Source organism: Hoeflea sp. TYP-13 (genome assembly GCF_040932035.1).
Lineage (GTDB): Bacteria > Pseudomonadota > Alphaproteobacteria > Rhizobiales > Rhizobiaceae > Hoeflea_A.
Genome location: NZ_JBFRBB010000002.1, coordinates 799,484 through 857,154, shown reverse-complemented (window position 1 = coordinate 857,154; position 57,671 = coordinate 799,484). Strand labels below are relative to the sequence as shown.

Here is a 57,671-nt window from a genome sequence, read left to right as displayed (position 1 = left end):
GCCTGGGACTGGATGCCGGGACGTTTCGGGCGGATTGTCCGGGTCTTTTGTGGCTTTCGCTGCCCGGCTTTTCTTCCACCGATACCAAAAGAGCGGATTTGAAGGCCTGGGAGGCGGTCGTGGCCGCCGCCTGCGGCCAATATTCCGATATGGGTCTTAATCGCGTGCTGATGGGGATTGAACCCAGCTTTTCGCCGCTACCGCTGGCGTCGGCTTATGCTTCTGTTCTTGGGGCGGCGGCTGTCACCCTTGCGCTTGCAAAACGGCAGGAAACCGGAATTGGTGATGTTATCGAAGTGCCGCTGGCCGCCGCGCTGATGGAGGGGCTTGCCTACAATTCCCAACAGGTGGAGCGTTATCCGGACCGCTACAAGTCGAACCGGGAAAAGGAAATCGAGCGCAGGCGTGCAAGCGGCGAGCGAATGGACGCCACCTATGCCGAGCTGCAGGAATTGCTGGACCCGTTTTACCGCAATTATGAATGCGCAGACGGGCGGCGGATCTATGTGGTGAGCGCGTCGCATGTTTCACATCCCGAACGGGTTCTCAAAATCCTCGGCCTTTGGGAGCAACTCGTCGATGAGGGGCTACCCCGCCACGACGCCTATCTTGATGTGGCGGACTGGCCGGGCGGGGATACCTGTTCACTATCGAGTTACCCATTGTCGCAGGACTGGGCGGATCGCGTCTCCACGCTCATGAAGGAAGCATTCCGCACCAAGCCGTCTTTTGAATGGGAACGGATATTCGGTGAGCAGGGCGCTCCGGCCGCCGTCCAGCGCACAACGCAGGAATGGCTTGCAAGCGAACATGCCCTGCAGTCGCGCATGATATTGGAGGTGGACGATCCAGACTTTGGAACCATGCGCCAGCTCGGCAATCTGGCGTGGCTGAAAAGCGATGCTGCCGCGGCGGCCGCAAAAAATGCCCGGCGGATGGCGAAGGCTGCAGATATTGCGGCAATGCCGGTTGCAAATGCTGCAACGGCGGACACATCCAAATCAGGCTGGCTTGACGGTCTGAAGATCCTGGACCTGACCAATGTCATCGCCGGGCCGACCATGGCTTCGACATTGGCGCGGTTCGGGGCGGACATCGTCTCGGTCGGTCCGGTCAGCCCGACTATGGATGCATGGAATGCCATTATCTTCGGAATGCATGCGGGCAGGGGCAAGCGCAGCCTGCTGATGGACCTGAAGTCAAACAGGGGGCGTGAAGCGCTGAGCCGGATGATTGAATGGGCGGATGTCATTACCGCAAACGCCACGGACAGGCAGCTTGCCGGAATTGGCCTGGATGCCGAAAACCTGGAGCGGATCAATCCGAATGTTATCCTGTGCCAGCTCGATTGTTACGGCGGACCGATGCGCGGTCCCAACAGTAATTTTCCCGGCTATGACGATCTTGCCCAGGCTGTTACCGGCGTGATGGCCCGCTTTGGCGGCTCTCTCGACACACCCGAAGAGCACGCGCATTTTGGCACCATCGATGTGCTCGGTGGTTTTTGCGGGGTTCTGGCCATCGGAGCGGCGTTGTTTCAGCGCGCCCGCACCGGTCGCGGCGACGTGGCACGCGCGTCCTTATGCGCCGCCGGCCAGTTGATACAGGCGCCTTTCATGTTCGACTATGACGGACGCGCACCGTTCGATGAACCAAGCGGACGTGCGCTCAAGGGCTGGGGGGCGCTCTATCGCGCCTATCAGGCGGCCGACGGCTGGTTTTTCCTTGCGGCCCACGCAAGCGATCCCGCCACGCTGGCGGGCATCGATGGTTTGTCCGGCGTCGATGCTCTTCCCGCGGACGCGCTCGAATACGCATTGGAGACGCGCTTCAGGACCGGCAATGTAGCGGACTGGGTCCGGCGGCTACAGGCCGCCGATATCGGAGCGCATGGTCTGAACAAGATGCATGCAGTACGCGATGCGCACATAAGGTGCGAGAGCGAAGGTGCTATCGATCTTAACGAAAACACGTTCAGCTTCATCCGTCACGACCGGCATCCAAGCGGCCGCTGGGTCGATCTTGTCGCACCGAATGCGATCCGTCCGACAGAGGCGGCAATCACGATCCCCGGTCCGATGCCGAAGCCGGGTGCGGACAGCCGCGTGATCCTTGCGGAGTTCGGTTTCAGTGCGGATGAAATCGATGGAATGATCAAAGACGGCGTCGTGGCTGAGCAATGGTGCGCCAAATATCTGCCGGAGTGAGCCGTGTCAGGTTCTGGTCAAGAGCTCATCAGACGACGGCAACCTTGCGAATGTGGAACACGACGAGCCCTATCTGCTAGAGTGCCGCAGGTGTGGATTATCCGGAGATTCTTTCCATCCCGAGGGGCATATCGCCGTGCCGGGATCGGCGCGTAAGGAAGCTAACATGGCAGTTCGAAACATATTGGTTGCATATAACGGTACCCCTTCCTCCGACGCGGCGCTGTCGGCTGCTGCATTCATGGGCAACAAATACGATGCACACGTAACCGGTCTGATGGCCACCGTTTCGCGCATCGACATTGTCGGGCGGCCATGGCTGCCGGATGCCATCCAAAAGACCATCCTGGACCTGGACCGGGAGCATATGAAGGACATGGAGGCCCGCTTCAGGGAGAAGATGGCCGGTGAACTGCCGGATGAGAAACTGCATTGGATTGCACAGCGCGGCGAGGCGGATGCGACAGTGTCGGACTACGCACATATGTATGATCTGACCGTGGTTGGACGGCACGACGCTGTTCTTGGTGACGAACGCCTTGAACTGCATCCCGACCGTATCGCGTTGAAGAGCGGCCGGCCGGTGCTCGTCATACCGCAGACGTGGTCGCAGCCCCTGTTTCACGAACACGCGCTGCTGGCCTGGGACGGCAACAGGTCGGCAACCCGGGCGCTTTCAGATGCAATGCAGCTTCTGGAATTGAAGCAGCTGGTTACCGTCCTGACCGTAAAGGCCAAAGGCGTTGGCCGGGCGTTGAAGGGTATCAATGTCGAAACCGTGTTGAGCAGGCACGGCGTTGCGACGGATGTCGTTTCGATGAAACAAAACGGCAGGCATGTTTCAGACATAATTCTGGAGGAATGCGCGAACCGAAAAGCCGGCCTTCTGGTCATGGGCGCATATGAGCACAGCAAGTTTCGCGAAGATCTGCTTGGCGGTGTAACGAATACCGTTCTGCGCGAATGTCCGATACCGGTTCTGCTTTCGCACTAGAGACCACGCGCCGACACAATAGAAATATTTCAGTAAAGTCCTCTGCCAGACACTTTGTGTTGATAAGGATCAAGGTGTTGCGCGGACCCGTTGTATATCAGTCCAATCGGACCTGCGTATTTGCCATCAGGACGGCTGAAAAATGGGACCCAACAGGCTCGAATATCTCTTCAATCCACGTTCCATTGCGGTCTTTGGAGCGAGCGAATCCGGCCAATCTGTCGGCTCGATGGTTTTTGAAAACCTGTTAAAGAGCAACTTTGGCGGGCCAATCGTGCCGGTCAATCCAAAATATGGGGAGGTTGCAGGCCGGCGCTGTTATGCATCGATTGCAAAATACGGCGCAACCGTCGATCTTGCGGTCATCGCGACCCCGGCGCCGACTGTCCCCGCGATCATCAAACAGTGCGGCAAGGCGGGTATTCGCAACGCGATTGTGCTTTCTGCAGGTTTTGGCGAGGCGGATGGAAAAGGAAAGGCGCTGAATGCCAAGCTGATAGAGGCGGCAAGAAAAGCCGGCGTCCGCTTTCTGGGCCCCAACTGCGTCGGCCTTGTTCGGCCCGGTATTTCCCTGAATGCGACATTTTTGAAATCGTCGACCCCAAGGGGTGGACTTGCACTGATCTCGCAGTCAGGAGCCCTGTGTTCGGCGATTTCGGACTACGCTGCACCGCACCACCTCGGATTTTCGACCCTCGCTTCTCTTGGCAATGCGTCCGACACCGGATTTGGCGACGTGCTGAAGTTCCTCGCGGCCGATGCGGAGACAACGGCGATCCTGCTTTATGTGGAAGGCATACGCAATGCTCGCTCGTTCATCAGTTCACTGCGTCTTGCAGCCCGAATGAAGCCTGTCGTTGTTCTCAAGGCCGGACGGCACAACCAGAGCGCCAAGGCGGCGCACACCCATACCGGTGCCCTTATCGGATCCGACGAGGTTTTCGATGCGGCCATCGAGCGGGCCGGTGCGGTTCGCGTCAATACATTCGGTCAGCTCTTTGCCGCAGCAGAAATTTTGTCTTCGAAAACCAGGGCCGGCGGCAACCGGCTTGGTATCATTACCAATGGAGGTGGCGCGGGAGTGTTGGCTGCAGACAGGGCAGGTGACCTGCATCTCGATCTGCCCCAGCTCTCCCCATCGACGCTCCGGCAGCTCGATGCGGCGCTTCCGGCCTACTGGTCAAAAAGCAATCCGATTGACATCCTCGGCGACGCCGTACCAGAGAGCTTTGGCAAAGCCGTTACGGCCTGCCTGGAGGATCCCGAGTTCGACGGCGTGCTGGTTATGCTCACACCTCAGTCGATGACCGATCCCCTCGGGGCGGCAAGGGCGGTCATAGATGCTGTACCCGGCAGAAACAGAAAACCCGTGCTTGCCTGCTGGATGGGGGAGAGTTCGGTCGAGGAGGCGCGGCAGCTTCTGAGCGCCAACGGCATTCCGGATTTTGAGACTCCCGAACGTGCGGTCGAGGCATTCTCTTATCTTGCGAAGCATGAGCAGAACCGGAAACTGGCCCTTCAGACGCCCGGCCCGCTTTCGGACGTCAAGATACCGGACATCGAGGGAGCCCGCGAGATTATCAATGCTGTGCTCAATTCCGGCAGGTCCGTTCTGTCAGATACGGAATCAAAAAAGGTTCTCCAGGCATTTCATATGCCGATCAACACGACAGTGGAGGCCGGAAGCCGCGAAGAGGCCATAGCCGCGGCCGGAAGTCTTGGTTATCCCGTCGCAATGAAGATCAACTCGCCCCAGATCAGTCACAAATCCGATGTCGGCGGTGTTCGCTTGAACATCAAGGATGATGACGAGGTGGCGGCTGCGTGGGACGACATTACTTCAAGTGCAAGGGCTGCAATACCGGATGCTAAAATCCGCGGTGTTACCGTTGAGCCGATGATTGATACGGATAATGGGCGCGAACTCGTTGTCGGGGCCAGCCGTGATGCGGTTTTTGGTCCGACTATCCTGTTTGGTGCCGGCGGAACGATGGTGGAGGTGTTGCGGGACAAGGCGGTTTCCCTTCCGTCACTCAACGCGGTGCTGGCCAATCGCCTGGTCGACCGGACCAGGGTTTCGCGCCTTCTGGCTGCCTTCCGCGGTCAGCCGGCCGTGGACCGCGAGGCCGTAATCGGGTTGCTGCTGCGCGTGTCCGATCTCGTTTGCGAGCTTCCGGAAATCGACGAACTTGATATCAATCCGCTGCTGGCCGGGCCGGGCGGCGTCATTTGCATGGACGCGCGCATTCGCGCCAGCAGGCAGCCGAAGGGGGCGGGGCGCTATGATCACATGGCGATCCAGCCCTATCCCCGTGATCTGGCGCAAAGATCCGACCTGGAAGACGGTACGCCCCTCGTCATCAGGCCCATCAGACCGGAAGATGCCGAGAGCGAGAAGAAATTCGTCCGTGATCTTTCCGCCCAGGCCAAGCAATTCCGTTTCATGTATGCGCTCAACGAGCTGACGCCCACCATGCTCGCCCGGTTTACGCAGATAGATTACGACCGCGAAATGGCGCTCGTTGCCTTCACCGAGGAGGACGGCAAGCCGGTTCAGCAGGGAGTCGCGCGCTACAGCATCAATCCGGACGATACGAGTTGCGAGTTTGCCATCGTGGTTTCGCAAGACCGGCAGCATCAGGGCATCGGAACAAAGCTCATGACGGCGCTTATGGAGGCGGCGCGAATACATGGTCTTGAAATCATGGAAGGGACGGTGCTTTCGGAGAACAAGGCCATGCTCAAGCTCATGAGCGAGCTTGGATTTTCGCGCAAGCGTTCGGAGGCGGAACCTTCCCTGTTTGTCGTTGAACGGCAACTTTAAACGTAAGACCATTTGGGAGAATAATTTGCTGGCGGTTATATCGCACCCTGACTGTCTGCTGCACGATGCGGGACAATATCATCCGGAAAATGCGGACCGGCTCTATGCAATCAACAATCGGCTAATCGCATCCGGCCTTGATTTTGTGGTTCAACACCACGAGGCGCCGCTTGCCGACCGCCGCCAGTTGAAACTGGCCCATGATGCGAAATATGTAAAACGCATCATGGAGACGGCTCCGCAATTCGGATCGGTTCAAATTGACGGCGATACGGTCATGTCACCGCATTCGTTGCAGGCAGCGCTGCGGGCCGCGGGCGCCGGCATATTGGCCGTCGACCTGATTATGAAGAAAAAGGCAAACCCGGTCTTCTGCTCCGTTCGTCCGCCGGGCCATCACGCGGAACATGACAAGGCGATGGGATTTTGCCTTTTCAACAACGTCGCCGTTGCAGCCGCTCATGCTCTCGACAAATACCGATTGAAGCGCGTTGCGATTGTTGACTTCGATGTTCATCACGGCAACGGCACGGAAGACATATTCAGCGGCGACGAACGGGTCCTGTTCTGTTCGAGTTTCCAGCATCCGTTCTATCCCTATACGGGGCACGATTCGGACACACGGAACCTGGTCGACGTGCCGCTTGCGAGCGGCACTGACGGGCCGGCGTTCCGCAAGGCCGTCACTGAGCACTGGCTGCCGGCTCTGGAGGCGTTTCGTCCGCAATTGCTTTTCATATCGGCAGGCTTCGACGCCCATCTGCTCGATGACATGTCCGGGCTCAAGCTTGTCGAGTCCGACTATGGCTGGATCACGGACGAGCTCGTCTCGATTGCCGAAAAGCACGCGCAAGGGCGAATAGTCTCCATGCTTGAGGGGGGCTATAACGCGGAGGCTTTGGCCAGAAGCGTGGTCAGCCATCTGAACGCGCTGCTGCGTGTCGGGTGAACGCCAGAATACCCGATCCCGGTTGCTGAAAGCCCAAATCGGCATCTTTCGTTGCCAGCTGTTGTGGTGTCGAGAATAATTCAATATTGAACAGTCTATACCAAATGCCAGCGCGAATGCGGGGATATGAAATGAACGACCTTCAGGCGGATGCGGATGATCAACCTCGTTTGGGTGAGGCGGATGTTGGCGATGTGACACTTGGCTATACCGAGTGGCACCGCGAACTACGCGGCACCGGTCCAACACTGCTGTTTATCCACGCGACCGGATTTCATGCCCGCATCTGGGACGAGATCGTCAAGCGGCTGCCGGCGCACCACATAATTTGCCTTGATCAGCGCGGACACGGCCGCAGCACCGGGACAGGCGTCAAACACTGGCAGGTTTTTTGCGATGACCTGATCGGCTTCGTCGAGGCACTGGATTTGTCCGATATCGTAGCCATCGGTCATTCGATGGGCGGGCATGCCGCAATTGCAGCCGCCGCCAAACTGCAAACACGGTTCAGGAAAATCATCCTCATCGATCCGGTTGTCATGCCTCCGGCCTATTACGACCGGGCCGCCGCCATATTCCCAGAAGGAACGCTGCACCCATCTGCCAAGCGGCGGAGAAATTTTCAGACCGCCGAAGAAATGATTGAAAGGTTCGAAGACCGTTCTCCCTATTCGCTTTTCACACGGCAGACGCTGGAGAACTATTGCCGTCACGGGCTGGTGCCAAATGAAGACGGCGAAGGCCTGACGCTCGCCTGCGCACCGGATATGGAGGCGAGCGTTTACACCGCGAGCCTCAGCAACAAAGCGATTTTCGACCACGCCAGGGCGGTCGAAATCCCAGTCTTGATACTGCGTGCAAACGCGCCTGATGATCCTGCAAATCTGTCATTCACGTCGTCACCAACCTGGGAGGGGCTGGTCGACGTATTTCCGAATGCCCGCGAAATCTATCGTCCGGATCTGACGCATTTCATGCCCATGCAGGTGCCCGGGGAGATGGCGGATCTTATCGTCAGCGAGCTGGAAGGCGCCTGATCCCGCTCCGAACGGTGTGCCGTTTTCACGCTTTATACGATCGACGCGTTAGGACAGTTTGACGGGGATCTGCTGGGTCGAGCAGTGAATGCCTCCGCCGGCCTCGCAGATCTCGTCGACAAAGATCTGAACCACCTTTCTGTCAGGCATCAGCCTGGACAATGTATCCAGTGCCTCAAAATCACGGATTGGATCATCGAATTTGGCGGTAATCAGACCATTGTTGGCCAGATAGTAGTTGATGTAGGAAGCCGAGAAACTTTCGCTGCACTCGCCCAGTATGTGCCACCTCGGCCGCTTGATCGGAACGATTTCCAGGGACCGGCCACGCGCATCTTTTTGGTCCTGAAGATGCTCCAGATTTTCCAGCAATATATCGTATTCGGGATCGAGAGGATCATCCGTGGTTTCCGCGACCACCAGCCCGGGACGGACAAAGCGTGCGAAGCCATCAATGTGGCCGTCAGTAATTCCGCCGTCTTCGCCCGGCAGCCATATGATGGATTCAACTCCGGCCAGTTCCTGCAGGATCTTTTCGATATCGGTCATCGACAGACCGGGGTTGCGGTTGGAATTGAGCAACGTCGATTTGGTTGTCATCACCGTTCCGTCACCGTCGAACTCAAGTGCTCCACCCTCGCATATCAGATCGGAGAATATGAGCTCTTCGCCGCGGCTTGCCGTAAATTGTTCCGCCAGACGGCGATCATTGTCATAGCCGGAGAACTTCTCGCCCCAGATGTTGAAATTCCAGGATATGCCGCAACGTGTCGATGACCGGTCATAGCCGTAGGTGGGGAGAGTATCCCTGGTCCATATGTCGTAATGGTCCATCTCGACAACGGTAACATTCGGACCGCAGGCCTTGCGCAGATAGTTCAGGTCATAGGGATGGGAGAGCATGACTACCGGTTCGAAGCGGGCGATCGCCCGTGCCAGACAAACCTGTTCATATTGAATTCCGTCGATCTGCGCTCCGCTATAAAGATCATCGGCCGCGCAAAAGGCCATGACGCAACATTCGTGTGCATCCCATTCGGGCGGAACATGCACTCTTCCAGTCGTTTCCGGGCGGTTTTTCGCCCTTTTCATTCGAGCCTCCCCATGCCGATTTGCTCCTTGTTCCCGGTGAATATCCCGAACTTTACATGGACTTCAATCTTTTGTCCCGCAGAATGCCAATAAAATAGATAAAATTTTAGTTAAATTATCCTCAAAATAAATATAAAATTTACAAATATTGAATTCTTAACAAGAATTGTAAGTTTTAAATATGTTCTTATAGAAAAGTCTGGCATTTATATTCGAAGTAGACTAAATTTGTTGACCTACAACATTAAATATATATGAGAATTGCAATCATAGATTGGGAAGATCTCATAAATAAACTCCATACTTAGTACTTCGCAAAATGTATGGAAATAAGGGGGCACCTAATGGCCAAAAGCTTAGAAGATTGGGTGAATTCTGATGTAAAGGCAGTTGCGAACAAGCCGCTGGATTGGTTGTCCAGTCACTATTTCTTTCGCGATCCTGCGCGTCCGCTTTATTCCGATAGCTGCTTTTTCTTCTCACCGGCGGACGGAATAATACTTTACCAAAAGCAAGTGAAGCCTGATGAAACTGTCATCGACATCAAAGGGCAGAACTATTCGTTGCGTGATGCCATGCGCGACGAGAGTTTTGATCAGGAGTGCATGATCATCGGCATCTTCATGACGATGTACGATGTCCACGTTAACCGAATCCCGTTTGCCGGCACGCTTTGCTACAAGGAGCTCGAGCCGATCGGCACGCATAATTTACCGATGCTCGACACCGAGGTCGATTTGATCTCGGAGCTGCGGATCAGCAATGAGAATGCCGAGTATCTCTACAAGAACCAGCGCGTTCTAAACTCGATCTATGCATCCGACCTGGGCTTGAGATACTACGTCCTGCAGATCGCCGATTACGATGTTGAGTGCATCACGCCGTTTCAACTCGGTCAGAACAATCAATGCAGTCAAAACGAGCGCTTTTCGATGATCCGCTATGGGTCGCAGGTCGAACTGATCGTTCCCATTACCGACCAATACGAATTTGAACTCTTACAGGAGCCCGGCGTTCACGTTGAGGCCGGTCTCGATCCACTGATCCTGATCCATGATCTTGATCTCGAAGATGAGGAAGAAACGCAAGACGACGAAACGTAAATTCGGCGCTGCCCTGAAAGCGCCCGCGACAGGGAGGTCCACAACATGTCAGAAGATACAAGGAATGGCGTACTCGCTGAATCCGCCGACACAATGGTTGAGGCAAACACCGGTTCGGATTCGCAACTGAAAAAGAGTTCCGATCAGCCGGGGCTTGAAAAGGAAGCCACAAAACAGGTCTACGCTGAAGTCGACGACCCGATGTTCCTGATGAACATCCCCTATACCTTCACAGCAACCAAAGCCAACAATGTCTGGATGCAGGAACTCGATGATGAGAAGCGCTCTGTCGACATCGACAAGGCGATGACTCAGTTCCTCGATCTCTACCATTTCATTGCAGGCGATGCGGTGGTCTATCTGTTGCCCGCGCCGGAAGATTGCGGTCTTCAGGACCTGGTCTTCACCGCGAATCTCGGTGTGGTACTCGAACATGTCGAAGACCGGGAAATCGTGATCCTGTCGAAAATGGCAACCGAGCCGCGCATGGGTGAAACCGTCTGGGGCCGCAAGTTTTTCGAAGGCATCGGTTTTGAAGTATTCGACGCACCGCACCGTTTCGAGGGCGAGGCGGAACTGAAGCATCTGAAGGACAACATCTACATCGGCGGCTACGGCGAACGCACGGATGTCCGCGTGTTCGACTGGATGGAAGAAACATTCGATATGAAGATCATTCGAATGGAGGAGGTGGACCCCTACTGCTATCACCTCGATTGTTCGGTGTTTCCCGTGACCACGGAAAACACGATGGTCTGCACGTCGCTGTTCAAACGTCATGAACTGGAAAAACTCAGCCAGTTCACCAATATCATCGATGTGTCTGCGGATTCGGCTTATTCGGGTATCTGCAACTCTGTGAGGTTGCACAGCACGATCCTCAACTCGTCCAATCTGCACCAGTTGAAGATTGGCACTGAGGACTATCAGTGCGAGCTCGAGAAAAATCGGGAACTCGAAGACGTCGCCGCCAAACTCGGCTTCGAAGTCGCTTACTTCAACCTGTCGGAGTACATGAAGGGCGGTGCGTTGCTGTCCTGCATGATCATGCACCTGAACAGACATTCCAACGAGTTCAGCCTGATTTAGGCTGGTCGCCAGGGGGAGGCTTCCCATGGACGTTGCCAGCGACGGAATCTGGTATGCGGAACACGATTCAGTGGACGGAACACACTACTATTCCGTCTGCTCCGTCCTCTTTGACGGTCAGACTGCACATCACGATGTAAAAATACTGGTCACAGAGGAATGGGGCAAAACACTCATTCTTGACGGTGGTATCCAATCCACGGAATTCGATGAGGCGGTGGTCCATGAGGCCATCGTTCATCCGGCCATGATCACGCATCCGGATCCGAAGGAAATTCTGATCCTTGGAAGTGATGACGGTGCGGTTTTACGCGAGGTCCTTGCATACCGGTCCGTTACCGGCGTGACGATGGCCGGTGTTGACGAAGACTTCGTCGACATCTGTGCGGAGTATCTGCCAGAATGGTCAGAGGGCTGCCTGGACCTTCCCAATGTCGAGTACGAGTTCGAGGACAGCTGGGAGTATCTGGAGGACAACGACAAGAAGTTCGATGTCATCTTTGCGGATCTTTCAGCCTACGATGAAGAAGATGCCGAGGTCGACCTTCGGGAAGACGGCCTGTATCGCCTGATGGCCTCGAGGCTGAATGAAAATGGCATCGTCATTGCCCACGGTCTCGATTTCGATGTCTCGGATCCGGGGTCGTACCAGGAGAGTAAAAAGGCGATTGCAGGCGTCTTTCCCATCGTCGCGAACTATATGGCGCATGTGCCGTCGTTCCGCAGCGAAACGATGTTCCTCTTCGCATCGCAAGGACCCGACCAAACTACTTTGTCGCGCTCGGATATTGCAGTGCGGCTTGCTGAAAGAGGCGCCAATGAAGATCGGGATCTTGCAGCCCGACTGCGCTTTTACGATGCAGATTCCCACGTCCGGATGTTCAGTCTCCCGAAGAACTACAAAATAGCACTGGGAGAAAAACCGGCAATCAACGGACACGGATGATGCGCTCCCTTCGGTTCTTCTGGAAGTACATTACCTACCGGAAGGACCTGCTTGTCCTGATGCTGACGGTCTCGGCTGTCGTTACCGCGGCCGAGCTCTACATCCCCTGGATCGTCATGCGCGCGATCGACGCCGTTGTCGAGCAGCGCAGCATGGAACAACTGAATGCCTGGGCCATCCAGGGGCTGATACTCGTTGCCGGGTTTTACGTGTTGCATGCGGTGATGATCCGCATTGATGCGCAGCTGATCCTGCGGTGCTCCTATAACCTCAGGCGACGCCTTTATGCCCATATCATCGGCCAGGGGCTGCCTTTCTTCGAGCGCTATCAGACCGGCGAACTCATCCACCGGGCGGTAACCGATACCGAGGCCTTTGACGAGGATATCGAAGACCTGTTCTCCGAACTGCCGTTCGACTTTCTGACCATCATCGGCGTGACGGTCTTCATGGCCATCCTGGATGTCAAAATGGCCATATTCGTCGTCATCTTCATGGCCATCAATGCGGCATTCGCCTGGTATCTGGGGCGGCCGTTGCTCAATCTGGAAAAGTCGATCCAAAGTTCCGGCGCCCGCCTTACCGCACGCTTCCAGGAAAGCGTTGCCGGTATCCGCACGGTGCAGAGCTTCGCCAATGAAGACGTGGAACTCTCGCGTCTGGATGTGGACAATCGCGAAATTCTGAAAAAGGAACTCAAAGAGGGCAAGATTGAATCCGTCATGGAACCGATGGCGGATGCCATGACGATGCTCGGGCTGGTTCTTGTCGTCTGGTACGGCGGCGCGCAGATCATTGCCGGAAATTTGACCATCGGCGCGCTCGTCGCCTTCATCGCCTATATGGAAATCCTTGCCGAGCCACTCGAGGAACTGGAAGGTTACTACCGCGATTACCTCGGCTGCCGGGCAATGGCGGAACGTATTCAGGATCTGTTCGACGAAGACGAGGCGGTAGCCGACGACGGTGAGCTTGAAATCGGCGGCGATCGCATAGAAATCGCCTTCGAAGGCGTGGCCTTCAGTTACGAGTCACGCAAAAAGGGGCTTGTCGAGGGAATTACCTTTGCGGCGCACCCCGGGGAAGTTCTTGCGATTGTCGGCCGCAACGGCGCCGGCAAGAGCACGCTGCTCAATCTGTTGCAGAGGTTCTACGATCCGGATGAAGGCCAGATCAAGGCCAACGGCGCCGATCTGCGGCAGTACGACCTGAACGGGTGGCGTCGCAGTGTCGGCGTCATGTCCCAGGACACTTTCCTGTTTCACGGTTCCATTCTCGACAACATCGCCTACGGCAATCCGGAGGCGGATGCCGCACAGGTAATGGAGGCGGCCCGGACATCTGGTTTGACCGAGCTTGCGGACAAGTTTTCCAACGGTCTGGACACGATCGTCGGAGAACGTGGCTCCAGGGTTTCCGGCGGCGAGCGCCAACGCATCTCGCTTGCCAGATTGTTCTTGAACGATCCGAAGCTCGTCCTGCTGGACGAACCCACCGCGCATCTTGATGGTGAAGCTCTGCACGGAACACTCGATTCAATCAGGGAATTGACGAAAACGCGCACCACGATCGTGGTGAGCCATCACCTGGAATTGGTTGAACAGGCAGACAGGGTGATTTTCCTCGAAAGCGGTGCGATCTCGGCTGAGGGCACACACGAGGATCTGCTTTCATCAAACCGTGCATATCGTGCGCTCTGGAAGAACCAGATGCCGCGTGAAACACGCGTTCAAAGAATGCGCAGGAATATGGAAAAGCGGATCGACGCCCAGGTTCCGGCCCACGCGCCGGATGGGCGTCCGACAATGGATTGAAAGTCGCACAGTATCGACCAGCGTTGCGTATTGGCTGAGGCGACAGGGTAACGAAGTAAGGAGTGCAATAATGGCCAGCCAGAAACCGATGCGCGACGCCGCCAAACAAGCCCGTTTGCTGGATGTTCAAGACGGCGCTCGCCTTGACGGCATAAACGGCGCATTTCCTTCGCGCGTGAAGGCCGGCCTCATTGCATCGGCATTGCCGTTCATTCAGCGCTACGACGGGCAAACCGTGGTTGTCAAATATGGCGGGAACGCAATGGACGAACCCGAAATTGCCCAGTCATTCGCCTGCAATATCGCGTTCCTCAACCAGGCCGGTGTCAATCCCGTGGTGGTACACGGCGGCGGCCCGCAGATCAGTGCGACCCTCGATGAGATGGGGATTGAAAGTCAATTCTCCGCCGGGCTGCGGATCACCGACGCCAGGACCGTCAAGGTGGTCGAAATGGTGCTGGCCGGGCAGGTCAACAAGGAGATCGTCTCGATCATCAATCACGAAGGGGAAGTTGCGGTCGGATTAACAGGCAAGGACGGCAAGCTCGTTATCGCCGAACCCATGTCCCAGACATTGCGCGATCCGCACACCGGCGACGTCAGCATGATCGACCTTGGCTATGTGGGCAAACCGGTTCATGTCGATGGCAGCCTGCTGGATGTTCTTGCCAGGTCGCGCATGATCCCGGTCATTGCTCCCATTGCGATCGGTCACGATCGGCAGACATACAATATAAACGCTGACATGTTTGCCGGGGCGATCGCCAGTTCGATCAACGCGAGAAGGTTGCTGTTTTTGACCGATGTGCCGGGCGTGCTCGACCGCGAGGGCAATCTGATCGACTCCATGACCGTCGGTGAGGCCAGGGCCATGATTGCCGACGGATCGATTTCAGAAGGCATGATCCCCAAGGTCGAGACCTGCATTGAGGCGGTTGAGGGTGGTGTCGAGGGCGTTGTGATCCTTGACGGCAAGGCTGCCCATTCGGTGGTTCTTGAACTCTTCACCGATGCGGGTGTCGGCACGCTGATAACGGCCAATGAAGAAAGCCAACAGCATGCCGGCGGCATGGGAATTGGAGCCGGGGCAGTTGGTCATCGTATGCAGGGAAATGGGGGTGTCCGGCGGACATGAAAACCGAATTGGCCAGGACAAACGCGGATTTAGTGCCGGGTGCGCGGCGCCGAATGACCGGCGATGCGGAAGATGCTCGGTCCGCTCGTGTGATGATGCGTCAGCAGCCACCGTCCGTCTTCTTTGGCAAATATATTGGTCGCGGAGTACACGCGGGTATCAATCGCCTCGGCGCAAATAACCATGGCGCAGGATCGTGTTCGAAAAACCGTCGGCCGTTTCGGCTGAATGTCCGGGGTTGGGAGATGCTCCAGGCGAAGCCGCCAATGCTCAATGAGTTCGCGGTGGCCGGATATGACGCGCCCGCCGGGCCCGTAAAGGGCGACGTCCTCGCGCTTCGACCAGATGGAATCCATCGCAGCGAAATCGGCAAATCTGTAGGCCGCATAAAACGCGTGATTGGCGGCAATGACTTTCTTGTCTTCCAGCATGGCAAAACCCGCAACGAAGCGTGCAGGCCCGGCGCGTTGGCCTATTCGCAGTGCAATACACAAAATCCCGCCGCTCGTGGAAATGTTAACAAATCGGCGGGCACTTACACAACCGGAATTCCTGGGCAGAATTTGGGCAGTCCAGGTTATCACCAAAATGATCCCAAACAGGAAAGGAAACCGTTATGAAAATCATTATCGGTACGGCGGTGTTGGTATTTGCCATGACCGCGAGCGCATCAGTTGTCGCGCAAGGCAATATTGTCTCGGGCAACCAGCTCAAAAAACTGATCAGCGGAAAGTGCGCCAGTTATGCGGACCGCAGCGCCGGAACCATGTGCTTCAAGCGCAACGGCAAGATCGTCTATGACGATCGGGAGTACGGCGAAGGCGTTGGCAAATGGTACTTCAAAGGCAACAGTGTCTGTCAGATCTACCCGGACTCCAAGGAAGATTCAGGCTGTGCACGGATGATAAAAACCAAAGGCAAAGGCCGCTATAAAGATGAAATGGGCACCAGCTACCGTTTCCATTGAGCGACATTCGCCGCAGAGGCCACCTGACCGGGATTTCGAAAATTCCGTAAACGTGGCCTCTATCGGCGCGATGACCTGACGACCGCCTGTCGGCGTTTGCGTCCAAGACCGCGTATCATTTCAGCAATTCGACTGTGACCGTTGCGCTTGCATCCTGAAGGGAATCGGAGGCGATCCAGGCACGGATATTACCTGTAATTACAAGGGCACATCCGCCGCCGGCCAGTCGATTCTGGTCGGGATGGTACGGATTTTGAGCATGTGCCATTCGTTAATGCATTGTTATCATTAAATTAATAAAACATTAACGCTCCTCTAACGCACCACTGACGAACAGATAACACCAGGCATGGTTCAGTGGCCGCGAAATTTGGGGGACCAGTACGTTTTGAAATCTCAAACCTAATCGCAGATCGGCTTGTTCGCAGCAAATTCGGCCACCGGCACGGTCGTCCGGCGTCTTTTCCAGACTGGAAAGACAGCGGCCGGCGCTGGCAACCGAAGCGGTGCGGAATGCCGTGACGGTCAAATTCAACATATCAGGGAACCAGAACCATGCCTGCCATCACAATCGATCTCACCAGCTTCTTTGCCAGCCTCAACCTCAACCTCGGCGCTATCCAGGCGGATGTGGAAAATGTCACCGGAGTTCCCTGGGGCGCTCCAACGCAGCCTTCCGGTCCCACGACCGTGACAACCAGTGCAACCCCGGACGTAATAACCGGCAATGCGGGTGACGGCGTTCACACCGGAACATCGGCCACATTCAACATCATCAGTGCGCAGGACGGTGATGATGTCCTCATCGGCAGGGAAGGCCTCGATCTGCTGTTCGGCGGAGCGGGCATCGACACGACCGACTATTCCTATCTGAACGTCGGATCGACCGGCACTTTTGTAGACCTTGCCAGCAACATTGCCATATCGAGTTCTTCGGATGTGGATATCCTTAGCTCCATCGAAAATGTTATCGGCACCAAGAATGCCGATATTCTACTCGGCAACGCACTGAACAACGTGTTCAACGGCAATGGCGGCAACGACCTGATTGACGGCCGCGGCGGCATCGACGTCGTCCAGTTTCTCGGCAAGGCCGAAGACTACACGTTCCAGATGCTGGATCCGAGCGATCCTTCAAGCGGCTTCGCGGTGACCGGGCCGAATGGACCGACCGGCAGCGTCAACACCACGGTGGTCATCGGAATTGAGCTGGTCCAGTTCAACGATGCCAGCGCCGGAGGTGGCATTTCCCTCTTCAGCATAGAAAACAGCGCCATTGCAGTCGACGATGTTTTTGACATCAGCGAAGGCAATGCGGGCGACACCTTCGCCAATCTCGATGTTCTGGGCAACGACCAGGTTCTCGAGATGGCAATCAACAATGTCCTGAACGGCCTGATTGTCGGCAGCACGATTGACGGCAGCGGCCAGATTGTCGGCGGCACGGTCGTTGATGACCCGATGGATGCCGGATATCCGGTCGCCGGCGCCTATGGTGAGCTTACGATCGACATTGCCGCAGGGACGGTGACCTATGAGATGAACGCGGCCGGCGATGCGCTCAATGCCGGAGATGAAGTTACAGAGACATTCTATTACGAGGTTGTCGGCGGCGACCGGGCGCAGATTACGATTAACATCACCGGCACGAATGATGCACCGCAGGTTGCGGCTGCACTGACCGCGGCAGCAGATGAGGACGATGCATCCTTCAATGTGGATCTGCTTGACGGTGCCACGGATGCGGATGCCGGCGAGACGGCGACGCTGAGCGTTGCCAATGTGACGGGCCTGACGGCAGGTGTGACCCTGTCCGGCACGACACTGACGGTCGATCCGTCCGATGCGGCGTTCCAGAGCCTTGCTGCCGGCCAGGACCAGATCATCGTCGTCGGCTATGATGTGGTGGATGCGCAAGGGGCTTCGGTTCCACAGACGGCAACCATCACCATCACCGGCACGAATGATGCACCGCAGGTTGCGGCTGCACTGACCGCGGCAGCAGATGAGGACGATGCATCCTTCAATGTGGATCTGCTTGACGGTGCCACGGATGCGGATGCCGGCGAGACGGCGACGCTGAGCGTTGCCAATGTGACGGGCCTGACGGCNGGTGTGACCCTGTCCGGCACGACACTGACGGTCGATCCGTCCGATGCGGCGTTCCAGAGCCTTGCTGCCGGCCAGGACCAGATCATCGTCGTCGGCTATGATGTGGTGGATGCGCAAGGGGCTTCGGTTCCACAGACGGCAACCATCACCATCACCGGCACGAATGACAATCCCGTCGTTATCACACCACAAACAGTACCGGCTGAAGTCCACGAGGTAGTTGACGACGGGGCGGGTGAATCGACGGCTACGCTCAGCACGGGCGGTGTCATAACCGTCACGGATGTCGACTCGGACTTTGTGGATGGTGGCGGTTTGCCGGCCGCCATAACGGTTGGCGCTTCACCGGTCTATACCTACAACCCGGCCATTCCAGGTCAGGATCTGCCGGATACCATTCTGAATGCCGTGTTCCTGTCGATAGACGATGTTGTCAGCACGCCCGGATCCCATGTAGCCGAAATATCCTACACGTTCCGGGTCGAAGACGGTGCAATCGAGTTCCTTGGCGAAGGCGATACGCTAACGATCGAGTACATGGTCGAGATCAGTGACGGCGATGGCGGTTCGGTGCAGACTCCGGTTACGATTGTCGTGAATGGCAAGAACGACGCGCCGGAAATCACGACACCGGCACCGATTGAGATTACGCTCAGCGAAACGCCGAATTCAGTTGGTCCGCAGGACATCTCGGTTGCCGGGTCCATTACTGTCGAAGACCTTGATATTGGCGACACGCTGACCGCATCGGTCAGCAACGGAAGTGCTGTCTACAGCGGCGGATCGGTTCCGGCAGGTCTTGAAGCCCTGTTGCTCGATCCGGCCAATTTCACGTTCAATCCGACGGAGACGAATGGTGGCAACGTCCTGATCAACTACAATGTGACGGGCGCAGAGCTGGATTTCCTTGGAGCCGGCGAAACGCTGACCGTCACATTCGACGTCAAGGTCAATGACGGTCTTGCCGACAGCAACTCGGTTCCGGTTGAGATTACCATCAACGGCACCAACGATGATCCGACCGTGTCGGATATCATGGTTGGCGATCCTTCGCAGGCCGATGCGTCGTCGGTGACGGCGGATGCGTCGGGCAATGTTTATGAGGATTGCGGTATCCACGGGAATCACCCGGCGGCGGTGAGCGGCGATGCGCTCGATACCAGCCCGGGCGGCAACGCGTCCGATCCGGACACTGGCGACGACGCAAATCTGCAGATCACACATGTCGCGAATGCGGCAAATATGACCAATCAGACCATTGCGTCCGGAGGTTCTGCGACAATCATGGGGCTCTACGGCGCCCTGATGATCGCCGCGGACGGAACCTACACCTATGAGCTCTACAACACGTCGGATCCGGAAGGGGGCCTGCTCAATGCCCTTCGCCATGACGAAGTCGTCAATGAGACCTTCGAATTCACCGTCTCGGATGGCAATGGCGGTCAGGATACGGCCAACCTAGTATTCACTGTGGTCGGCACCAATGACGACCCGGTTGTCGGCAATGTTGCAGGCTCTGTTCAGGAGGACACCGATGTAGACGGCTCGGGCAATCTGACAGACAGCGGTTCCATTGTGATTGGCGATGTTGATGATGGCGACAGCCATTCGGCCACACCGCTTGCGCACTCAAACCTTGGTATATTTACCGCCGAGGTGAACGCTGTGACCGGTGAGGTCGACTGGACCTATTCAATCGATAACAGCCTTACCCAGGTGCAGCAGCTCGGTGTCGGTGAGTCCTTCACGGAGACATTCCAGATAGAGGTCTCCGACGGCGTGGGAACCACGATTTCCACTGTTGATATCACCGTCAACGGCACCAATGATACTCCGACGATCGATGCGATATCGGGTGTGCTGACCGAGGGTGACATCGCCGGCGGACACACGATTAATGTGCTCAATGAAGGCAGTGCCCAGGATGTGGATCAAAATGACACTATTGATCTGACCGGTATCACCGGAGGGCTGGAGTTGCTTCTCAATTCGGCCGGCGGCGTGGATATCGACATCAATGTCCAAACGCTCATCGACAGCGGTCTCGTGTCATTTGCTACAAACGGCGAAGTCACCATCTCGTCGGACTTTACCGATGCAATCAATCAGATGATGCAGGATGGCGACTCCCTCACAGTCGATGCTGAAGTCACGATCCAGGACAACAGTGGCGCTGCCAACGATACCGCAACGGGCGATATCGATCTGACCGTCATGGGGGCGGATGCCGCGAGCAACGCGTCACCTGAAGGGAGCAATTACGGCATAGGCACCGACCAAAACGGGGACCCCTACGATATGCCCGATTTCCTCATCCCCACATTCGATGAGAATGGCTCGGAGGGCGGCGGAGCCTAGCGGGCGCGGAGTGACGGATCCGCGTTGCGCAGGAGGGCATTCCAAATGATGGGACGGAATGCCCTCCCGATGCCCGGCCTCCAATTCGGGCCGGGCTCGAATTTCAAACTGCGCCGTTATCAATCGGCGGCAGCTCATGACAATACAATTGGGGCATGCAGCCAATGAGCCAGATCAAAACGATCAAGGACAAATATCCGGCGCTCGATGTTTACCGGTCATCATGGACGGGTTTTTTTGCCGTCGGCTTCTTCTCCTTTTTTGTCAATCTCGGCGCGCTCGCGTCGCCGGTCTACATGCAGCAGATCTTCGACCGGGTCATGCAGAGCCGGCATATTGAAACGCTGATCTTTTTGACCGTCCTTGTGATCTTCTTTCTGGCGGTGATTGCGGTGCTCGACGGTGTTCGCGGTTCAATGCTGGCCAAAATCGCCTACTGGTGGGACGAAACCGTTCACTCCGATCTGCTTGTGGCGATTGTCGAGGTAGCCCGTGCCAAAGGCATCAGTCACGCGCAATCGATCAACGATCTTATGACGGTCAGGCAATTTGTCGGAGGGCCCAGCGTGTTACCCATTTTCGATGGGCCGTGGATGCCGATATTCATCTTTGCCATCGCACTCATCCATCCCTGGCTTGGCATCGTGGCGGTTGTCGCAGCAGCGCTTTTGTTCATTTGCGCCGGTATCAACGACCGGGTTACGCGACGCAGGATGAATGGTCTTGGCGAACGTCAAAACCGGGCGCAGTCAACAGCCGACATTGCTACACGCCATGCGGACAGTGTCTACAGCATGGGCATGCTGGATGGCATTGTGCAACGCTTCAAAGACGACAATGGCTTCGTTGCCCAGGCAATGTACCGTGTGTCCGCCTTCTCGGCGAAGATCAGCGCATTGAGCAAATTCATACGGTTCAGCGCGCAAATCTCCGTACTGGGTCTGGGTGCTTATCTCGCGACAGTCGGAGAAATGACGTCAGGGGGCATGATCGCGGCGTCGATCATATTGGGCAGGGCGCTGGCACCGGCCGAGCAGTCTATGGGGGCCTGGCGCAGTCTCGTGGCGGCTGTTCTGGCGCATCGGCGTATCAAGCAGGTTTTCCTGAATGCGCCAGGCGAGCAGGAAAAGCTGAAACAGCCCGCTGCAAGGGGCTATGTCGAGCTGCGTGGTGTCAGTTTTATCATGCCCGGGATGGAATGCCCCATTTTGCGGGGCATCGACATCGCATTTCCGGCAAAAAGCATTATCGCAATTGTGGGCGCATCGGGTTCCGGCAAGAGCACGCTTTGCAAAATGCTCATTGGCGCGCTTGAACCGACGGCGGGTTCCGTCCGGCTCGACGGCGTTTCAATCCGCAACTGGGACAGGGAACAGTTCGGTGAGAGCATCGGTTATCTGGCTCAATCGGTGCAGCTGCTCGATGCGACCATCAAGGACAATATTGCCCGAATGGGAGAGGTGGATGAGTTTGAGGTCGTGGAGGCGGCCCAACTTGCCGGGTGCCATGACATGATCAACCAACTGCCAAAGGGCTATGAAACACTGATTGGTCCGTCGGGTGTAAATCTCTCCGGTGGTCAGGCACAGCGCATCGGATTTGCACGTGCTGTTTATCGTCAACCCAAACTGGTTGTTCTGGACGAACCCAATTCGAATCTCGATGCAGAAGGGGACATGGCCTTTCAGAAAGGTATCTCCGACCTTCGCGAACGGGGCTCCACGGTGATTATCGTCAGCCACAAACCGGCAGCCTTGTCAAAGGTGGACCTGATTGTAACGGTCAAAGACGGCGGCATTGAAAAAACGCAGACGCGGGAAGATTTTCTCAAGTCTGCGATCCGGCCACTCAATGATGTTCTCGAGAAACTGAATGATGCAAAGCAGAAACGAGCAAATCGTATCTAGTTGATTTTATTAACGGTTTCTCAGTCAGAAAAACCAACTTCTTGACGATGGCAGGAGAGATGTCATGAAACGGCAGACACCTTCACACAGGTTGCGACGCAGCATCCGTGGCCTATGGGCACTCGGTATAGGCGTTATTCTCATTTGCATCATCGGATTTGCGGGATGGGCGACATTTACCAAGCTTTCCTCTGCAGCCATTGCCGATGGTCAGGTCAGCCCTGACGGCAGCCAGCGCACCGTGCAGCATCTGGAAGGCGGAATAATCCGCAACATGTATGTCAAGGAGGGAGACCTGGTCAAAACAGGTCAGGTTCTCGTGGTTCTGGACAAGGTTTTGGCGGAAGCCAATTTCAGATCCCGTTACCGCAAGCTGCAAAGGCTGATGATTGTCCGCACGAGGCTCATGGCGCAGGAGCGGGGCGAGGGCGATTTCAAACCCCCGATAACGGAAGAAATGCAGTTGGACCCGACCTACAGGGAGTTCGTCGAAAATGAGATTTCGACTTTTCATCTCAAGCAGCGGCTGATGACGGAACAGCTGGATATCTATCAGCGTCAGGAACTGCAGGTTCACCGCGAAATCGACAGCCTGATGGCGCAGTCGAAAGGGTTTCTGGATCAGGTGGTCTTCCTTGAAAAGGAAATCGAGGTAAAGAAAGGTCTTTTGAAAGTCGGGCTGGTACGTGCGCCTGAGCTTTATGCACTGCAGCGCAAACACGCTGAGCTTTCATCCGAAAGCGATGCCATCTTGTCCACGGTCGCGCGGGCCCGGCAGAAGATCGAAGAAATCGGAATTGCGAAAATAACCCTCAAAACGGAAGCCTTGGACCAAATTGCCGAGCAATTGGCCCAGGTGAACACCGATATTGCGCAGACCGAAGAGGCGCTCAATGCGACCGACGATGTGTTGCTGCGCACCAGGATCGTTTCACCGATTGAAGGCCGTGTGTTGAAGCTGAACATAAGAACGATCGGCGGTGTTGTGCGGCCGGGCGAACCGATTCTCACAATTGTGCCCATAGACGAAGAACTCATCATCGATGCGCGCCTTTCGCCTACCGACATCGACAATGTCAATTTAGGCATGTTGGCAAAGGTTCAACTATCCTCCTTCATGGCCCGCCACATGTTACCGCTGGATGGCGAGGTCATTCACATTGGTGCTGACGTGGTTACGGATCCGGACACACGGGAAAAGTTCTTCGCACTGCGTGTACGCGTCGACAGGGATGAACTGGCGGAAAGAACCGACGGAGTGGACCTGCATCCGGGCATGCCGGCGGAGGTCTTTGTGCAAACCGGCGTACACTCGCCCCTGCGGTATATATTCGATCCGATCATGAAGTCCTTCAACCGGGCATTTCGCGAGGAAACGACTTGAAGGGCAGGGGTGTCGTCGAACCCTATTTATGGCAAAGCGATGCCCTAGCGCAGTCGCATACGGGCAATGCCACTGACTGGCAGGAAAAAACAAGGGCCGGATGGACGCATCCGGCTCTTGCTCATGATTACGGACTGATCGGAAAGCCTGGTGGTGCTGATGATCCGCCGGTCATCCTCCGTGAATACTGCCCGCAGGTCCCGGCACGCCCGGGGCGATGAAGTCCAGGGCAGACCGGCTGGGCATGAAGAAATATCCGCCGCCTTTCATAGTGACGTAGGATTCAATCCCGTCGATATTAATCGGGCCATTGGGTGTTGGAACCGTAAATTGGGTTTTCTTCGTTGGATTGAGCAGCGGGTCAGCTTCAAGCCTGAGCCCGTGGAAGCTTTTTGCATTGCTCCAGGTCTGCTGAATGAACTCGAACTGGCGTTCAATATTTGAGTTGAAGCAGATGAACAAAAGCCCGCGCCCGGAACGACCGGCTTTACCGTCGGTCAGGGTCTCGGTGTATGGCCGTCCGCGGCGGATAATCCGATGGCGGTTCGAGATTTCGATTTGTTCCGGCTGATTTGGCGCAAAGGACTCCCGCGGGTTTGCGCGGCGGATATGGGCACCGTGCGGACAGCGGAAGCCCGGCGCGTCGTCCCTGCCGAACAGAAAATCATTCTCCGTCGAGTTGCCTTTCTCCGGTGCCGGCCTGCTCGGGTAGCGCACCAGCGGATGTCCGCTTTTCCAGCGGCCGATCATGCGGGCGGCAATCCATTCTCCGTCCACCGGTTCCGGTGTTGCGGCGTTGTTGTTCAGTTCAATCGCTTTGTTCTTCGCCTGTTTCCAGAAACCTTCAACATTCTGCTCGAGCTGGCGAATAACGATGAACGTACCGTTGCGGCCAAAATCACCCAACGGTGTACGGCTTGCGCTGAAATCCGCAAAGAGTTCTGTCAGGGCGTCTGGCGGATCGGGCAATTCGTTCTTGGGATCATGTCTGCGATGCACCGACGGGGAGGGCGGAAAGACCTGCTTATTGTCGGGATAGCCGAGGATAAATTCTCCCGGCTCCACGGTGTCATGCAACTCGGCCCCTTGCGCGTAGCGGTGTGTGCCCTTCATGATCGGCTGGGAGATTGCGTCTTGAAACCCGAATGGTTCCAATCCGGGGTCCTTTGTCGGAGCTGGATTACCGCCGGCCTTTTCAACAGAATGATCGCCGGTTTCGCTGCCGGAGGCCTGAGCTTCAATTTCCTTTGGCAGGAACCCGCATTCGATGCACTGGAGTTCATTGGCGACATTCGCGAAGTCCGAGCGGACCTTCTTTAGTTGTTCCTCCAATATTGTCTTGCCGGGGGCCATGACAATGATGACCATGTCGACGCCGGCGCGTTGCCTTTTTTTGTCCGCGGTGTCCGACCAATCCCAATTTTCAGGATCATTTCTTTCAACGTCACCTAAAATTGCGGAACGGCGCCTCATGCCCTGAACGAATGCCGGCGGGAAACTGCTCAACCCGTCTATATCTGAATCATCCGGCAGGCCCAGCTTGACAAGCCCTGACGATGACAGCCCCAAAAAGAAAACGGGTCCCGGGTGAATTTTGTCGCCATACCCGACCTTTCCCTTGTAATCGCGGAGAAACTCCCGCCGTTCCTCAACATTGTCTCCGGCATCCTTGAAGCCGATAGCAATGCACGCAGAGTGTCCCAGGTTTTTCATTCCATGAAAAACCAGGCTTTGCACTTCCTCGGTCTCGATGCTTTCACTTGGCCGTGGCCGTGAACCGAAGTAACTCAGCCAGGCGCGCGCCTCGCTATCGGTTTTCAGACGGGCCACGCCGTCCCGAATAAGCGCGTTGATGCGGATCTGCGTGTTGGTCATTTTCGGAAAGCGCGAGTACCAGAAGCCAGTGAGAACCTGTCTGCGCCTGACCCAGCGTTTGAAGCGGTCTCCGTCCTTCGCGCCATCGAACATAAGGTAGTTCGTTTTCGGGAAGCCTTCGCAATTGCTCCACGCTGCGTTCTGACCCTGATATGCCTTGTTGGAAAAATCCTCCAGATATGATTCCCAACTGCCGTCGTAGTTTGCCTGGAAGATCATCTGATCGCTACCGGGAAGACGAAACCATTTTGCGTGCCGGATCGTTCCGATATCCACGACAAAGCCCGGTCTGAACCAGTAGAGCACCTCTGCCTTGATGGAATGGAATGCCGCAGCCAGCGCTACCTTGCGTAAAAAACCAGGTTTCAGCGTGTTGACTGCGGTGATTTGATTTTGCTCAAAACCCGGCCGATCCTCTTGCGCTTCGATTTCGGCGATGTGATCTGCCGAGGGATATCTATTGTCAACATGGTCCTTCTTTTCCGCTCGCCGGAACAGAAACAGGCCTATTGCAAAAACGGCGATGGCCACACCGAGAATTCCGAACAGCAATGATATGAAGGACGACAGGAACGTTGCCAGGCCGGTAAGCCAGGCGTCATTGTCGACGATTGTTGCGACCTGGTATGTGCGCCTTGCCGCAAACGAAACAAGAATGATCGCCAACACTCCGTAAATCATAAGCGCCTTCGGCGACCGAAGGTAGCGAATGATCGCCTGCGAAAAAGACACCTGAGGACGCGCTGCGAATTGAAGTTTCTTTGCGCTCGGCCGGTACAGCAAATGTCTGAATTTCTTTGCTCGCCGAAGCTGGTCTTCGAACCGCTTGGCCTCCTCTTCATTGCCATTTTTTCGGTTGTGCTCGATACGCCAGTGGATTTCCGGATCATCGCGCAGATACATTCGAATTTCGCGGACGATGATTTTTGCAAAATTGCCGTGTTGTCCGTGGCCACCTACAAAGGGGTCGGAAATATCCCGTGCAAACTCATAGAATTCCTTTTCCTGCTGGATTTGTTTGACGGAAAACTCGCCTATCCCGTTGAATAAAAGCGCCATTCCTCCCCACGGTCTGATGCGCATTTTGGCGACATGCTTACCCAGGAAATCCTTTGTCGATTGTGGTGTCGGCTTGCCGCAGCGTTCGAGAAGCGGCTCCAGCACTTCCGAAACATGCTGGCCAACGGCATTTAGGATTTCCTGCTGGGTTCCGTCACCATTGATCTCGAGGATCAGCTTGTGGCGAAGCTGCTCCTTTTCCGTGAGGTCGGCAACAAGCATGCTGGCGCTGTGAACCAGCCCCGTCGCTTCGAATGCCTTGGCGACTTGAGGTGCTGCAGGGTTCTGGTACCGCTCCTCCAGCATATGCCGGACATTTTCAGCGACCGCCTTGTCCGCCAGCGGAATTGATATTGTCAGCATGGTTTGACCCTGCGAACAATTCTCCGGCTTGAATGTCATGACAAAATTGTACGGGAACGGCCCGAGGCGTTTGATGCCGGAAAAGCGGGAACGCGGCTTTAGTTCGTCCAAGCGGAAGAGCGCCTGGAAGGCGACGGTCATGATTTCAATGGCCAGCCACTTGCCGATGCAATCGTGAATGCCATACCCGAACATGTAATCCGGTTTGGCCGGGTGACCGGGTTTGAACGCATAAGGATTTGCGCGCGCTTTGGCGTCAACAACTGCGGATGTGGTCGCTACAAAGAGAACGTCGCCCTTTTTGAACCTGTGTTTTGAAGTGCCGGGTTCACCGAGAACCACATCCCGGTTCACATATCGCGCCTGACCGGGAAATACGCCGGGTTGGAAGCGGGCTGCTTCCATGATGATTTCGCTGACCTTTGTCTTGCCTTCTTCGTCCTTGAGTGCAGCTGCCGTCAAAGGCTTCAGCCATTTCGAGCGCTTTTTAATCAACACCTCGAGCAGATTGCCGGCGGAAATCAGGACAGTGGGAATATTGCCGCTGATCATTCCAACCATCATGGCCCGGATTCTATCCCTGGTCAGGAAATCTTTGCATTTTGTTCCGTCGTTCAGTTCAATTTCCGATTGGCTCAATACAACAAGCCGCTCAAGAAGAGTTCTGTTGTATGTGGCTCCCTTGGAGACCAGCCTTTCCCATTTTTCAATGGACTTATCGATGACGGCATTCAGGTTTCGAGCGGCTGCGAAGGCCGTTTTCCTCGTCTCTTCATTGCCATAGGGGTCGGCAAAAATCAGATTGCTGACGGCCAGGTTCCAGTGCGCAAATGATTTTGGATCATCGGCGTAAATGCCAAACAGGCCCAGGCAGGCCTCTGTAAGGACTGGCAGCATATAGTCTTCCAGAACGTCGATGCACCCGCACGAATCCTCCAGAAGTCCCCTGGCAGCAACATCCACTATCTCGGCCACCACGGCCAGATCCTCCCGTTCGTAGATCATTTCCATGATCTCACGCTGCCGGGCATGTTCTTCGTCATCGCTACCGAGGGCGAAAGTGACGCCACCGGTCAAAGCCTTCATCTCGGGTCCGAAAGGGACGCAGAAATCCTTGTGATTTTCAAGAATGGCCTTCACATCGACCGCGCGGGTCACATATTTCAAACCGAACAGCGAAAAGACACTGAATGGAGATTTACGAGCCAGCCTGAACAGCTTCGGCATCGCCCATCGTATGCCGGCGGATTTCATTCGGTCGAAAAATCCCGCCCGCATCTGGTTTATGGCGAATTCCGCTGGTTCGTTGAGTGCGGCTGCTAATATTTCTTCGTCTAATGCTGCATAGTATTTGCTTTTGAGTGCCATTGAATCCCCCCGAATTCAGGCAGCTTCTGTCTACCTGATCGCTGACAGTGCGGATTGTGTCGTTTCGTAAAGTTCTTTGACCCAGGAGCGGTCTTTAAACGGAAGCCACTGGAAGTGTTCCCAGGACAGTGCGCGCCCGGTCGACGCCAATCCTCTGGCGGCGTTTTCCACGCTCTCACGGTCCCCCAGTTTGTTTTGCGCGCAGATTCTGATGACGTGCCCATACCAATATCGCGGCTTGAGCCATATTGCGTGGGTGGCGTGCCTGATGGCGACGTGATGATTTCCAGCCATCAGATGTGCCATTGCGAGCTCTCCGAAAAAATCGAATATCAGACGATCGTTCGGACTTAGACGGATTGCAGTTTCGATGGGACTTATCGCCGCGAGCGGTTCACCAGACAGATAAAGGGTCGATCCAAGTTGGAGGTGGGCCATTGAGAGGCTTGGGTTCAGCTCGATCGATTTCCTCAGCAGTTCTTCAGCATGGCCGTGGTTGGAGCGCCAGGCTTCTGACATGCCGATCAGAAAATAGCTTCTGGAATCCGACGGGTCCAATGCCATTGCCTGGCGGGCGAGCGTGGCACCTTTGTCGATTTCATCGGGCGAGGCCCGCAAAACCCAGGATCTGTACAGATGCCAATAGGCCAGTTGGAGCAATATTTCAGGCTCTTCCGGGCGGATGGCATAAGCGGCGTCAAAATGTTCCTTCGCCTTGTCTGAGTCCTGCATGGTGAGCTTGCTCAGAAACCAACGCCCGCGCCAGATGTGATCGTGAAACGCGTCGAAAGACTGATCGGTTGAAATGACCCGGTTTTGTTCGGCGATATCGATTTTGTTGTCGATTATCCCGACAATTTCGCTCAGCATTTCCTTTATTCTTGATTGAAAACCGGCCCGCTCGATTTCGAATTCCCTCGACCACAGAGACAAGCCCGAAGCCGCATTTGTGAGCCTTATTCTCACCTTGATACCTGATCCCTGAACACCCAATTCGCCCTCCACCACATAGCGCGCGCTCAATTGATCGGCGATGGCGACGATGTCTCGGTTGCTCTCCCGGAAAACGGACGTTGAGCTGTAAGAAATCACCGGCAACCATCTGAGTTTTGCAAGGCCTTCGAGCAGGTCCTGGCTGATCCCGTCTGAAATGTATTCATACTCATCAAGCCCCGTCTTATTGATGAGCGGAAGGATTGCTGTGGAGTTGCTTAAGAGGAACTGATGACGATGCGCCCCGGCACCGGACTCCTGGGCGAGATCTTCCAGGAGTGGGGAAATCAGATCCTGTGACTTGAAGAATTCATGGTTTTTTTTGAGTGGGATTGCAGCCGGCTGCTCGCCAGCCTCCTGGCTGTTTCCCGAATAGACCCGCGCACTTTCAAAAAATGAGTTCCAATAATTACGCTGCTCACGGAGCCAGCTTTCAAATTCCTCGTCGGCGACATCAAGTCCTTCGAGGAATTGTGGAATTTCTCCGCGATAGGAGAGGGGCAATTCCCCTACGTCGGACAATTCTTGTGTGTCGATGGTGACCCTCGACAAATCGATAGAGATGATGTTGGCGTCGGCGTGCAATATGTCTTTGTGTGATCCAAGCCGCGTCCGGATTTCATAAAGCGTCTGCCGAAGACTGGCTGACCCCTGGCTTTCGGAGCGGTCGCTCCATAGGCGGTCCTGCAGCCATTTTCGGCCCCGGCGACCGTCCGGCGCCGTTGACAGGAGAGCGAGCAGCGCGACCGCCTTACGCCCCTTTGGCGCCAGCTCCTTTCCATCGTTGTCAACAAATGAAAATAGACCTAACAGTCTAATCCTGTATTGATCTGCCACGCCAGTATCAACCCCCACCCCGGGTTGTATTTTTATCACATTGGAAAAGTTCTTCAACGGATAAACACTGGGTTCGTTGATGGTGTCGGCAGTGTAAAACATGGGATGCAACATCCGGATTTTATGTATTGTTGTGGCTTGGATGATTATCCTTAGGCGGGGCATGCGAGCCGGCATAAATGTCTTGCTGACGGGTTGTATTGCGAATTATGCGTGAGGGAATCTCGGCACTCGTTGCTGCGGTAACGGGTGCAACATGGCGGATGGCTTTCTGATATTCATTTGCACCGGGAATAAACCCGTTGCACATGCCCGTGCATGAGTGGTCCTGCCACATAAGGCGCCCTTTCAAATTCGCGTTGCCGTGAAATCTAGCGGCACGGGCGTCAATCGAACGTCAGAGCAATGTCATTGCTGCTGAATTTATGGGGAAAACCAACGCAATCATGCGGGAATATGACCTGAAGACCAGATTTTGGATCAACGTCCTATATGGGTGAAGTTCGACGGATGGGCAGACGGATACCATCCGCGCAATACTGGAGAATTGCGCGGATGGCGAGGCGCATGGGAGTCATCTCCAAATGGCACGCACGCCAAATCCGGTCAGGCGCGAGTGGCCGGAATTAAGCGTATTTGCCCTTCGGTCCGGCTCCCGACTCCTTCCGTGCCCCTTACGTTCCCCGATCACGAAAGAAATGCCCATTGCGACCGTATGAATGTCCTCATTTACGGTGCTATTAGAATTTGACGGATGACGCCGTCGAAAAATGTGGGAATTCTCACACAATCACGAAAATCATTTTTTTCAAATATTTCGGGACCATAGTCCCTATCAGTTCCAAGCTTTGACTGTGTATGCGAAGCTGATGCAACCGCCGCTAGTAGAAATCCGACTGGGCCAGTTGTCGCAGTCGTTCGAGATCCAGCACTTCGATTTTTCTTCTGCCGGAATTTACGACTCCAAGTTTTGACAGGCGTGCAAGTTCCTTGCTGACAGCCTCCCTGTGGGTGCTCAGTTTGGTCGCGATCTGATAATGCGATGGCGCGGGTTCAATGAGGGATGTTTCGCCGGAGTCATTTTCCTCGACCATCCGGAGCAATTCCGTGCAAACCCGCTGATGAACAGCCATCGTGCTGTACTCGAACATGCGATCCGTCAGGTTGCGGTTTTTGCGCACCAGAAGTTCGGCCAGCTTGAGGCCAATCAGGGGGTAGTCAATGATGAGTTTGCGGAACTGATCTGAGTCCATTCGCGCAAGATAGCTGTCCTCGAGCGCCTCGATGGCTGCGGAACGGGGCTGTTGGTCTATCGCCGAGAATTCACCGAACACCTGGCCTGCCGAAATTTCCGCATAGGTTACTTCCTTGCCGTCGACCGAGTAGCCCTTGGCTGCGACACCACCCTCGACTATGAAATATACATCTGTCGTCTTTTGGTTCTGACTGATGACTTCCTGCCCCTTGGAGACGCGAAGCCACTCGCAATCCTCGCCAATTGCGTTGAGTTGATCGACATCGAGCTCGGCAAGCAAGTTAACAAGATACAGCAGGTTTTTGGCGCCAGATTTCATAAACCCCACCCTTGGGCCAACTTTCTTGCCCTAGAGTAGCGTTATTGGGTGTGGTGTGCAGCAAAATATTCCGTTGTCGTCGCATCGCAGATGAAATAGCGCGGCGATCGGCTGATTTCCGACATTGTGAGTTATCTCACATTTTGGCGTGCCCGGCTGTGTCATAGGTGCCTGATAACGGTCGTGCTGTGACCGCATTACAACCATTATTGGCATCCGGATACGTATTATGTCGTCGATCAGAACGCTAACCCGCCTGATATGTAGATCCGAAACCAGCGGTATTCGCGCAATCAAAGGGAGTGGCCGCTGCGCGCTGCCTGCCGATGAGTTGGCCTTTGTCCTGGAATATCCCGACAATCCCGATCTTGACGCGGCAAGGCGGAAACTGGTTGGTATTCTCGACGCGCTCGATTTCGTGCTTGAACCGCTGTTTCCCAGAAGTGCCGACGATCTCGCCCACTTTGTAGTGCTGCGGTTCCCGGGTGTCGACACGGGCCGTGCTTCGGATGCGCTTTTTGCTATCGCTTATGAGCTTGCCGAGAAGCTTGAGCTGGTTTCATGCGAGCCCTGCATCGGCGAGCACATAATGACTGTCCCGGAGCCACATCAAGACGACAGGACGGCAACTGCCGAGAGGAGCAGTATCAACGCAATGCACTGCTCGGCGCCCGCCGACAAACGCTGGGCGCTTGTCAACACGCGGGTTGTTGGCGCGTGGCGCCTTTCACCCGATCTTGGCAAGGGCATCCTCATCGCACAGCCCGACACCGGTGTTGCCAAGCATCACGAAATTGAATCCGAAAGCCTTCGGCTGGATCTGGCGACCGACATTCTCGTTGGCGACGATGACCCAACGGATCCACTCGATCCGGAAACCGCAAGTCCCGGGCATGGCAGCGGCACGGCCAGTGTCGTTGTTGGGCGTAGCACGGGAGAAATCAGTGGAGCGGCTCCGGGCGCGCAATTGGTTCCCATTCGTTGCATTCCGGACGTCAAAGTGGTCAACCCCGCACCCGTCGCCAGAGCGGTCAATCATGCGAGAGTTTCGGGTTGCCATATCATTTCCATGAGCCTTGGCGGCCTGGGAAGCGCTGCTTTGCGAAACGCCATTCATAGGGCCGTGGAAGCCAACCTCATCGTCGTGGCGGCTGCAGGTAACTGCATCGGCCTGACGGTCTATCCGGCCCGGTACCCCGATGTCATCGCGGTTGCCGGCACCAATATCAATGACCGGGGTTGGCAGGGCAGTTGTGTCGGCCGAGCTGTGGATTTTTCTGCACCTGCCGAGATGGTGTGGCGTGCTAAGCACGACATGACCACTGGCGGGAAACCAATTGTAGCGGGTGGGCAGGGCACGTCCTATTCCGCTGCTCTGACTTCAGGAATTGCAGCACTGTGGCTCGGCCGCCACGGCAGAGACAACCTCATTGCGGAGGCGCATTCGAGGCAAACGACAGTTCAGGAACTGTTTCGTGCAGCAGCACGTTGCACGGCACGGGTCCCGGCTGGTTGGAACAGCAGCCGCTTGGGAGCCGGCATAATCGATGCAGAAGCTTTGCTGAGGCTTTGTCCAAGCGAAATTCCGATTATTTCAGAAATTACTCAAATCCCTAATTCGGGCCTGTCGGAAGTTCAGCGCCTTGTATTTGAAGCAACCCACAAAAAGCCGGAGAGCAGAAATTTCGACTGGATGCGTTATGAGGCGGAGATAGCGAATCTTGCGTTACGACTGGCTCACATTCGCTCCCGGGGAAATGGTCAGTATATGAGCGGCGCCAGGCGGCGGTTTGCGGTTTCGGAGTCGTTGCGAAGGGCTGTTGAGGCCTCAGGCGATCCGGCACTGCGCGACCTGACCTTGAGTTTCGAAGCAGGCTTGCGTGAGTGACAACACGGCCGATCCGTGTTTGGCTGCATATATATATTTCCTGTTTGGAGGCCGCGCTCGTCAACTATTTGACCCCGGGGGGATAATATATTGCAAAGAGATCTGTTGAACTGGTCAATGTCAGCGACCATGGGTGGCGTAACCGAGATTGCGGTGATGGCGCCCATCATCAATGGGCGGGTGCCGGGCGAACGGCTGACCTATGAGGAAAAGCTCAGACGGGTGATCGCAACAATCACCGACCGCGCTGAACAGGGAATTCCCCACCAGCTTCAAACGATACCCAGCATACATTTCGGAAGGATGGTTATTATCCGCCCGGAACAATATCTGACCAATTCGAATGTTCCGGGAGTTGACTATCACCCAACTGATGCGGCTCAGGATCATGCACGGGGCGATACCGACAATCAGCCCAGAATTCCCAGGCAAATGGACGAATTCGATGTTTCTGTTGTCTTGTCTGGAGGCCGTGACGGCAGTCCACCCGACGACCCGCCTGCCTGCAATGAGACTAACGGTGCTTCTCCCCCAGCCACTTTTCATTCATGGCTGCTGACGATTGTGTCGTTTGACGGCGACCTCAAGGTTTATTTCAGGGATATCGCGGATTTTCTGGCACGTGATTTCGACGACGTCTTTGTGAATTGTGTAGACTTTCCAACGACGCGGGATTTTGGGAAATTCTGGCAGTGGATCAGACGATACCAAATATCCGTAGACCTGTTTTTGTGCACCTATCCTGATCTATCGGTTGGCCGGATCAAGCAGCTTGAGGATTTCAAGCGCAGTTTCGATGCCTTCGTTTCCAAAGTGCGCGCACCCACAGGCAGCAGGGTGGAAAACATGGACGAGCTGTTTGACGAATTCCTTCGCCACACCAAGCAATATGCTTCGGATTTTCCGACACCGGGTGGGACCTACCGCTCAAAGACCGGCAAAGGATCGTGACGATGCAGGACCAGGTTACAACCAAGCAACGCAGCTCAATCACCGATACAGCCGCTGAGATCCAGGCACACCTTGGGCAGCCGTCCAAGTTCGCAAACGGCAAAACACGCAATTGGTCGCTCTTTGTGTTCTTTCGAATCCTGAGCAAATCCGAGATCGACAGTTCACGAAGATTGTTCGCCAAGGTCGTTGCGGCGGCGGTTTCCTCCGGCAAGACGAAAAAGAAACTGGGCGAAGCTGACGATCTTGCCGCCGATTTGTGTTCACCGCAAATATCCGTCTACGAGGCTTCGGAAACCGGAGGTGCGCCGCATCAGGATGCATTAAGGGAACTGCCGCCCGCAGACCCGACAAGGGACCATTTTGCCTCAGAAGAGTTCAGGGCCTGGCTGAAATTGCTGTCAAAGGGCGATTATTCCGAGCTTGCGGGCAAAATAACGGAATTCTTCGGGGCGGGCGGGAGCCAACCCACGAGCCCTGCAGTCAAAAAACTCGCAAAGGCACTTGGTGCGGCCCTTGCCGGCAAGGACGGCATTTTCGGTGCAATTGAGTTGGTGCAGAGCAACCTGGCCCGAAATCCTGATGATGAAACCGGCTTGGTGTCGCTGATTTTGGCTGTCGCCCACCTCCTTAAAAATCCCGATCCCAAACTCAAAAAAGCAGTGGCGGGAATATTCGACCTGACCGCATTCGGCAGCGAAGCCGGTGAAGCGGGGGAGAAGGTCGTTGCTCACCGCCTCGTCGCCGTCTGCACCTACGAACTGCTGCGGCAATTCAAACTCGCAAGAGACGGTGCTGCCGATCGCGCCGGCGGCACAGGGCACGTGGCACCGGTTCGAACCGAGCGCGCCGAAGGTGGCCGGGCGGCTGATGGGGCGGCTGTCGATGAAGGTGCAGGTCCAAACGGATATGACACTGTGCCCATCAACATTGCCTTTACCTATCCCGGACTTGAAAAGCTGAATATCGACAGTGGCACGCTTCGTTCGTTTCCGGATGTGTTCAGGCAAGGCATGGCTGCCCGTGCAAAAAGGCTTGGTGACACCGGGCCGAGCGCTCCTGAAAACTGGGATGGTGAACTCGGCCTTCGCAGTGTCCATGGATATTTTACCGGCGGCTTCCAGGTCGGCAGGTTTTGCGATGACGGCAAGTGGAACCTTGGCCCCGAGGAACACTGGGCGCGATTGCGCCGTGATATTGATGACTTCAACGGTCGCAAGGGAAGCCGTGGAAAGATGCTGCGCCTCTTTTTGGGCGGGCTATTCAAACTCATCGGCATGGAGATCGTTCACATCGAATTGGGGCAAGATCCCTATTCGATAGAGGACGGAATGGCCGTGACGTCTGGTTTTCGAAAGGAACATTTCGGGTTTCGGGACGGAATAAGCCAGCCATTTGTCGACATGAAGCTCGGCAAGCCGATGCGCGGAGGAGCGACACCCGGACGCAACGGAACATGGGCGCCGGTTGCGCCGGGTGAGATTTATCTGGGGTTTCCCGATGAAGACGGAAACCAGGCGAGCCAGCCTGCAAACAAACTCCTTCGCGATGGCGGCACATTTCTGGTGTTTCGCAAACTCGAACAGGACGTCGCCAGATTCAGGACATTCCTCGCCGAGCAACGTCCTGATGATGCCTACGCGCAGCAAAAACTGGCGGCCCAGTTCATGGGCCGCTGGAAAGACGGAACGCCTTTGGTCATGGCGCCTGACAACCCGGGTGCGCTTGGGTCGGAAAAAGACCATCTCATCAACGACTTTCTTTATGTCAGGGATGATCCCGATGGCGACAAATGCCCCCTGAGCTCTCATGTCCGCCGGAGCAATCCAAGGGACATAGGAGGGCGAAACAGCGCTCGCCGGCACCGTATTTTGCGCAGGTCCATCGGTTATGGTGGTCCGCTATTGGAAGAAAACTCGCCTGGAGACGGAAACAAAAGGGGGCTTTTGTTTATCGCCGCCAATGCGCGCATCGATCTTCAGTTCGAGGTGGTCCAGGCTGATTGGATGAATGGCGGCGAGTTTCTCGGCCAGGCGGGTTTGGATCGTTGTCCAATCGCCGGCGCAAACTCCGGACGGCAGGAGGATCGGTTTTACGAAGCAGGTGCGGCAGCGCCCGTCACCGGCATTCCGCGGTTTGTAACAACCCGTGGAGGGGACTACTTCTTTGCGCCCGGCAAAGGCGCGCTCGAAGGAATGGCGGAACAGGACCGGTTCGAGTTGAATGAAGACGATCTGCTTTCGGCAGGTCACAGCATGGGCGATCCTCAAACGCCGGGTCTTTTTACCGAAACCAGGGTTAAAAACATTGTCAGGATGTTCCTGCCGAGGAAAAACGACGCGCGGCTTGTGCGGGTCAAAATTCCGGGCATTCCCGAAACATCGCCCTACAATGACGGGGCGAGCCTGCATGAGCCCGAAGGTCTCGGCGACAATATGTGTTTTGTCGGCAAATACGGCCACGTGTCCGATGTGTTGAGGCTGTTGGACGAGAACGGCAAAAGACGTTTTTCCGTTACCCAGTATCGCCAGGCGGGCAGGCGGGTGACGCGCGGCGATGATATTCTGATCGGTACGGAAATATCATCCGATACCGAAGAGCGGCGCGCTCGCCTCTTCACGCTTTTGAATGCTGCCTGGCTTACCCTGGATGAAGCCTTAAGACACCGGGACCCTGCTGAAAATATCCGCACGCGACTTGAGAGCATTGTTGCGGGACGCCTCAACGCAGCCATTGAGCGCACGGGAGACAGTCAGCGTGTCGATCTTGTTCGGGATTTTGCCAGTGACGCTTCCTATGCGGTCATATCCGACCTGTTCGGAACTCCCGGTCCCGGCTGGATTACAGAACTGGGGATTTCCTTGCCGTTTGCGCGGCAGCATGTTGGCCATCTCCACCCGGACTGGCTTGCCGCGCTAAAGGGAAAAGCCCCCGTTAATCCGGGGCTTGCGACCATGCAAATCTGGTCCATCCTGACGCTCGGCGATGTGTTCGGCAACATCATTTCATACAAGCCCTTGATGAATTTGTCCGAGCAGGCCGGCGCCGAGATGATCAACCATCTTAACCGGCTGATTTCAGATGCGTGGACAAAACGGCCCAGTGAAATAACCAACCTGCTTGATGCTTTCATTCATATCGAAGAGGACATGCTGAAGCAGTTCAACAGATATAGCCGGGCAGAATACCATGCGGATGTCAGTGCCATATTCTTCGAACTGATCGCATCGGCCATGGCGGCGATCCCATCCACATTCGGCAATATCATGGATTCGCTCTTCAGGTTTCGTATCGATCTGCCGATGCTGTTTGACCGGTTTACGCGGCTGGGAGTTCAGCCATACGGGGGCGGCGGCAAATACGGTCCTTCGCTGGTGACAAGGCTGATCTACGAATCCGAGCGGCTGAGTCCGAATTTCAAGATCCTGATGCGCCGTTGCGTCAAATCGACGGAACTGGAGCCGGGCGTCAAAATCCGCAAGGGCGAGTGGGTTGCGGCACTCGTAGCAGCCGCCAACCTGGATGGTGCCGTCTTCAAGGATCCCTACCGGTTTTCGCTGCATCCGTTTGTCACCGATCATCCACCACGGCCGATGGAGAACTATCTGCTGTTTGGTGCGGTGACCCATCCAAAATCCGGCGAGACGGATATTGAGACCCGGGTTCGCGGTCGTCACTGTTGGGGACGCGATGCCGTGGCCCTCTACATACTTGAGCAAAGCGTCATGGCAGCCGCTCGGCTGGATGGCCTCAGGAGAGTTGCAGGACAAGCCGGTGAGGTCCAGGATCTCGCCGGAGCAACAACCGGTCTTTGGGGACGTTTCAGCAGCGTCCTGCCCGATTGGGCGGACAAATAGGGTTGGGCTACACCAGCGCCTTGAAGCCGTGCTTCGCACACAGCATTCGGTGTTCCTCAATGTCCTGCTTGAGCAACGGGCTGTTCGATTTGATCGACGAACTGATCTGCGCCCTCAGTGCCAGGCCCTGTGCAATCAGGCTCGGGTTGTTGATGCTGCGACCAATTTCGATGGCCTGATCAATAGCGGGCATGCTCCGTTCCACCGCGCCGGAGCGGAATAGCGCTTCGGCATAGCCGGCATAAAGATAGTAGATTTCCAAGCGGCCGGTTCTGAGATGGAGAGCCTTTTTGAAACAGTCCTCCACCAGATCAAGCGCTTCGTCTGCCCGGCCGCTGCGGGCGAGCGCCGTAGACAGCAGACCTGTGATGTGAGGTTTCGGAGCGTCATAACCGTGCCGATCGACAATTGTCATTGCCTGCTGAAGACTCTCAACTGCTTCAGATGTGCGTCCCGTCATGATCTGATTTCGGCCGAGTGCGTTAAGTGAGATGACTTCCGAGTAGGAGTTGTTGCAGGTCTTTGAGATTTCGAGCGATTTTAGCGCGTATTCGTGGCTTTCTTCATATTCTCCAATCTCGGTCAGGAACCAGCCGAGGAATGCGCGTGAAATAGCGCCCGGTATTCCCGTTGCTCCCAGCTGCGCTGTTTCCAGTTCGCCGCTCAGCTGATCGCACAGGCTGCGCTGAAGTGAAAGCGCGCGATCCATATCGCCCATGGCGTGATGAAGGACCGACAGGACATGTTGGGCAGCAAATATGTGGGGCAGCGATTCCATTGTTTCGGCCATGTCCAGGGCCTCGCTGGCAATGGTTACCCCGTCCTCATACCGGCCTTCGAACCAATCAACCATGGCGATGTGGCACATGGCGGCGCAAATCTGGTTTTTGCGGCCCTGCTTGGTCGCCAGCTCCATCGCCCTTGGCAAGTGGCTGTGCATTTTCGAGAATTCGCCAAGCTGCAAAAGCGATGCGCAAACCATCAGTGTGAAATTCACGAACATCTTTTCCGCGGGTTCACCAACCCGCTCGATGCATTCCAGCGCCCGGTCGAATATCAGCTGCAGCGATTTGCCGGCCGCGCTTCGGTTCGCGCGGTTGCCCGCCAGCCAGAAAAACTCAAGGGCTGTCAGGTCATCGCCAGCGGCTTCAGCATGAAATGCCAGACGTTCGTATTGTCCTCCCAAATCGGGATAGGTGGCCTTTATGGTTTCAATTGCGGCCTTGTGAACGTCCGTCCTGCGTGAGCGCGGAACCGTTATGGAGCAGGCGTCGGCGATGATCGAATGGCGGAACCGGACAGTCCGTCCGGCAACAGCATTGGTTATGGCAAGCTTCTCCAGGTCGGTAAGCGCCTTCATGAGGTCTTTTGATTCCATGCCAAGGACCTTGCCAGCGAACTCCAGCTCAACCTCCTCACCGAGAATACTGAGTGCCTGGGCGCAGTATTTTGTCGTGGGTGGCAGTCGGTTGAGACGTGCATGAATCATTGACTGTACACTTTGCGGAATCGATAGAATCGAGTCGGGATCTTCCGTGCCGATGGAGCAGGCGAGCTGTTCGAGCACGAATGGAATACCATCCGCCTGATCGAGAACTTTCTCCAAATTCTGTTCGCTGGGCGTCTCATCGGACCATAATTGACGAGCCAGTTGCCGCATCTGGTTTCTTGACATGGGCTCAAGTCTAAAGACGTTGTCGGCGATCTGTTGTGCGTCGTAGGCGGCTTCGGGGCGACCGGTCACCAGCACGAATAATGGTTGTTCGCTGGCGGCGGCCTTGAGCATTTCAAGGCAGACCAGACTCTCGGGATCGACCAGATGCAGGTCTTCGATAAGAAGTACAGTGCGGCCCTTCAGACCAACTTGCGCGAAGGTTTCAACAAGCGCTTTCGCGGTTTCCTTCAGCGACAGGTGAGAATCGCCGCCGCCGGAGAGCTCGCGCTTATCCGGCATTACCATTGTTTCGAGTACGCCGGGCTCAATGAAATCGAATCCGGCTTCACCGAGTGCCTTTTCAATCCGCTGCCCCGGTGACTGCTCGTCCAGTTTCAACGCATTCAAGATCAGGCTGCGCAGCACTGCGAAGGGTGTGGTGCGCTTTTGCATATCGCCGCGAAAAACCAGCAGCTGGTCTACTGAATTTTTCGATACCGCCTCGTCGATGACTGCGATGGCAAGGCGGCTCTTACCAATGCCCGGTTCTCCGATTATGGCGTATATCCGGTTCTGCGTCGCATCTCCGAATATTGCATCGCCAATGGTTTTGCGTTCCCTTTCGCGCCCGACGATCGGATTTGTATATCGGAGCATCGCACCGTTTGCGGCGCGACGATTTGCAGGTGCGCACATCTGGGAAACGCTCGAACTGATTTCATCGAGTATCTTAAGATCTGACCGCGGCTTATGCTTGAAATCCAGACGGCACAGTTCAATCGTGTCTTCGCTGATCAGTATTTCACCCGGTTCAGCGCTCTTTTCGAGACGGGCAGCCAGATGCACCGTGCCGCCGACCAGATCGAGCTGGGAGCCGCGTTCAAGTTCCAGATTTCTCAGCCCCACGAGGCCGGAATGAACGCCTACCCGAAACTGGACCTTGTTGTTGTCGGGGTCGAGCACCGGATTGTTTTCATCGTAAGGGTGCTGAATGTTCCAGGCCGCCTCACATGCGCGGTCAGCATGGTCTTCATGGGATTCGGGCCACCCAAATACGGCAACGCCACCATCTCCGGCAAAACTGACGAGCAAGCCGCCGGCTTTTTCTACCGAGCTGCGGATGTGAGTCAGTACGTCATCGACCATGAGTTGGGCGTCATCCGGATCGACTGACGCGATACGGTTTGTCGAACTTACCGCATCGACGACCATTACGGTGACGATGCTTCGTTCCGGGTAGGCCATAGTGTGCAATGCCAACGCCCCTGAATTCAGCGAATAGGCTCTGTTCCGGAATTCACGCGATGGTGTCGACGTGAATAATCAGTAAAAAACCTTCCAATGTGAAACCCGTGTAAAATACCCCTCAAATTTTAGTGGTAGGCATTTTGCCCGCGGAACATACCTATCAGAAATATTTGTGTCGTGTCACCGGGTTAGCTGTGCAAAGCGATTGGTCCGCCGGACGTAAATATACTTTCAGCAGGAGATATTTACGCCCCTCGGCAATCTCACAACGGCTTGTAGTTCCATGATATTCAGGCATTTCAATGTGATTGCCAAACCAGTGGATGCGCATGGCCATCTGGCACGGATAATGTCAGCAGGCAAATAAAATTGACCTGGGCGTGGGAGGCCATTTGCTTTGTCGACTGCCATAGCGACAAACTTTGCGGAATGCATGGTGATACGCACCTGCACGGCGACAGACTTCGGCACATGCCAGGATGTTTGCCGAAACAGGACCCGTTTATTGAAGTCCAGCCGCCCCTACAGCCGCAGCCGAATGCCGCGACCTGTCGCGAGGGGCCGCTTTCTGACAGCCTCGCGGTTCAAGACATAAATACCGCTGCCGACGATCAGCACAACACCCAGAATTGTGGTGGAGGACGGGTATTCCGTCCAGATCAACACACCCCAGAACATCGCCAGCGGCATAGCCACGAACTCGAACGGTGCAACAACACTTGCGGGCGCTATGCGGTAGGCTTGCGCCAGACAGAAAAAGCCGACGGCTGCTATCAATCCGCAAATCAGGATTAGCAATCCGTCGAAAAGGCTTGGCACTGTCCAGGAACGCAACAGAAATGCGATGCTCGGATGGCTGATCGTCGCAAATTTGCCGTCCCCGATGAGTGCGCCGGAAATCGCGCTGAACAGAACAAAAACAGCCATTGCAAAAAAGGCAAGGCTTGCGCCGGACTGGGTCTTGCCAATTCGCCGGGTAATAATGGAACTGGACGCGTAGGTCAGCGCCGCCAGCAAAGGCAGCACGGCGACCGGGTTCAGCAGGCCCGCACCGGGACGCATAATCACAACAACACCAGCGAAGCCCACGATCACAGCCGCCCAGCGCCTTATACCAACCGTTTCTTTCAGGAACAAAGCCGAGAACAATGTCACAATCAGTGGCGAGACGAAGAATATGGCGGTTGCTTCGGCAATGGGCATTGCGACCAGCGCCATGTAGTACGCTGTGTAGGAGAGCAAACCGAGCATACCCCGCAGACAATTGAACCAGGGGTGGGGGACCCGCAATGTCGAAAATCCACCGCTGAAATAAACCATTGCGCCGATCGGGATCATGGCGATCAGCCCTCGCAGGAAAACGATCTCAAACGCCGGGTAAGTACTGCCGATCCAACGGATGATAACATCCTGGAGGCTGAATATGCCGATTCCGAACGCAACCAGCACGATACCCTGTATCGGCGAATCCGCGGCTATGGGAGGGAGATAATTCGGAGCGGCCGATATTCGATGATTTACGAAAGACATTTGGCCTCAAGCTCCGACTGGGTTTTTCCGGTACAGATTGACGCCATTTTGTTGATTTGAAAAACGAATATAATTTGTGATCTTAATCGAACATCTCGATCAACTGTATATGGGCGGATTCGATGAACCTCGATCACATCTGGACGTTTCTGGAAGTTGCCAAGACAGGCAATTTCAATCGTGCGGCGGAAAATCTGAACATTACCCAGTCCACGGCAAGCGCCAGGATCAAGTCGCTGGAGGAGCGGGCAGGGCACCCGCTTTTGAACCGCAGCCATTCCGGCTGTGAACTCACGGCAGCCGGCGCTCAGTTTTATCACTATGCGAGCGGCATTCAGCGGCTTTGGCAGAAGTCACAGCAGTCCGTGGCGCTCAAACCCGGCTTTCGCACGGTGTTGTCGATCGGTGCGCAGGTCAGCCTCTGGGAGCGCCTGGTTCTAGAGTGGATGGCGTGGATGCGAAGCAAGGCGCCTGACGTCGCGTTGCGCGTCGAAGCGGATTATTCACCCAGCCAAATGCGCCAACTGTCCGATGGCCTGCTGGATATTGGCGTTATGTACCAGCCGCGAAACACACCCGGGCTTGTCGTGGAGAAACTGCTCGAAGAAAAACTGGTTCTGGTCGCCACAAAAAAACGCAAGGTATCGCCGGGCTGGGTCGAGGATTATGTATTCGTCGACTGGGGTGACGTCTTCCTTGGAGCCCATGCCGAGGCTTTTCCTCAGATGGAAACGGCGGCAGTGTCCGTCGGTCTTGGTGCCCTGGGTCTGCAGTACATTCTTAAAAATGGCGGATCCGGATATTTTCCGATCAGGGTTGTCCAGTCGCTGATCGACGAGGGGCGCCTGTTCCAACTGGACGACGCGCCCGTCCTGAGCCGGCCGGCCTATGTTGTCTATCGCGCCGATCCGGTCGATCAATCGGTAATGGATATTGCGCTCGACGGCCTGCGCAGGATCGCCTCGGAAGAGACCGGGTGAGTGTTCGTGCGACGTTTGGTTTACGGATCTTATGATCTGTACTTGTCACGCCTTGACAGCGCACGAATTCGTCGGAGCCGTTTTTTGGCAATGGCTTTCTTTTGGGCACAATAAACCAACCCTAAAGACTAGTCCTTGAAATAGTCCGGTTTTCCGGTTGTCCAGGTTTCGCCCCAGTGCTGGCCGCCACCGGCGACGTTGAGGACCTCGCCTGTCACATATCCTGCAGCTGAACCGCCAAGATAGGCGCAGGCTTCCGCCACCTCCCAGGGATTGCCGTTGCGCATCATCGGATTGGACCGGTAGTAGAGCGCGCGGGCCTCGGGCGTATAGACCTTCCAGCCCTCGGTTTCGATGGCGCCCGGCGCGATACAGTTGACGCGAATGTTGAGCGGTGCCCATTCGACAGCCAGGTTCTGGCTGAGGCCGACCACGCCGGCGCGCGCGGCAACCGTGTGGGCGACGCCGTACAGACCCTGCCGCGTCACCACAACGATGTTGACGATCGAGCCGGGCACATCGGCATCGCGCCAGCGGCGGGCCGCCGCCTGCATCATGAACCAGGTGCCGTTCAGATTTGTGTTGATGACCGCGTTCCAGCCCTTTTCGGTAAAATCGATGGCCGCTTGCGGAAACTGCCCGCCGGCGCTGTTGACCAGCAGATCGAGCCGCCCGTGTTCCTCCCAGACCGTTTCGAACAGGTCGTTGACGGATTCGGGGCTTCGGATGTCGAGAGCGATGCCGCTTGCCGCGATATCGTGCTCCTTGAGTGTTGCGACGAGGGCGTCGAGCTTTTCCTGGCTGCGGCCTGCGACAATGACATGCGCGCCCAGGCGCCCAAGCAGCCAGGCCGTTGCGCGGCCAAGTCCGCCGGCGCCGCCGGAAATCAGGGCCACCTGACCGGCAAATGCGTCCGGCGCATAGACCGTTGGCATGGTCGCCAGTGCCGTATCGTCAAATCCGCTATGCGCATCCACGTTTGAATTTTCGTCGTTGCTGCCGTTTGTCATGTCACTGAATGTCTTTCAGCAATTCACCGGCGATGATCAGCTTACGGACCTCTGTCGTTCCGGCGCCGATTTCGAGAAGCTTGATAGAGCGATAAAGCCGGTTGATTTCCGATTCCCATATATAGCCCGAGCCACCATGAACCTGGACAGCCTTGTCGAGCACCTGGTGTGACGCTTCCGCAGCATACATGACGGACGCTGCCGTGAGCATATGGATATCGCCGCGCCCGCCGCCGCCGACTTCCAGCGGCGCTGCCGCGGCCAATGTGCGGTAAGTGAAGGTGCGCATCGTTTCGACCGCGACATACATCTCCGCAATCATCGACTGAACCATCTGGAAGGAACCGATCGGTTTGCCGAACTGCTTGCGGGTCTGGGCGAAATCAATCGACAGTTCGAGCGCCCGCTCGGCAACGCCCAGGCACAGCGGGGAGATCATTGAGCGCTCCAGGTCAAGTCCGCTCATGACGATGGAGACGCCCTTGTTTTCTTCGCCGACGAGATTTTCCGCCGGCACACGGCAGTCGTTGAAGACGAGTTCGGCCGTCTGGCTGCCGCGGTAGCCCATCTTTTCAAGCTTTTGGGCGACTTCGAAGCCGGGAAAATTCTTTTCGACTATAAAGGCGGAAATGCCGTGGGCGCCGCGTTCCCTGTCGGTTTTTGCATAAACGAGCAGGACGTCGGCAACCGGGCCGTTGGTGATGTAGATCTTAGAGCCGTTCAGGACATAGTGGTCGCCGTCCCGGCGTGCAGTCGTGCGCATGGATCCCAGCGCATCGGATCCGGCGCCCGGCTCGGTCAGGCCAAGCGCGCCGATCTTGCGCCCCGAGCACAGGTCAGGGAGGTATTTGCGACGCTGATCCTCATTAGCGTTGCGGTAGATGTTGTTGACGCACAGGTTCTCATGCGCCACCCAGCTTAGGGCCAGCGCGTGGTTCCAGCGTCCGAATGCCTGAAGCAGCAGACCTGAGGTCACGAGGTCAAGGCCGACGCCGCCATATTCCTCCGGCACCGTAATGCCGAAAAATCCGGCATCGCCCATTTTAGGAAAGGCATCGTCCGGCCACCACTCTTCCGCATCCATCTTTTCGGCAAGGGGATAGAGCTCATTGCGCGCAAAGCGGTCCGCCTGATCCAGGATCTCCCGCTGCTCGGCATTGAGGTCAAACGTTCCGCCATCATCGAAATTGGCAAGATAGTCCGTCGGCGCGGCGTTGGTCATCAGTATGCTCCTCCCTTGATGCATCGGGGTGAATCGGATCACCGCCGTTACCGCTCTCCTGGCGGAAGTGCCAAAAGGTGCGCGTACAGAATTTTAGTGAATCAGATTTATTAAGTCCATACGGAATTATGAAAAATTACTTGTCTAAATTTATCTCATAAAAACAAATATATAAATATCAAAAAAGAAAATTCTCTACGGAATTGAAACTGAATTCAAATTTGCCTATTGACAAAATAAGTGAGCCTCATTCACTTTATAGGAGAGCGCGATTGACCGCCACGTCGGCGTCATGGGCGCAGGGAGGAATAATTGAACGATGTCGTCCGGATCACTCGCGAAAGCAGTGTGCTGACCATAACGATCAACAGGCCCGAGCGGCGCAATGCACTCAATGAAACGGTAGCGCAGGGAATTGCTCGCGGGCTGGACGAGGCGGAGGCCGATCGGCAGGTGCGGGCGGTTGTTCTGACTGGTGCTGGCGACAAGGCGTTCTGCGCCGGTGGCGATTTGCAGCTCAATGCCGACGGAACGCCGTTCACTATTGCAGCCGATGATCCGCGCCACTACGTCGCCCAGCTCTTTCGCCGCATACAGGCCTGCCGCCTGCCGATTATCGCCCGGGTTAATGGCCACGCTCTGGCAGGCGGCTTCGGTCTTGTATGCGCTTGCGATCTGGCAGTGGCATGTGAGGACGCCCTGATTGGCGTTACCGAAGTCAAGGTCGGTATTTTCCCGATGATGATCCTGCCGCTGCTGATGCGTGTTGTTCCCGATCGTACCTTGATGGAAATGTGCCTGACCGGCGAGACGATGACGGCCGGTGAGGCGGCGCAACAAAGACTGGTCAATTACGCCGTTCCGGCTTCCGAGCTTGACGCAAAGCTGGATTGGCTGGTTGCCCGGGTGACATCCAAATCGCCAACCGGCATCAGGCTCGGCAAGCAGTCTCTGGCGAAAATGCGCGAGATGAATTTCGATCATGCGCTCGAATATGCACAATTCATGCTTGCCAATATGACCCGCACGATGGATGCGCGCGAAGGCTTTACGGCCTTTGCCGAAAAGCGCGCGCCGGTCTGGACCGGGGAGTAGGCGGCAATGGCTAAGACTGTCCGGATAGGATGTGGCGCGGGGTTCTGGGGCGATACGCCGGAAGGGCCTGCCCAATTGGTCAGAAGCGGCGATATCGACTATCTGGTGCTCGACTACCTGGCCGAAATCACCATGTCGATCTTGGCGCGCATGAAGGCGCGCCGGCCGGAATTCGGCTATGCGACGGATTTCGTAAGCATGGTTGCGGCCCCGCTGGCGCAGGAGATCGCCAATAAGGGCATTCGCATCGTCACAAATGCAGGTGGCGTTAATCTTGAAGCCTGCCGGGATGCGCTGTCTGCAGCCTTTGAAAAAGCCGGCGTCGATCTGAAAATTGCGATTGTGCGCGGCGATGACCTCAGTGGCCAGAGTGACAGGTTCCACGCATCCGGTGCGCGCGAAATGTTCAGCGGCGCTCCTCTGCCTGCGGAATTGGCAAGCGTCAACGCCTATCTCGGTGCGTTCCCGATCGCGAAGGCATTGGCCGAGGGTGCGGATATCGTTCTGACAGGGCGTGCGACGGATTCAGCGCTGGCCCTCGGCCCCTTGATTCACGAATTTGGTTGGGGCGCGGCAGACTATGACCGCCTCGCCGCCGGGAGCCTGGCAGGCCACGTTCTTGAATGCGGCACACAGGCGACCGGCGGCATCTTCACCGACTGGCGCGACGTCGAAGGCTGGGACCGTATGGGCTTTCCCATTGCCGAATGCCACGAAGACGGCAGTTTTGATTTGACCAAGCCGGAAGGAACCGGTGGTCTCGTCAGCCCGATGACCGTCGCCGAACAGATCGTTTACGAAATCGGAGATCCGGCGGCCTATGTCCTGCCCGATGTGATTTGCGATTTTTCAGAGGTCCGGCTCTCCCAAGCGGGTCGTGACAGGGTGCGTGTCAAGGGTGCACACGGGCGCGCACCCACCTCGAGCTACAAGGTGAGCGCCACCTATGCAGACGGTTACCGGGCTGGTGTAACGATGATGATTGCCGGCAACGAGGCCGTTGCCAAGGCCGAGGCAGTCGGCGCCGCTATTCTGTCGCGTGCGTCACGCCTGATGAAGGCTGAAGGTCATGCAGATTTTTCCGAAACATCGGTCGAAGTGCTTGGTGGCGAATCCACCTATGGTGCGCACAGCACGGCGCATGACGCACGCGAGGTGATTCTGAAAATCGCCGTTCGCCACGACGAAAAGGCGGCGCTGAAAATATTCGCGCGGGAAATCTATCCGGCCGCCACGGCCATGGCGCAGGGGCTGACCGGATTTGCCGGTGGAAGACCCGACCCGCAACCGGTCATCAGGCTGTTCTCGTTCCTGGTGGACAAGGCGGATGTGCCGGTTGAGATCGAAATCGATGGCCGGCGCATTTCCGTGCCAATCGCGGCCGGCGAGCAGGAGACGCAACCCGCGGCACCGGCTGCCGGACTGGCAGATGAGGTCCGCCAGGCTGGAAGCACCGTCGAGGTTCCGCTGCTGGCGATTGCCCATGGTCGCAGCGGCGACAAGGGCGACATTGCAAATATCGGCATTCTTGCGCGGCGGCCTGAATTTGCTCCGGTCATCCGCAACGCGGTCACTGAAGATACCGTGCGCGATTACTTCTCCCACATTGTCAAAGGCAAGGTCGAACGTTTCGATTGGCCCGGCCTTAATGGCTTCAATTTTCTGCTTCATGGCGGGCTCGGCGGCGGCGGCATCGCATCGCTGCGCCACGATCCACAGGGCAAGACTTACGCCCAGATGCTGCTCGACCTGCCGGTTGATATCCCCGTCGCATGGCTGGACAACGACGCTCCCCTGGCCAATTGGTCAACGGACGAAATTCGCCAGGAGGTAATCGCATGAGCACAGAATCAGCAAAACGCAGCTTCGTTCGTCTGCCCCGTGAGCGCCGTATGCGCGAGATCGAGGCCGCCGCACGCGAGGTTTTTTCGCAGCGCGGCTACGACGCTGCCTCGATGACCGACATCGCCAAACTTGCCGGTGTATCGGAAGGTTCGATTTACAAGTTCTATACCAACAAGCGCGACCTGCTGCTGACGGTCATCCGCACCTGGTATCAAAGAATGATCGACGAGTTCATCGAAAAACTCTCGGGCGTCGAAGGAACGCGCGCCCAGCTTCAGACCGTTATCTGGCAGCACCTGAAATCGATCAAGGCGAACCCGGACCTTTGCCGGCTTTTCTATTCCGAGGTCAGGAGTGCGGACGACTATTACGACAGTGATCTCTACCGGCTGAACCGGGATTACACCCATGTCCTGATGGACATCATCCAGCAGGGTGTCGCCCGTGGTGAAATCCGGGCGGACATTTCCGTCACGTTGGTTCGCGATATGGTTTTCGGTGGCATCGAGCACCGCATATCCGGCTTTCTGCTCAATCGCGGAAGCTTCGACCAGCAGGAGATTGCCGACCAGCTCTGCGATCTGGTGATGGCAGGCATTGCGACACCGGTGAAATCGCCGAACGGCCTTGATGGCCTGGTCGAAAGGCTGGAGCGCGTCGCGGACCGTCTCGAGTCCGAAGAAGGCAAGGACGGCTAGGCGATGCTCACACTCACCAATGTGCAGATCATGTATGACCGGGCGATAGAGGCCGTTCGCGATGTTTCGCTGACCGTCGAAAAGGGAAGGATCGTTGCACTTCTCGGATCAAACGGCGCGGGAAAGTCGACCCTGTTAAAGGCGATTTCCAACGTTCTTTATCCGGAAGAGGGTGAGGTTCTGCACGGCGAGATCGCGCTGGATGGCAAGAACCTTCTTGCCATGCCGGCCGACGATATTGTCGGGCAGGGCATTGTTCATGTCCCCGAAGGGCGTCGGCTTTTTCCGTTGATGACGGTTGAAGAAAACCTGACGATGGGTGGGTTTTTGAAATCACGAGGCGAGGTCGCGGCCGATCTCGACCGGGTCTATGCGATGTTTCCGCGGCTGAAAGAACGGCGGAACGCGACCGCTGGTTATCTTTCCGGTGGCGAGCAGCAGATGGCCGCGGTTGGGCGGGCGCTGCTCGCCAATCCGCGGCTGTTGATGCTCGACGAGCCGTCGCTCGGCCTTGCGCCGCAGATCATCGAGCAGATCTTCGAAACCATTGTCGCCCTTAACAAGGACGAGGGGATGTCGATCCTCCTCGTCGAGCAGAATGCCTCGCTGGCGCTGCAGATCGCCGACTACGGATACATCGTCGAGAACGGGCGCGTGGTGCTTGACGGACCGGCGGAACGCATCGCCGGCAATGAGGACGTCAAGGAGTTCTATCTCGGCTTCTCCGAAGGCGGCACACGCAAGAATTACCGCGAGGTCAAGCATTACAAACGGCGCAAGAGGTGGCTGTCGTGAGCGCGCTATTGAAACTCAAGAATGTCACCAGGCGTTTCGGTGGGCTCACCGCCGTCAACGACGTTGCCTTCGATGTGCCGGAAGGCGCGATCTACAGCGTCATCGGCCCGAACGGTGCCGGCAAGACGACGCTGTTCAACCTGATCAGCGCGCTGTTTCCGCCAAACGAGGGCGCCATCGAATTCGACGGCCATCAGATCCATACGGCGAAAACCCATCAGCTGGTCGATTTCGGCATTGGCCGCACCTTTCAGAACCTGGCGATCTTTTCCCATGCGACGGTGGTGCAGAACCTGCTTGTCGGCCTGCATCACACGCTAAAGGCCAATCCGCTCAGCGCCGCCCTGTTCTGGGGTTCGGCGCGGCGCGAGGAAATCGCTGCACGGAAGCGCGTTGAGGACATCATCGATTTTCTGGAGATTGAGCATCTGCGTGACATGCCCGTCGGGCTTTTGTCCTACGGCCTTCAAAAGCGCGTTGAACTGGGTCGTGCACTCGCAACCGGTCCGAAGATGCTTCTGCTCGACGAAATGGTTTCCGGCATGAACAGCGAGGAAACCGAGGACATCGCCCGTTTCATTCTCGATATCCGCGAAGAGCTTGGTGTCACGGTGGTCATGGTCGAGCACGATATGGGCATCGTCATGGACATCTCCGACCGGATTGCGGTGCTCAATCACGGTGCGCTGATCGCCGAGGGAACACCGGCCGAAATCTCTTCGAATGAAGATGTCGTTCAAGCCTATCTGGGGAAAAACTGACCATGTTGCGTGACGCCAACTTCATGGAGCAATCGACGCTTCCCGGCCTATTGCGCTTCTGGGCGGACCGGTATCCGGAACGGCTCGCATTCCGTGAAAAAGACTTTGGCGTGTGGAACCGCTTTACTTTCAGGGACTACTACGAGCACACCAAAGACTTTGCATTTGGTCTCGTTGCGCTCGGCGTCAAAAAGGGTGATTTCCTTGCCGTCGCCAGCGAGGACACGCCGGAATGGATGTTCAGCGATCTTGCCATCCAGGCGCTCGGCGGTGCCTGCATCGGTGTTTATCCGACCAACCCGTGGCCGGAGCTTCGCTACATTCTCGAACATTCCCGCGCCCGCTTCGTGGTCTGCGGCGATCAGGAGCAGACGGACAAGGTTTTCGACGCGCTTGAACATGGCGGTGAGCTCCCGCATCTCGAAAAGATCATCTGCGTCGACATGAAGGGGTTGAAACACTACCCGCGCGAACGATTGATGAGTTTCGATGAAGTGGCCGCGCTCGGCCGTTCCAAGCGGGAGGAATATGGCGACCTTTTCGAAAATTCGATCGATGCGCTGACGCCGGATGATGTGGCGGTCGTGGTCTATACGTCAGGCACGACCGGCATGCCGAAAGGCGCGATGCTTTCCCACCGCGGCCTGATCTGGGGTGGATTGCGATTGTCGGAGCGCCACGGCATCGATGAGACCAACTGGGAAGTGCTGTGCTATCTGCCGCTTTGCCACGTTGCGGAGCGGCTGTGCTCGACCATCATGCAGCTCGTCAACGGCACGCCGGTCAATTTTGCCGAGTCCATCGATGCGGTGAACCAGAACCTGCGTGAGATTGCCCCGACCGGATTTCTCGGCGTGCCGCGCATCTGGGAAAAGCTGCAATACGGCGTGATGGTCAAACTCAAGGACGCAACGCCGCTACAACAGCGCGTTGTTGAACAATGCCTGGCGCTCGGGCGGCCCATCGCCCAGAGGCAGCTGGCCAATGGCGGCGAGCGCAAATCGCTGCGTGACCGGCTCGTCTTCGCTTTCCTGTGGCTGGTCTGTTTCCGCTCCCTGCAAAAATCGATGGGCCTCGACCGGGCGCAGACCATGTTGTGCGGCGGCGCTTCGATTTCGCCGGATGTGCTGGAGTTTTTCTGGGCGCTCGGCCTCAAGGTCTACCAGGTCTACGGCATGACGGAACTGTCGGGCATTTCACACAGCCAGTATCCCGGGCACACTGCACTTGGTCAGGCCGGACCGCCGCTCGATACTTACGAACACACAATCGCCGAGGACGGTGAAATCCTCGTGCGTTCCAAGGCGATCTTCCCGGGCTATTTGCGCAATGAGCAGGCAACCGCCGAAGCGGTTCGGGACGGATGGATGCGCACCGGCGATGTCGGGCGGATCGCCGACGACAATTCCATCGTCATTACCGACCGCAAGAAAGACATCATCATCACGTCGGGCGGCAAGAACATCACGCCGTCGCTGATCGAGAACCGTATCAAGGATTCGATCTTCATACGCGAAGCGGTATTGATCGGCGAACGCCGCAACTTCCTGACTTCGCTCATCCAGATCGACTACGAGACTGTCGGCAAATGGGCGCAGGAACGCGGACTTCCCTATACGACCTTCAAGAGCCTCGCAGGTCTGCCGGAAGTCCGTGACCTCATTACCGGTGAAATCAACTCGGTCAACAAGGAGTTCTCGCGTGTCGAGAATGTCCGCAAATTCTCGCTCCTCGACAAGGAACTCGACCATGACGACGGCGAAGTGACGGCGACGATGAAAGTCCGCCGCTCCGTCATCGAGGAAAAATTCAAACCGCTCATCGAGCAGATGTACGGAGCGTGAGGGAACGCCGATGGACCTGTTCTTAAATCTCGTTGCATCCGGCCTGGTGATCGGTTCGATCTACGGCATCATCGCCATTGCCTTTGCCATCATTTTCAAGACCACCGGCGTGCTGAATTTTGCGCAAGGCGAGGTCATGATGCTGGTGGCCTATGTCAGTTGGAGTCTCGGCACCGAACTCACATTGCCGTTCTGGGCCCTCATCATCGTATCGATTGGCGTTGCGGCGCTGATTGGCGTCATCATTGAGCGGCTGTTTATCCGGCCGATGATCGGCCAACCGGTCTTTGCCATCGTCATGGTGACGATCGGCCTTGCCGTGATGTTGCGCAGCCTCATCGTTATTCTCTGGGGTTCGGACGCGGAGCCGTTCGATGCGGCGATAGAAGGCGGGCTGATCGAGATCGGGCCGGTGGTGCTGTTTTCCGAACAGCTCTTTGCCATCATCCTGTTCTTTTTCCTTTCAACGGCCGTATTCCTGTTCTTCCGCTTCACCCGGATCGGCATAGCCATGCGCGCGACGGCCATGGACGAAACCGCCGCCCTTTTGATGGGTGTCGATGTGCGGCGCATCTCGGCTTTTGCATGGGCCATCGCCGCAATCGTTTCGGGTCTTGCCGGCATAACATTCGCGATCATGTTCTCGCGTGCACCGGACCTCTGGTTCCAGGGCCTGCGCGCCTTTCCGGCAACAATCCTCGGTGGGCTCGATTCGCCGCTCGGCTCCGGTTTCGGCGGCCTCATTATCGGCGTCATCGGAGACCTTTCGGAAGGCTATATCGGCCAGGGTCTGAAGGAGATCTCCGGCTTCGTCGTCATCATCATCGTCCTCATGGTCAGGCCCTACGGTCTGTTCGGTGAAAAAGAGCTGGAGCGCGTGTGATGCGGACTCACCACTTCGTCGAAACCTATGAAAAGCATATCTCGCTGTCGGATAATGCAATCACCTGGCTTTGGATAGGGTCGCTTATCGTCGCGCTGGCAGCCTTTCCCTTCATCGCCAGCAACTATTTGATCGCTCTCGCGACGACTGTCGGCATTGCCGCGATTGGCGCCATCGGCCTCAATATCCTCACCGGCGTGACCGGTCTGATTTCGCTGGGGCAGGCGGGTTTCCTGGCCGCCGGCTGCTACACGACGGCGCTGCTGATTGCCGATTACGGCTGGCCGCCGGAACTGGCGCTGCTTGCCGCCGGTGTCGTTTCTGCCGCACTCAGCCTTGTCGTCGGTATTCCCTCGCTGCGGCTCAAGGGGCTGTATCTCGCCATCACGACGATGGCTTTCTCTTTCATCATCACGCATTTCCTGCTTTACGCCGAGGGCGTTACGCATGGACCTTATGGTGTGCGGATCAAGGATCTGGATTTCTTCGGGCTCGACCTGACGTCGCCGACGCAGCTCTATTCCCTCGTTCTGGCGGTCACCATCATTGCGACGGTCGCTGCACTCAATATCCTGCGCACGCGCGTTGGCCGCGCGTTCACCGCCATTCGCGATCACGACATTGCAGCGCGCGTCATGGGCATCAGCCTGACGAAGTACAAGCTGTCTGCCTTTGTCATTTCTTCGTTCTTTGTCGGCATAGCCGGTGGGCTGATGGCCTTCCAGTTCCGCTTCATCAATGTCGATATCTTCAACCTGCTGCTTTCCGTCGAAGCACTGGCCATGGTCATTGTCGGCGGTCTCGGCTCCGTTGCCGGCGCAATCCTGGGAGCGGTCTTTATCGTGCTGCTTCCCGAAGCCACACGCGAGGCGATCGATCTCCTGCCGACGGGCGTCACCACGATGCTGTCGACTTACATTTACGAAATCCGCGGTCTGCTCACCGGTCTCACCATCATCATCATGCTGCGCATCGAACCGCACGGGCTCATCGGCCTGTGGCGCGATGTGAAGCGTTACTGGACCCACTGGCCCCTGTCCGTGTGACGCAGGGGGCAAAGACAGAACGGGTTAAACAAGGAGGAAAGACAATGAGGATCAAAAAATACAGCGCCATCTGCGCTCTGGCACTGGCGACCGCCGTGTCATCGGCGGCGGCAGAACCGGGAGTGACTGATTCAGAAATCGTAATCGGCAATATACTTCCGATGACCAGCTCGGCCGCGCTGGTCGGCAGGGCCGCGCATTTCGGCTCGGTTGTTGCCGCGGCTGAAGCCAATGCCGACGGTGGCGTCAACGGGCGCGAGGTGGTTATCCGGACCGAGGATGACGGTTACGTTCCGGCCCGAACAGTGCAGGGGTTGCGCAAACATATCGATGAAGGCGTCTTTGGCCTTATCGGCACCGGCGCCGGCGCTGGAACGGCCGCTATCCTGCCGATCCTCGAAGAAGAGGGCATTCCGGCAATCGTGTCGTTCTCGCCACTGCAGGCTGCAGTCGATCCGATCAAGCCGACGGTCTTCATGATCGGTGCGTCCTATCAGGATCTGCTGTTTGCCCAGCTCAAATACATCCATGACAATCATAGCCCGGAAAACGCAAAATACGGCGTCATCCGCCAGGATGATGATTTCGGCAATCAGGTTGAAGAAGCCTTCACCCGGGCAGTCGACGCGTTTGAGGTCGATGCCGCCGATCCCATCCGCTACAAGCGCGGCCAGAAGGATTTCGGCGCTGAAATCCTGAAGGTGCGTTCCAACGGCGTCAACGTATTGATCGCCGGCGGCGTCACGACGGAAATTCCCACCATGTTGAAAGAGTCGAGCAAGTTCAAACTGCCGTTGCAGGTCGCAACGGTGCCCACCTCGACACTGCCGCCGATCATGAAACTGTCGGCGCCCTACGGCTACAAATACTATAGCGGTGACTACATTTCGCCGATGGGATCGGAAGGCACCGCGCATTTCCTGGATGTGGCCAAGGCCAACCTCACTGAAGACGAGATGAAGGCGCTCAACCGCTACGCCGCGACCGGCTATGTGGCGACCCGCATCATGATCGAGGCGATCCGGCGCTGCGGCGACAACCCGACGCGGGCCTGCGCCGTCGAAAAACTCGAATCCGGTGAGGAATTCGACACGGCCGGCGTCACCCTGCCGCTGACCTTTGCCAAGGACCGGCACATCTCGGCTACCGCCGTCCGTGTGCTTGAGGTCGACCCGGTGGCCGGTTCCGTCACGCCGGTAACCGAGTTCACACAGTACTAGGCTCAAAGGGCGGGCCGGAAATTCCGGCCCGCCATCCTCTTGTCCATCAACGGTATTCGTATGCGCCCGACAGCTCTGCCATTCACCAAAGTTCTGATTGCCAACCGCGGCGAGATTGCGTGCCGGGTGGAAGATACATTGAAGGAAATGGGCATTACTTCGGTAGCGGTCTTTCACGACAGCGAGCGCAAGGCGCGTTTCGTCCAGTTGGCCGATGAAGCCCATGAGATTGTCGGCGAAACGCCCGTTGCCGCCTATCTCGATGGCGGTCAGATCATTGAAATTGCTCTGAGCTCCGGAGCCGAAGCGATCCATCCGGGATACGGGTTTTTGTCTGAAAACGCCGATTTTGCGCGTCAGGTAAGCGAAGCCGGTCTGGTGTTTATCGGTCCTGAGCCGGCTTCCATAGAGCTCATGGGCGACAAGATCACGTCGCGGAAATTTGCCGAGGAACACGGGGTCCCGGTCGCGCAGTCGGTATTGACGGATGGCGATCTCGACGGCTTCGTCAAGAAGGCCAGCGCTATCGGGTTTCCGCTTCTTATCAAGGCTTCGGCCGGCGGCGGTGGCAAAGGCATGAGCATAGTGCATTCCGCCGATGAGCTGGCCGAAAGCGCGCGCGTCGCTGCAAGCGAAGCCGAACGCTACTTTGCCGACAGCACGATCTATGCCGAGCGCTATGTCGAGAAGCCGCGCCATATCGAGGTGCAGGTCGTCGGCGACGGCAACGGCAATGTGGTGCACCTTTTCGAGCGTGAGTGCTCAATCCAGCGTCGTTTCCAGAAGATCATCGAGGAAGCACCGTCAGCCGGCCTGGCGGATGAGTTGCGGGACAGGATTTGCGAGGCGGCGGTGCGTCTGGCGTCAGCCGCGAACTACCGCAATGCCGGAACTGTCGAGTTCATCCTTGCACCGGACGGCGCATTCTATTTCCTCGAAATGAATACCCGTCTCCAGGTGGAGCATCCGGTATCCGAAATGATAACCGGCATTGATCTTGTCCGTATGCAGATCGAGATTGCCGCCGGTCTGCCGCTTGGCGTCAGCCAGGACGATATCGGCGTTTCGGGACATGCAATCGAGTGCCGCATCTGTGCAGAAGTTCCGGAGCGCGACTTCATGCCGGCAACTGGCAAGGTGCTGGAGCTCGATCCTCC

The 57,671-nt window shown here is 56.4% G+C and carries 36 protein-coding genes and 1 pseudogene (2 of these 37 running past the window's edge); 28 read left to right on the top strand and 9 right to left on the bottom strand.

All coding sequences use genetic code 11. From position 1 onward, the window contains the following. From ABVT35_RS14240 to ABVT35_RS14220, 5 genes are all read left to right on the top strand, one after another. Positions 1 to 2,207: the 3' portion of a CoA transferase gene (locus ABVT35_RS14240; protein WP_368467250.1), read on the top strand. Its footprint begins 301 nt before the window's first position; only the last 2,207 of its 2,508 coding nucleotides appear in the window; the start codon falls outside the window, past its left edge; it ends in the stop codon at positions 2,205 to 2,207. Between the two features lie 166 nt (positions 2,208 to 2,373). Beyond that, positions 2,374 to 3,201 (top strand): universal stress protein, encoded by an 828-nt coding sequence (locus tag ABVT35_RS14235; RefSeq protein ID WP_368467249.1) that lies wholly within the window; start codon positions 2,374 to 2,376, stop codon positions 3,199 to 3,201. Positions 3,202 to 3,343: 142 nt separating this feature from the next. Further along, positions 3,344 to 6,025, top strand: coding sequence for a GNAT family N-acetyltransferase (locus ABVT35_RS14230; protein ID WP_368467248.1), 2,682 nt, complete (start codon positions 3,344 to 3,346; stop codon positions 6,023 to 6,025). A gap of 25 nt (positions 6,026 to 6,050) precedes the next feature. After that, positions 6,051 to 6,974, top strand: coding sequence for a histone deacetylase family protein (locus ABVT35_RS14225; protein ID WP_368467247.1), 924 nt, complete (start codon positions 6,051 to 6,053; stop codon positions 6,972 to 6,974). A 131-nt stretch (positions 6,975 to 7,105) separates the two neighbouring features. Then, positions 7,106 to 8,011, top strand: a complete 906-nt coding sequence (locus ABVT35_RS14220) for an alpha/beta fold hydrolase (RefSeq protein ID WP_368467246.1) — start codon at positions 7,106 to 7,108, stop codon at positions 8,009 to 8,011. A gap of 48 nt (positions 8,012 to 8,059) precedes the next feature. Here the strand turns inward: ABVT35_RS14220 and ABVT35_RS14215 are convergent, their stop codons facing one another. After that, positions 8,060 to 9,103: an agmatine/peptidylarginine deiminase gene (locus ABVT35_RS14215; RefSeq protein WP_368467245.1), complete on the bottom strand. Its 1,044-nt coding sequence runs from the start codon at positions 9,101 to 9,103 to the stop codon at positions 8,060 to 8,062. Between the two features lie 323 nt (positions 9,104 to 9,426). On the opposite strand from ABVT35_RS14215, the gene ABVT35_RS14210 reads away from it, so the two are divergent. The 5 genes and pseudogenes from ABVT35_RS14210 to argB form a co-directional block, all read left to right on the top strand. Then, positions 9,427 to 10,206, top strand: a complete 780-nt coding sequence (locus ABVT35_RS14210; RefSeq protein WP_368467244.1) for a phosphatidylserine decarboxylase — start codon at positions 9,427 to 9,429, stop codon at positions 10,204 to 10,206. 45 nt (positions 10,207 to 10,251) lie between these two features. After that, entirely contained in the window at positions 10,252 to 11,295 is a 1,044-nt protein-coding gene (locus ABVT35_RS14205) for a dimethylarginine dimethylaminohydrolase family protein (RefSeq protein ID WP_368467243.1), read from the top strand. Positions 11,296 to 11,320: 25 nt separating this feature from the next. Next, a complete protein-coding gene (locus ABVT35_RS14200; protein WP_368467242.1) occupies positions 11,321 to 12,241 on the top strand; it encodes a hypothetical protein in 921 nt (306 codons plus the stop codon). Next, a complete protein-coding gene (locus tag ABVT35_RS14195; protein WP_368467241.1) occupies positions 12,238 to 14,055 on the top strand; it encodes an ABC transporter ATP-binding protein in 1,818 nt (605 codons plus the stop codon). Before ABVT35_RS14200 ends, ABVT35_RS14195 begins: the two co-directional genes overlap by 4 nt. Positions 14,056 to 14,125: 70 nt before the next feature. Then, positions 14,126 to 15,088: pseudogene (gene argB / locus ABVT35_RS14190) on the top strand (acetylglutamate kinase); the annotation flags it as partial. Between the two features lie 131 nt (positions 15,089 to 15,219). Here argB and ABVT35_RS14185 read toward each other — a convergent pair. Then, positions 15,220 to 15,621: a nuclear transport factor 2 family protein gene (locus tag ABVT35_RS14185; RefSeq protein WP_368467240.1), complete on the bottom strand. Its 402-nt coding sequence runs from the start codon at positions 15,619 to 15,621 to the stop codon at positions 15,220 to 15,222. Positions 15,622 to 15,806: 185 nt separating this feature from the next. Here ABVT35_RS14185 and ABVT35_RS14180 point away from each other — a divergent pair, with 185 nt between their 5' ends. The 4 genes from ABVT35_RS14180 to ABVT35_RS14165 all read left to right on the top strand — a co-directional run bounded on the left by ABVT35_RS14180 (position 15,807) and on the right by ABVT35_RS14165 (position 23,918). Next, positions 15,807 to 16,157 (top strand): hypothetical protein, encoded by a 351-nt coding sequence (locus tag ABVT35_RS14180; RefSeq protein WP_368467239.1) that lies wholly within the window; start codon positions 15,807 to 15,809, stop codon positions 16,155 to 16,157. A 555-nt stretch (positions 16,158 to 16,712) separates the two neighbouring features. After that, complete coding sequence (locus tag ABVT35_RS14175; protein ID WP_368467238.1) at positions 16,713 to 20,627, top strand: beta strand repeat-containing protein; 3,915 nt, start codon at positions 16,713 to 16,715, stop codon at positions 20,625 to 20,627. 164 nt (positions 20,628 to 20,791) lie between these two features. Further along, positions 20,792 to 22,534, top strand: a complete 1,743-nt coding sequence (locus ABVT35_RS14170) for a type I secretion system permease/ATPase (protein WP_368467237.1) — start codon at positions 20,792 to 20,794, stop codon at positions 22,532 to 22,534. 64 nt (positions 22,535 to 22,598) lie between these two features. Next, positions 22,599 to 23,918, top strand: coding sequence for an HlyD family type I secretion periplasmic adaptor subunit (locus tag ABVT35_RS14165; protein WP_368467236.1), 1,320 nt, complete (start codon positions 22,599 to 22,601; stop codon positions 23,916 to 23,918). Positions 23,919 to 24,089: 171 nt separating this feature from the next. Here the strand turns inward: ABVT35_RS14165 and ABVT35_RS14160 are convergent, their stop codons facing one another. The 3 genes from ABVT35_RS14160 to ABVT35_RS14150 all read right to left on the bottom strand — a co-directional run bounded on the left by ABVT35_RS14160 (position 24,090) and on the right by ABVT35_RS14150 (position 31,987). Beyond that, on the bottom strand, positions 24,090 to 28,583 hold the full coding sequence (locus ABVT35_RS14160) for a cytochrome P450 (protein WP_368467235.1): 4,494 nt from the start codon (positions 28,581 to 28,583) through the stop codon (positions 24,090 to 24,092). A gap of 30 nt (positions 28,584 to 28,613) precedes the next feature. Continuing rightward, positions 28,614 to 30,590 (bottom strand): hypothetical protein, encoded by a 1,977-nt coding sequence (locus ABVT35_RS14155; RefSeq protein WP_368467234.1) that lies wholly within the window; start codon positions 30,588 to 30,590, stop codon positions 28,614 to 28,616. A 704-nt stretch (positions 30,591 to 31,294) separates the two neighbouring features. After that, positions 31,295 to 31,987, bottom strand: a complete 693-nt coding sequence (locus tag ABVT35_RS14150; protein WP_368467233.1) for a Crp/Fnr family transcriptional regulator — start codon at positions 31,985 to 31,987, stop codon at positions 31,295 to 31,297. Between the two features lie 229 nt (positions 31,988 to 32,216). On the opposite strand from ABVT35_RS14150, the gene ABVT35_RS14145 reads away from it, so the two are divergent. The 3 genes from ABVT35_RS14145 to ABVT35_RS14135 all read left to right on the top strand — a co-directional run bounded on the left by ABVT35_RS14145 (position 32,217) and on the right by ABVT35_RS14135 (position 38,683). Continuing rightward, entirely contained in the window at positions 32,217 to 33,875 is a 1,659-nt protein-coding gene (locus ABVT35_RS14145) for a S8 family serine peptidase (protein ID WP_368467232.1), read from the top strand. A gap of 90 nt (positions 33,876 to 33,965) precedes the next feature. Then, positions 33,966 to 34,826 (top strand): hypothetical protein, encoded by an 861-nt coding sequence (locus ABVT35_RS14140; RefSeq protein ID WP_368467231.1) that lies wholly within the window; start codon positions 33,966 to 33,968, stop codon positions 34,824 to 34,826. Between the two features lie 2 nt (positions 34,827 to 34,828). Next, entirely contained in the window at positions 34,829 to 38,683 is a 3,855-nt protein-coding gene (locus tag ABVT35_RS14135; RefSeq protein ID WP_368467230.1) for a hypothetical protein, read from the top strand. Positions 38,684 to 38,690: 7 nt separating this feature from the next. On the opposite strand, the gene ABVT35_RS14130 is transcribed toward ABVT35_RS14135, so the two are convergent. Both ABVT35_RS14130 and ABVT35_RS14125 read right to left on the bottom strand, forming a co-directional pair. Beyond that, positions 38,691 to 41,582 (bottom strand): adenylate/guanylate cyclase domain-containing protein, encoded by a 2,892-nt coding sequence (locus ABVT35_RS14130; RefSeq protein WP_368467229.1) that lies wholly within the window; start codon positions 41,580 to 41,582, stop codon positions 38,691 to 38,693. 525 nt (positions 41,583 to 42,107) lie between these two features. Further along, on the bottom strand, positions 42,108 to 43,115 hold the full coding sequence (locus ABVT35_RS14125; protein ID WP_368467228.1) for a DMT family transporter: 1,008 nt from the start codon (positions 43,113 to 43,115) through the stop codon (positions 42,108 to 42,110). 122 nt (positions 43,116 to 43,237) lie between these two features. Here ABVT35_RS14125 and ABVT35_RS14120 point away from each other — a divergent pair, with 122 nt between their 5' ends. Continuing rightward, positions 43,238 to 44,095: a LysR family transcriptional regulator gene (locus tag ABVT35_RS14120; RefSeq protein WP_368467227.1), complete on the top strand. Its 858-nt coding sequence runs from the start codon at positions 43,238 to 43,240 to the stop codon at positions 44,093 to 44,095. A gap of 128 nt (positions 44,096 to 44,223) precedes the next feature. On the opposite strand, the gene ABVT35_RS14115 is transcribed toward ABVT35_RS14120, so the two are convergent. Together ABVT35_RS14115 and ABVT35_RS14110 are read right to left on the bottom strand one after the other, a co-directional pair. Beyond that, positions 44,224 to 45,105: an SDR family oxidoreductase gene (locus ABVT35_RS14115; RefSeq protein WP_368467226.1), complete on the bottom strand. Its 882-nt coding sequence runs from the start codon at positions 45,103 to 45,105 to the stop codon at positions 44,224 to 44,226. Between the two features lies 1 nt (position 45,106). Then, the gene (locus tag ABVT35_RS14110) at positions 45,107 to 46,327 is read right to left on the bottom strand and encodes an acyl-CoA dehydrogenase family protein (RefSeq protein ID WP_368467225.1); all 1,221 of its coding nucleotides are present in this window, start codon (positions 46,325 to 46,327) and stop codon (positions 45,107 to 45,109) included. 312 nt (positions 46,328 to 46,639) lie between these two features. On the opposite strand from ABVT35_RS14110, the gene ABVT35_RS14105 reads away from it, so the two are divergent. The 10 genes in view from ABVT35_RS14105 to ABVT35_RS14060 are tightly spaced (at most 60 nt apart) and all read left to right on the top strand, a layout consistent with a single transcriptional unit that may run on beyond the window. Beyond that, entirely contained in the window at positions 46,640 to 47,422 is a 783-nt protein-coding gene (locus ABVT35_RS14105; protein ID WP_368467224.1) for an enoyl-CoA hydratase-related protein, read from the top strand. 6 nt (positions 47,423 to 47,428) lie between these two features. Beyond that, a complete protein-coding gene (locus tag ABVT35_RS14100; RefSeq protein ID WP_368467223.1) occupies positions 47,429 to 49,264 on the top strand; it encodes an acyclic terpene utilization AtuA family protein in 1,836 nt (611 codons plus the stop codon). Then, on the top strand, positions 49,261 to 49,965 hold the full coding sequence (locus ABVT35_RS14095; RefSeq protein WP_368467222.1) for a TetR/AcrR family transcriptional regulator: 705 nt from the start codon (positions 49,261 to 49,263) through the stop codon (positions 49,963 to 49,965). The genes ABVT35_RS14100 and ABVT35_RS14095 overlap by 4 nt, the downstream gene beginning before the upstream one ends. Positions 49,966 to 49,968: 3 nt before the next feature. Next, positions 49,969 to 50,760, top strand: a complete 792-nt coding sequence (locus ABVT35_RS14090) for an ABC transporter ATP-binding protein (protein ID WP_368467221.1) — start codon at positions 49,969 to 49,971, stop codon at positions 50,758 to 50,760. Further along, complete coding sequence (locus ABVT35_RS14085; RefSeq protein ID WP_368467220.1) at positions 50,757 to 51,521, top strand: ABC transporter ATP-binding protein; 765 nt, start codon at positions 50,757 to 50,759, stop codon at positions 51,519 to 51,521. Before ABVT35_RS14090 ends, ABVT35_RS14085 begins: the two co-directional genes overlap by 4 nt. A 2-nt stretch (positions 51,522 to 51,523) precedes the next feature. After that, the gene (locus tag ABVT35_RS14080) at positions 51,524 to 53,365 is read left to right on the top strand and encodes a long-chain fatty acid--CoA ligase (protein ID WP_368467219.1); all 1,842 of its coding nucleotides are present in this window, start codon (positions 51,524 to 51,526) and stop codon (positions 53,363 to 53,365) included. Positions 53,366 to 53,375: 10 nt separating this feature from the next. Further along, on the top strand, positions 53,376 to 54,248 hold the full coding sequence (locus ABVT35_RS14075; protein WP_368467218.1) for a branched-chain amino acid ABC transporter permease: 873 nt from the start codon (positions 53,376 to 53,378) through the stop codon (positions 54,246 to 54,248). Beyond that, a complete protein-coding gene (locus ABVT35_RS14070; protein ID WP_368467217.1) occupies positions 54,248 to 55,294 on the top strand; it encodes a branched-chain amino acid ABC transporter permease in 1,047 nt (348 codons plus the stop codon). The genes ABVT35_RS14075 and ABVT35_RS14070 overlap by 1 nt, the downstream gene beginning before the upstream one ends. 44 nt (positions 55,295 to 55,338) lie before the next feature. Further along, positions 55,339 to 56,514 carry an ABC transporter substrate-binding protein gene (locus tag ABVT35_RS14065; protein ID WP_368467216.1) on the top strand — a complete coding sequence of 392 codons (1,176 nt, stop codon included), beginning with the start codon at positions 55,339 to 55,341 and terminating at the stop codon, positions 56,512 to 56,514. Between the two features lie 60 nt (positions 56,515 to 56,574). Further along, positions 56,575 to 57,671, top strand: the 5' portion of a protein-coding gene (locus ABVT35_RS14060) for an acetyl/propionyl/methylcrotonyl-CoA carboxylase subunit alpha (RefSeq protein ID WP_368467215.1). 394 nt of this gene lie beyond the right edge of the window; only the first 1,097 of its 1,491 coding nucleotides appear in the window; it begins with the start codon at positions 56,575 to 56,577; its stop codon lies off the right edge, out of view.

Coding starts and splice junctions, on each gene's coding strand:
- ABVT35_RS14235 (WP_368467249.1), top strand. CDS start 2,374: ATGGCAGTTCGAAACATATTGGTTGCATATAACGGTACCCCTTCCTCC.
- ABVT35_RS14230 (WP_368467248.1), top strand. CDS start 3,344: ATGGGACCCAACAGGCTCGAATATCTCTTCAATCCACGTTCCATTGCG.
- ABVT35_RS14220 (WP_368467246.1), top strand. CDS start 7,106: ATGAACGACCTTCAGGCGGATGCGGATGATCAACCTCGTTTGGGTGAG.
- ABVT35_RS14215 (WP_368467245.1), bottom strand. CDS start 9,103: ATGAAAAGGGCGAAAAACCGCCCGGAAACGACTGGAAGAGTGCATGTT.
- ABVT35_RS14210 (WP_368467244.1), top strand. CDS start 9,427: ATGGAAATAAGGGGGCACCTAATGGCCAAAAGCTTAGAAGATTGGGTG.
- ABVT35_RS14205 (WP_368467243.1), top strand. CDS start 10,252: ATGTCAGAAGATACAAGGAATGGCGTACTCGCTGAATCCGCCGACACA.
- ABVT35_RS14200 (WP_368467242.1), top strand. CDS start 11,321: ATGGACGTTGCCAGCGACGGAATCTGGTATGCGGAACACGATTCAGTG.
- ABVT35_RS14195 (WP_368467241.1), top strand. CDS start 12,238: ATGATGCGCTCCCTTCGGTTCTTCTGGAAGTACATTACCTACCGGAAG.
- ABVT35_RS14185 (WP_368467240.1), bottom strand. CDS start 15,621: ATGCTGGAAGACAAGAAAGTCATTGCCGCCAATCACGCGTTTTATGCG.
- ABVT35_RS14180 (WP_368467239.1), top strand. CDS start 15,807: ATGAAAATCATTATCGGTACGGCGGTGTTGGTATTTGCCATGACCGCG.
- ABVT35_RS14170 (WP_368467237.1), top strand. CDS start 20,792: ATGAGCCAGATCAAAACGATCAAGGACAAATATCCGGCGCTCGATGTT.
- ABVT35_RS14165 (WP_368467236.1), top strand. CDS start 22,599: ATGAAACGGCAGACACCTTCACACAGGTTGCGACGCAGCATCCGTGGC.
- ABVT35_RS14160 (WP_368467235.1), bottom strand. CDS start 28,583: ATGGCACTCAAAAGCAAATACTATGCAGCATTAGACGAAGAAATATTA.
- ABVT35_RS14155 (WP_368467234.1), bottom strand. CDS start 30,590: ATGCCGGCTCGCATGCCCCGCCTAAGGATAATCATCCAAGCCACAACA.
- ABVT35_RS14150 (WP_368467233.1), bottom strand. CDS start 31,987: ATGAAATCTGGCGCCAAAAACCTGCTGTATCTTGTTAACTTGCTTGCC.
- ABVT35_RS14145 (WP_368467232.1), top strand. CDS start 32,217: ATGTCGTCGATCAGAACGCTAACCCGCCTGATATGTAGATCCGAAACC.
- ABVT35_RS14135 (WP_368467230.1), top strand. CDS start 34,829: ATGCAGGACCAGGTTACAACCAAGCAACGCAGCTCAATCACCGATACA.
- ABVT35_RS14130 (WP_368467229.1), bottom strand. CDS start 41,582: ATGGCCTACCCGGAACGAAGCATCGTCACCGTAATGGTCGTCGATGCG.
- ABVT35_RS14125 (WP_368467228.1), bottom strand. CDS start 43,115: ATGTCTTTCGTAAATCATCGAATATCGGCCGCTCCGAATTATCTCCCT.
- ABVT35_RS14120 (WP_368467227.1), top strand. CDS start 43,238: ATGAACCTCGATCACATCTGGACGTTTCTGGAAGTTGCCAAGACAGGC.
- ABVT35_RS14115 (WP_368467226.1), bottom strand. CDS start 45,105: ATGACAAACGGCAGCAACGACGAAAATTCAAACGTGGATGCGCATAGC.
- ABVT35_RS14110 (WP_368467225.1), bottom strand. CDS start 46,327: ATGACCAACGCCGCGCCGACGGACTATCTTGCCAATTTCGATGATGGC.
- ABVT35_RS14100 (WP_368467223.1), top strand. CDS start 47,429: ATGGCTAAGACTGTCCGGATAGGATGTGGCGCGGGGTTCTGGGGCGAT.
- ABVT35_RS14095 (WP_368467222.1), top strand. CDS start 49,261: ATGAGCACAGAATCAGCAAAACGCAGCTTCGTTCGTCTGCCCCGTGAG.
- ABVT35_RS14090 (WP_368467221.1), top strand. CDS start 49,969: ATGCTCACACTCACCAATGTGCAGATCATGTATGACCGGGCGATAGAG.
- ABVT35_RS14080 (WP_368467219.1), top strand. CDS start 51,524: ATGTTGCGTGACGCCAACTTCATGGAGCAATCGACGCTTCCCGGCCTA.
- ABVT35_RS14075 (WP_368467218.1), top strand. CDS start 53,376: ATGGACCTGTTCTTAAATCTCGTTGCATCCGGCCTGGTGATCGGTTCG.
- ABVT35_RS14070 (WP_368467217.1), top strand. CDS start 54,248: ATGCGGACTCACCACTTCGTCGAAACCTATGAAAAGCATATCTCGCTG.
- ABVT35_RS14065 (WP_368467216.1), top strand. CDS start 55,339: ATGAGGATCAAAAAATACAGCGCCATCTGCGCTCTGGCACTGGCGACC.